The organism is Sphingomonas sp. P3_C6, from assembly GCF_056402595.1.
On record NZ_JBFUHB010000013.1, the window covers coordinates 1 to 57671 of the forward strand.

Consider the following 57671-nt stretch of genomic DNA (forward strand, 5'->3'; position numbering starts at 1 on the left):
GGGCTTCACGCTCGACGACGTCCGCAATGCCGAGGTCGAACTGCTGATCGAAGGGCCCGAAGGCTATCGCCTGACCGGCATCAGCTCGATGAACCAGATCAGCCGCGATCCGGAAGCGCTGCTCAAGCACACGATGAGCGAGCATCAATATCCCGACGGCTTCGTGCTGTTCCTCGGCACGCTGTTCGCGCCGACCCAGGACCGCGACGTGCCCAAGCACGGCTTCACCCACAAGGTCGGCGACGTCGTCACCATCTCGACGCCGCGCATCGGCCGCCTGGTCAACCGCGTGACGACATCCAAGGCCGCGCCGCCCTGGCAATTCGGCATCGGGGACCTGATGCGCAATCTCGCCGGCCGGGGACTGCTGGCCACATCATGATCGACGATATTTTGGAGACTGAATCCGTGCTGCAGGCAAAAGCCGCTGGGGCAACCAGCGCAATCTATCCCAGCCTGGCCGACAAGCGAGTCATCGTGACCGGCGGCGGCAGCGGCATCGGCGAGGGGCTGGTCGAGGCATTCGTCGCGCAAGGGTCGCGCGTGGCCTTTATCGACATCGCCGATGGCGCGAGCCGCGCGGTGGTCGAGCGGCTGACACCCGACGCTGTGCACGCACCGCTGTTTCGTCACTGCGATATCACTGATATCGATGCGCTGAAGCGTGCGATGGCGGAGATGGAGCATGATCTTGGCGGCGTGGACATTCTCATCAACAATGCCGCCAATGACGATCGCCACACGATCGAGGAGGTCACGCCGGAATATTGGGACGAGCGCATGGCGGTGAACCTGCGCCATCAGTTCTTCGCCGCCCAGGCAGTGGTGCCGGCGATGAAGCGCGCCGGCCAGGGCGTGATCCTCAATTTCGGGTCCATCAGCTGGCACCTCGCGCTCGGCGAGCTCGTCCTCTACCAGACCGCCAAGGCCGCGATCGAGGGCCTGACGCGCAGTCTCGCGCGCGATCTCGGCCGCGAGAATATCCGGGTCAACACGATCGTCCCCGGCAACGTCCAGACGCCGCGCCAGGAAAAATGGTACACGCCGGAAGGCGAGGCGGAGATCGTTGGGGCGCAGTGCCTCAACGGCCGTATCCAGCCGGCCGACGTCGCCGCGCTGGTGCTGTTCCTCGCCTCGGACGATGCGAAGATGTGCACCGGCCATGATTATTTCGTCGACGCGGGCTGGCGCTGAAATGGTCGCCGGCGCGCCGTACCGGGTCGCGAGCGTCGGAGCGACGCTTGGCGAGGGGCCCGTCTGGGTAGGGCGCGAAAACGCGCTCTGGTTCGTCGACATCAAGGAAAAGCGGATTTACCGCTTCGATCCGGCCGATGGCGGCCTCAGGCACTGGGACGCGCCGTCGCAAATCGGCTGGGTCCTGCCCGAACAGGATGGCACTTTCATCGTCGGCATGCAGCGCGGCGTCGAGCGGTTCGATCCGGCGACTGGCGGCTTCACCCTGCTCCATGCGCCGGAGGCGCATCTGCCCGGCAACCGCCTCAACGATGCGACCACCGACGGGCGCGGCCGGATCCTGTTCGGCTCGATGGATGACGGTGAGGGGGATCTGACCGGGCGCCTCTATGCACTCGATGCGAACGGCGTAGCGGACACCGGCCTGCCGCCGGTGTCGATTACCAATGGCCCGGCCGTCTCGCCGGACGGCAAGACGCTCTATCACACCGACACGCTGGGCAGGATCATCCATGCGGTCGAGATCGACGACGATGGCAGCCTCGGTGCGATGCGCGTCTTCGCCACGATCGAGGAGGGCGCCGGCTATCCCGACGGCCCGGTGGTCGACAGCGAGGGCTGCATCTGGACCGGCATGTTCTTCGGCTGGGGCGTGCGCCGCTATGCGCCGGACGGCACCCTGCTCGAAACGGTGAAGCTGCCGGTGTCGAACGTCACCAAGATCGCGTTCGGTGGGCCCGACCTGAAGACCGCCTATGTCACCACCGCGCGCAAGGGGCTCGACGCCGCTGCGCTGGCGGCACAGCCAGAGGCGGGGGACCTGTTCGCCTTCGACGTCGAGGTACCGGGCCTGCCCGTGACCGAGGCCGTCGTCGCGGGTCGCTGAGCGTAGAACGAGAACAAGAACGGAGAGGGACAGCATAATGGCAACACCAGGCGCGGGGCGGGTCAATATCGCCTTCATCGCGCTGATCGTGGCGGTGGCTACGATCGGCGGTTTCATGTTCGGTTACGACAGCGGCGTGATCAACGGCACGCAGGAAGGACTTGAAAAGGCCTTCGACCTGTCGAAGCTCGGCACCGGCCTCAATGTCGGCGCGATCCTGATCGGCTGCGCCTTCGGTGCCTTCATCGCCGGCCGACTGGCCGACGTCATGGGCCGCCGCGCGGTGATGATGATCGCCGCCGTGCTATTCGTCATCAGCGCACTCGCTGCGGGTGCTGCAACCTCCTCGATCATGTTCATCCTGGCCCGCATCGTCGGCGGCCTTGGCGTCGGCGCCGCCAGCGTGCTCGCGCCCGTCTATATCAGCGAGGTCGTGCCCGCGAACATCCGCGGCCGGCTGTCGAGCATCCAGCAGGTCATGATCATCACCGGCCTGACCGGCGCCTTCTTCGCCAATTACGCGCTCGCGCATTCGGCCGGCGGCTCGACCCAGCATCTCTGGTTCGATTATCCGGCGTGGCGCTGGATGTTCTGGCTCCAGGTCATCCCGGCGCTGATCTATCTCTTCACGCTGCTGCTGATCCCGGAAAGCCCGCGCTATCTGGTGATGAAGGGCCGCGACGCAGAGGCGGAGACCGTGCTGACCAAGCTGTTCGGCTCGGATCATGCCCGTGCGAAGGTCGCCGAGATCCGCGGCAGCCTTGCCGTCGACCATCACCGCCCGAAATTCTCGGACCTGCTCGACAAGAGCGGCAAGGTCCGCCCGATCGTCTGGGCCGGCATCGGCCTCGCCGTGTTCCAGCAGTTCGTCGGCATCAACATCGTCTTCTATTACGGGTCGGTGCTCTGGCAGTCGGTCGGCTACAGCGAGAATGACGCGCTGATCATCAACATCATCTCAGGGCTGGTCTCGATCGGCGCCTGCCTGCTCACCATCTTCACCGTCGACCGGATCGGCCGCAAGCCGCTGCTGCTGATCGGCTCGCTCGGTATGGCGCTGACGCTCGGGCTGATGGCCTATTGCTTCTCGACCGCGACCACGGGCGCGACCGGGCTGCACATGGAACCGGGCATCGGCAAGCTCGCCTTCGCCAGCGCGCTCGCTTACTCGGCGCTGTTCAACCTCAGCTGGGGCCCGATCATGTGGGTCATGCTGGGCGAGATGTTCCCAAACCAGATCCGCGGGTCGGGCCTGGCCGTCGCCGGCTTCGCGCAATGGGGCGCGAACTTCCTGATCAGCGTCAGCTTCCCCTGGATGGCGGCGAATGCCGGTCTGCCGATCACCTATGGCTTGTACGCCGCCAGCGCGTTCATCTCGTTCTTCTTCGTGAAGGCATTGGTGAACGAGACCAAGGGCCGAGAGCTCGAGGCGATGGAAGGCTGAGATGGTGCAGCTTTCGGGCGCGGGGTGGGCGCTGACGCTCCTCCCCGCGCTTGGGGGCGCCATCGGCACCCTCAGATTCCAGGGCGAGGACATTCTCCGCCCGACGGTCGACGGCACGACCGATCCGCTGCACAGCGCCTGCTTCCCGCTCGTCCCCTATGCCAATCGCATCGCGGGCGGGCGGTTCTCCTTCGGCGGGCGCGACATGGCCCTGCCGCTCAATTTCGGCGATCACCCCAACACGCTGCACGGCTTCGGCTGGCAACGCCCCTGGGAGGTAGCGGAAGTCCGCCCCGACCGCGCCCGCCTCGCCCACACGCACAATGGCAGTGACGGTTGGCCATGGCGCTACCGGGCGGAACAGCTGTTCGAGCTGGACGAGCAGGGCCTGCGCCTCACGCTCACCCTCGCCAACAAGTCGCTCGAGTCGATGCCCGCCGGTATCGGGTTCCATCCCTATTTCACCTGCCCGCCGGGCACGCGCCTCCGCCTGAACGCCGACCGCGTCTGGCTCACCGACGCGGTCCAGATCCCGAACGATCCCGCCCCCGCCGACCATTTCGGCGACTGGGCCACCGGCGCGTCGATCGCCGAGGCCGGGTTCATCGACCACAGCTATGAAGGCTGGGACGGCACGGCCAGGCTCGACACGGGCAAGCACAAGGTGCGCCTCACCGCCGAAGGCGCGCGACACCTTCACCTGTTTCATCCGGATGGCGAAAGCTTCTGCTGCCTGGAGCCGGTGAGCCATCTGCCCGATACGTTCAACCGGGAGCACGGAGTCTTCGACATAGTTCCGCCGGGCGGGACGCTGGCGCTGGTCATGCGGATCGGGGTGGAACTGGGCTAGCTGCCCGGCCTGTGCATTGCGCCGGCGCTACACGCTCGAATCCGAGCAATCGGGTGCAGTCCGGTTGCGGCAGGTCCATGCCCGGCGATACAACAGATGTGCCAGCGACGGCATGGACTTTGAGACCTTTTACTTTTCCGTGTTGTCCGCATCTTGACGCTCCCCCGCGTGAACTATGCGACGTGTATTCCCATAAATGGGTACGGGGTGGGACGGTTATCTCATCCATTCAGGCTGATTTGGTGTCGCTCGCTTCCTGTTCTTTGATCTGCTGTCGGGCGCGCGTTTCGAAGGCGACCATTTCGGGCTTGCGCGTCCGCTGATTCACCGACCCTCGCGACCGGAATAGGACATTCGGCCCGGCGCGCGGGGTTGATGAATTCGAGGGTTTCGATGTGGCAATACAGATTTCTGGCCGCGACTATTCATCAGTAGGGCGCATACAAAAATCGATAGGGGTCGCAAAATTCGGGAAGTGCTTGCCCAGTCGGCACGTTGCGTCTGGTCGCGGATCGCTTCCTGCCGTTCCAACATCTGTACTGGCCTATACTTCGCGACCTGCGCAGGCCGATAATAGCGCCGCGATTCACCCCCTCTCGCAGGTGCCTCGCGAAATTCAGCGAATACTGCCCGCTTCGCTGCAGTCTTCAACACCATTACTTCGCGCGGTGGTACGGAGATATGGGACAGTGCCGTCGCCCATATGCCCCCGAATGCTAGCCGCCCGCGCGCGCGAACGGGCCGACCGTCGCCCCGATGAAGCCGCCCGCCGTCTTCGTGCTCAGGATCGTCGCATCCTGGTCCTTCGCCAGTACATGCCAGCGGCCGTCGGCGCCCGCATAAAGGAAGTCGCACAGATCGCCACGCAGCACGATGCGCAGCCGGACCTTCGTACCGGCATAAGGTGCCGAGGCGACCGTCACGCCATCGGCTGGGTCCTTCGGGCCGCTGCGCTTCTCGACCGCGATCACGCTGCCCGCGCTGGTACGGGCCAGCGTCAGGGCGTAGAAATAGGCGGTGTCCTGCACCACCGCGATTCCGGCGCGGTCGCCTTCCTGCTTCGCTGCGAAGTCGACCGCCGTTTCCGCCGTCGCCCAGCCATGCTGCAGTCGTCGGCCGAGGAACGCGGTCTGGCCCTTTCCGCCCAACGCGACCGGCTGCGCATCGATCGCCAGCGCGCCGCCGGACAGGCGACGCCAGCCCGTATCGGTCGCCCGGTTCTGCACCCAATAGGGCGCGATCTTCGTGCCGGCGAATTCGTCGCGCACATGGAAGGCGCCGCTATTCGGCACCGGTGCCGCCTTGCCGCGCGGCAAGGCGGGGCGCGCGTTGACATAGGGCACGGTCGCCCCCGCGGCGGTCACCTCGGGCCAGCCGTTCCGCCAGCGCACCGGCAGCAGGAAGGTCTCGCGCCCGGTGTTGTAATAGCCGCCCTTGTACGGCCGCGTGCCGAGGAATACGCTCCACCAGTCACCCTTCGGCGTCATCACGAAATCGGCATGGCCCGTCGAGGTGATCGGAAAGGGCCGTGCCGGGTCGAGCGTGCGCTGGGTCAGGATCGGATTGATCGGGCCGGGCTCGTAGGGGCCGGCGACCGATTTGCTGCGGAACACCACCTCGCTGTGGTTCTCGGCGGTGCCGCCCTCGGCCGCGATCAGATAGTACCAGCCGTCCTTGCGGAACAGGTGCGGGCCCTCGATCCAGATCGGTTTGTCGGCGATGCGAACGCCGCCGTTCACGATCACCCGACGTTCGCCGAACGGCTTCAGCGTCTTCGCATCGATACGCTGGATCCAGATCGCGCGGTGGCCGTCGTAGAGCGGCTTGCCCTCGGGCGGGCCGTTGTTGAGGATCCAGGCGGAACCGTCGGCATCGAAGAACAGCGACGGGTCGATGCCTTCGATGTCGTTCCAGTGCGGGTCGGACCATGGGCCGCCCGGCTGCCTGGCGGTCATTACGAAATTGCCGCCGCAATCGACGCAGGTTCCCGCGAGATAGAAGGTGCCCGCGCGGTAGCTCATGTCCGGCGCATAGATGCCGCGCGACATGCCGATCTGTTTGAAATCGACCTGGCCCGGCCGGTCGAGCGCATTGCCGATCTGGGTCCAGTTCACCAGGTCGCGGCTGTGGAATACCGGCAGGCCGGGGAAATAGGTGAAGCTCGAATTGACGAGGTAATAATCCTGGCCGACCCGCAGGATCGAGGGGTCGGGATAGAATCCCTGCAGGATCGGGTTGCGATACTCGTTCGGCCCGGCCTTCATCGCCTGGTCGACCGGGTCGTCGCCCGTATAGTCGAACCAGTCGAAGCGGGCGACCGGGGCCCCCGGTGCTGCCGCGGTGAGCAGCAGCGCAAGGGTTGCAGCGGCGAAGGCCTGAGCGCGCATCAATGGTTATGCCGCGGGGTCTTCGCGGCGATGCCGCGATATTTGACCGCCATCTCCAGCACAGCGCCGTCCTCGAGCTGCCCGGTCTTCTCCCGGTACAGCTCTTCCCAGGGCGTGTTGCTCGCCGGGAAGGCGGGGGCAGGGCCGCCCTTGCGGCGTGTGATCTCGGCCTCGTCGACCAGCACGTCGCAGCGTCCGGTGTTGAGGTCGATCCGGATCACGTCATTGGTGTGCAGCCAGGCGAGCCCGCCGCCGACCGCGCTTTCCGGCGAGGCGTTGAGGATCGAGGGGCTGTCCGACGTGCCCGACTGGCGCCCGTCGCCGAGCGTCGGCAGCCAAGCGATGCCGCGCTGGATCAGCGCGTCTGGCGGCTGCATGTTGACCACCTCGGCCGATCCCGGCCAGCCGATCGGGCCGGCGCCGCGGATGACCAGGATGCAATTCTCGTCGATCTCCAGCGCCGGGTCGTTGATGCGATGATGATAATCGTCCGACCCGTCGAACACGATCGCGCGGCCTTCGAACACGCCTTCCTTGCCGGGGTGACTGAGATAACGGTTGCGGAACTCCTCGGAGATCACGCTGGTCTTCATGATCGCGAAGTCGAACAGATTGCCGGAGAAGGCGAGGAAGCCCGCCTTTTCCTTCAGCGGATCGGCGAACGGCCGGATCACCTCGCGGTCGCGCGATTCCCGGCCCGCGATATTCTCGCCGATGCTGCGCCCGGTCACGGTCAGACAGTCGGCGTCGAGCACGCCGCCCTCGGCCAGTTCGTGCAGGATCGCCGGCACGCCGCCGGCGCGGTGGAAACGCTCGCCGAGGAAACGCCCGGCCGGCTGCACGTCGGCCAGCAGCGGCAGGTCATACCCATGCTCGGTCCAGTCGGACGGATGGAGTTCGACCCCGGCATGACGCGCCATCGCCATCAGATGCGGCTGCGCGTTGGAGGAGCCGCCGATCACCGTGATGGTGCGGATTGCGTTGAGGAACGCTTCGCGCGTGAGGATCTTGGAGGGGCGCAGGTCCTCATAGGCCATGTCGACGATGCGCCGGCCGGTCTCGTACGCGATCTGCCCGCGCTCGCGATAGGGTGCGGGAATTGCTGCGCACCCGGGCAGCGAGAGGCCCAGCGCCTCGGCGACCGCATTCATGGTCGAGGCGGTGCCCATCGTGTTGCAATGCCCGGCCGATGGCGCGCTGTCGGTCGCGCGGCGGAGGAACTCCTCCTCGTCGATCTCGCCAGCCGCCAGCTTGCGGCGCGACCGCCAGATGACGGTGCCCGATCCGACCAACTCGCCCTCATGCCAGCCGTCGAGCATCGGCCCGCCGGACAGCACGATCGAGGGAATGTCGACGGTCGAGGCGGCCATGATGCCCGACGGCGTGGTCTTGTCGCAGCCGGTGGTGATGACGACGGCGTCGATCGGATAGCCGTACAGGATCTCGACCAGGCCGAGATAGGCAAGGTTGCGATCGAGCGCCGCAGTCGGGCGGCGGCAATTCTCGAAGATCGGGTGAGTCGGGAATTCCATCGGAATGCCGCCCGCGTCGCGAATGCCCTCGCGCGTGCGCCGGGCGAGATCGACATGGATCCGATTGCACGGCGACAGGTCGCTGCCGGTCTGGGCGATGCCGATGATCGGCCGTCCGCTGCGCAGCTCGGCGGCGGTGATGCCGTAATTCATGAACCGTTCGAGATAGAGCGCGGTCATGTCCGACCGTTGCGGATCGGCGAACCAGTCCCGCGAACGGAATGGCTTTACGGGTTCACGCTGCACTGTGGCCTCTCCTGGTCGTCTCGAATGGTAACGCTAACGCAAACCGTCGTTAGTCTCAACATACGCCGCGCGCAAACGCTGTGGGGCGGCCGCTTCCCGTTGAGCGTCCCGGACGGAGTCGAAAGCCATTGGCTGGTCTCGCCGCAGGCTTCCCGACATGGTCTACCCGAGCCGGAATCTATACCATTTGGCCGGACCGGAGCGACTCTAAATCCGTGGCGGTGCCACTATCGGGCGACGGCGGGGGGCCGCGTCGGACTGGCGACGGACAAGCTGGAAATCGAGCTCGCGGTGCTGCGCGGGGTCGCTGTGACCGGCGCGGCGGCTGCGGATTTCCTTGACCAGCAGTTCCACGGCGGCGAGCGACATGTCGGTGATCGGCTGGTGGATCGTGGTCAGCTCGGGCCAGATGGTGGTGGCGAGCGCGGTATCGTCGAACCCGCAGACGGTGAGGTCGTTGGGCACGTCGAGCCCATGGCGATGCGCGACCGCGACGGTTGCCGCGGCCATGTCGTCATTGCTGGCGAAGATCGCCGAGGGCGGGTTGGGCACGTCGAGCAGTTGCTCGGCGACGTCGAGGCCCGAGCGATAGGTGAACAGCCCCTGCGCCACCAATGCCGGATCATAAGCCAGGCCGACCGCCTCCAGCGCATCGCGATATCCGGCGAGACGCCGTTCGCTCGCCGTCTGGTCGGGGTTGCCGATGATGAAACCGATGCGCTGATGGCCGAGCGCCGCGATATGCCGGGTCATCTCGAAGGCGGCGCGGTGATCGTCGATGCTGACCGCGGAAAAGCCAGGGGCAGGGTGACCGCTGGCAACCGTCACCGCGAGGCCCTTCGCCTGGCGCAGCACCTCCAGCAGCGGCAGGGAGTCGCACAGAGGCGGCGGCAGCACGATGCCTTCGATCCCGCTATCCAGCAGCCTTTTGGCCGCTTCCTCAGCCTGTCCCAGGCCGTCGCATTTCTCGACCACGATCTGGATATTGGCGCGGCTGGCATAATCGAGGCTGCCGACCAGGAACTCGCTGAGATAGGCTGCGCTGGGGTTGCTGTAGAGCAGCCCGATCCGAACCGGCGCCGCGCCCGCGAGGCTGCGCGCGGCCGGGTTGGGCGAATAGTTGAGCGCGGCGATCGCGGCGTTCACCACATCGCGCGTGGTGGGGCGGACATTGCCTTCGCCGTTCAGCACGCGCGACACGGTCATCGGGGACACGCCGGCCATTTGTGCGACATCGGTAATGGTCGCATTGGTGCGCTGTCGTCGGGAGGTCGGTCGGTTCAAATGGCCTGCTCCTCGGCGCGTTGGCTATGATGTTGCGGTACAGTCTGCGATGCATCCGTCAATCGGCGCGCGGGCTGTCGAAAGAAGAGGGGCCGTCGAAACAGGGGTGGCCGGCAAAAAGAGGGGCGGCCGGTCGTGCCGGCCGCCCTAGGGGAGATCGTCCGGCATGGGCAGCGAGGAGCGCCCATGCCGGCATTGGATGGCGGCGTGCGACCACAGCCGCCGCCATCCACATCAGAAATGCCCGTGCGGGCGAACCGGTGGGGCCGTTCCGGGCCCGGAAAACATGGTGGAGAGGTGTACCCCGACAACCGGCGCCGTGCATCGGCACATCATGGCAGTCGGCGACAGGTCCATTTTCATTCACCCCTCCAGCGGGCCTCTTCGTGCCCGTTCGCGATCCACCCCAAGGGATGGTAGCGATCACATGGGGTGGTATTCCTATGTTACGGACCTGTCAATCCTCCCGTATCGGCCGAAATATCCGTGTTTCCTTGGCGTGATAGCGCTTATCGGCCGGGCTCATACGGCCAGGAGACGGCTTCATACTCGGCCAGGGTCTTCGCCGGCGGTGCCTCGCCGGCAGGCAGCGGACGGCCCGACACGCTGGTCCAATAGGCGATGCTCGCATCCCGCCACCACTGCGCCTCGTGCTGCTGGATCGACAGGAAGGTGTCGGTCTTCGCGAACCGGTCCTGGTCGATATAGGGCGCGAGTGCCTTCCACGCGCTGTGCATGTCGGCAACCTCGTGCACGCCCAGCGAATATTTGCCGATCAGCTCTTCCCACAGCGGCTTGCCCGATGCCATCCGGTAATCCCAGGCGACATGGTGGAACCACAGCAGGTCGCGCTCCGGCGTGGTCTTCGGGTCGCCGAACTGCTTCGCCAGGATCGGGGCATATTGCGCAACGGCGTTGCTGCCGGTCTTCGTGCGGTCGTACCCGATGCCGGTCGCATCGGCCTTGTGATAATAGACCGGGTTCCATTCGGGGCGGGCGAGGTCCTTCACCCACAGGCCGGGGCCATAATGGTGGCTGGTCGCCATCAGATGGGCAAGGCCCAGCGGGGTCATGTAGTTCACCACTGCCTCGCGCGAGCTGGTCATGATATCGACCACCTTGGGCGTGACGGCCGGGTTAGGGCCGAAGGTCAGCTCCGACCATTCGCCGGCGACCTGCCTGGCGGAGGCCTCGGGATCCCAGGCCATGCGGCCATAGACGAACCAGTTGGCCTGGTTGAACGGCGATCCGCTCCAGTCGCGGTCGGTGCCGATATTGGCGACGCCGGCCATGCCGGTCAGCTTGTAATTGTCGAGGCCGCCCTCGATCACCTTGGCGACGGTCGATCCCTTGCCGTGCCTATAGGTGTCGGCCTGCAGCACTTCCTCGTAGAGCGGCCCGAGATAGACGAGGTGAGTCGCCATCCCGAGATATTCCTTGGTGACCTGGAACTCCATCATCAGCGGCGTCTTCGGCATCGCACCGAACAGCGGATGGAAGGGCTCGCGCGGCTGGAAATCGATCGCACCGTTCTTCACCTGGACGATGACATTGTCGGCGAACTGGCCGTCGAGCGGCTTGAAATCATCATAGGCCTGCTTGGCGCGGTCCTCCGGATTTTCGTGCTGATAGACGAAGGCGCGCCACATGATGATGCCGCCATGCGGCTTCACCGCCGCGGCGAGCATGTTGGCGCCCTCCGCATGGTTGCGCTTGTAATCCTGCGGGCCGGGCTGGCCTTCGGAGTTCGCCTTGACCAGGAATCCGCCGAAATCGGGGATGGCCTTATAGATCTCGTCGGCCTTTGCCTTCCACCAGGCGGCGACCTGCGGATCGAGCGGATCGGCAGTCTTGAGATGGTCGATCTCGATCGGCGCCGACCAGCGGGCCGAGAGATAGACCTTGATCCCATAGGGCCGGAACACATCGGCCAGCGCCGCCGCCTTGGCGATGTAAGGTGCGGTCAGGCTGTCCGCCTTGGCGTTGACGTTGTTGAGCACGGTGCCGTTGATGCCGATCGAGGCATTGGCACGGGCATAGTCGGTGTAGCGCGGGTCCTTGAAGTCGGGCAGCTTCCACCAGTCCCAGATCGATTGACCGGCATAGCCGCGCTCGACCGTACGATCGAGATTGTCCCAATGGTTGAGCAGACGCAGCTTGAGCTTCGGGCTGGAGGCGATGTCGATCCCGTCGAGCGGCAGGCCGCGCTGGATATGCTGGATCAGCGCGAAGCTGCCATAGAGCACGCCGATACCGCTATTGGCGGCGACCACGGTGACCTTCTTGCCGTCGATCATGGTGCTGCGGATGAGATAGCCTTCGGTGCCGAGCTTGCCGAGTGGCAGGTTCAGCGCCTGGATGCGGGGCTCGGTGCCGGTACCGAGCAGGATTGCGCCGGGCCGGAGGTCGCCGGTTGGCGTTGCGGTGCCGAGCATGCCGGAAAGGGCGCGATCGAGTTCCTCGGCTGCCTTGCGGATCGAAGGGTCGTTGCGGTTCGCATCGAACACCAGGCTTGTCGCCTGCGCCCGGTCGCGCGCCTGGGTGTCAGCCGGCAGGGGGCGATAACGGAGCCAGAGATCATAGCCGTCCTCGGCGCGTGCGATGCCGGGCATCGTGCCCAGCGTCAGAAACAATGCCGCACACCAGGCGATCAACCGACTCATGTCATTCCTCTCCAAACGCGCGCGCCACGGCCCTGCATTGGCCATCGGCGATTGACAGTCTTTGCCTGACTTAGCATGGTAGCGCTATCAGAAAAGAGGCGCTGGCGTGGTGTCGGCCAACGAATCAGCGCCATCGAGGGGGTAGCCGAAATGCCTGTTATCGCGCCGCGCACCATTCAACGCTCGCTGGCGATTCTGCTCGCCTGTGCCGCACCGATAGCGCTCGGCGGCGCTGCGCCTCCGCCGTCGGCGCCCGCCGAGGCGAAGCCGCTCTACAAGGATGCCGCGGCGCCCGTCACGGCACGCGTCGACGACCTTCTCAAGCGCATGACGCTGGAAGAAAAAGTCGGGCAGCTGCTCACGGTGTGGAACGCCAAGGCGCAGATGCTCGATGCCGGGAAGCGCATCGATCCGGCCAAGGTCGCCGCGCTGTTCCCCAACGGATTTGGCGGGTTTGCCCGGCCGTCCGACACACTCGGTGCCGGATCGCCCCGGGTCACGCCCGGCCATGACGTCAAGGGCACGATCGACGTGGTCAACACGCTGCAGTGTTACGCGCTGACGAAGACCCGGCTCGGCATCCCCATCCTCTTTCATGAAGAAGGCCTCCACGGCTATGCTGCGCGGGACGCGACAAGCTTCCCCGTGCCGATCGGTCTTGCGTCGAGCTGGGACCCGGACATGATCCGCCAGATCAATGTGATCACCGGGCGCGAGATCGCGGCCCGCGGCGTGACGCTCGCGCTGTCGCCGGTGGTGGACGTCGCGCGCGATCCGCGCTGGGGCCGGATCGAGGAGACGTTCGGCGAGGATCCCTATCTCGTCGGCGAGATGGGCGTCGCGGCGGTGCAGGGCCTGCAGGGCGTCGACAAGGCCGGGAAGCTCGCACCGGGCAAGGTGTTCGCGACGCTCAAGCATCTGACTGGCCATGGCCAGCCGGAAAGCGGAACGAATATCGGCCCGGCCCAGATCTCCGAGCGCGAGTTGCGCGAGAATTTCTTCCCGCCGTTCGAGCAGGCGATCAGCCGCGCCGCACCGGGCGCGGTGATGCCGAGTTACAACGAGATCGATGGCACGCCGAGCCATGCCAGCAAATGGCTGCTGCAGGACGTGCTGCGCGGCGAATGGGGTTTCACCGGCGCGATCACCAGCGATTATGACGCGATCGATCAGCTCCGGTCGATCCATCATATCGCGGCCGACCGGACCGAGGCCGCGCTGCTGGCGATCACCGCCGGCGTCGACAGCGACCTGCCAGAGGGCGACAGCTACAAGACGCTGGTGGACTCGGTGCGCGCCGGCAAGGTTTCCGAGGCACTGGTCGACACCGCCGTGCGGAAGATGCTCGAGATCAAGTTCCGTGCCGGGCTGTTCGAGCATCCCTATGCCGATGTCGCGGCGGCGCTGAAGATCACCAACAATGCGGAGGCGCGCGCGCTGGCGCGGACCGCGGCAGCGCGGTCGATGGTGTTGCTGAAGAATGACGGGGTTCTGCCGCTGGCGATGCCGGCTGCGGGCGCTGCGAAGCCGACCATCGCGGTGATCGGGCCGAGCGCTGCGGTCGCGCGGCTGGGCGGTTATTATGGCCAGCCGCCGGTCACGGTCTCGATCCTCGACGGTATCAGGGCGAAGCTCGGCGGTCGCGCGAACATCGTCACGTCGGTAGGCGTGAAGATCACCGAGAATGACGATTGGTGGGAGGACAAGGTCACGCTCGCCGATCCCGCGCAAAATGCGAAACGCATTGCGGCCGCGGTCGAGGCGGCGAGGGGCGCCGACACCATCGTGCTGGCGATCGGCGATACCGAGCAGACCAGCCGCGAGGGCTGGGCCGACAACCATCTCGGAGACAGGTCGAGCCTCGATCTAGTCGGCCAGCAACAGGATCTGTTCGATGCGCTGAAGGCTTTGGGCAAGCCGATCGTGGTTGTGATGATCAACGGCCGCCCGCTCGCGATCAACAAGATCGCGACTGAAGCCAATGCGGTGATCGAGGGCTGGTATCTCGGCGAACAGGGCGGCAACGCCGTGGCGGATGCGCTGTTCGGCGACGTCAATCCGGGCGGCAAGCTGCCCGTCACCATCGCCCGCTCGGTCGGACAGTTGCCGATGTTCTACAACTATAAGCCTTCGGCGCATCGTGGCTATCTGTTCAGTGAGGCGACGCCGCTTTTCCCGTTCGGCTTCGGGCTCAGCTACACCAGCTTCACGGTCGGCGCCCCGCAGCTTTCGGCGACCACGATCCGCCCGGACGGGCAGGTCGAGGTGAAGGTCGATGTCGCCAATACCGGCAAGCGCACCGGCGACGAAGTGGTGCAGGTCTATGTTCGTGACACGGTGAGCTCGGTGACGCGGCCGGTGAAGGAGCTGAAGGCGTTCCGGCGCGTGACCTTGCAGCCGGGCGAGGCGAAGACGCTGAGCTTCACCCTCGATCGTCGTGCGTTCCAGATGTGGAATCTCGACATGAAGCGTGTGGTCGAGCCGGGCCAGTTCGAGATCATGGCCGGAGCGAGCTCGGTCGACCTCAAGTCCGCGACCCTGACCGTCGTTCAATGATCGGACGGCGTCGCCTCCTGGGCTGGCTGTCCACGGCCAGCGTCGCGGCACTCATGCCGGGCGCCGCGTTCGCGCGCGCCGCGACGCCGCTCTACAAGGACGCGCGGGCGCCGATCGTCGATCGCGTGAAGGATCTGCTCGGGCGGATGACGCTCGAGGAGAAGGTCGCGCAGATGATCGCGCTTTGGGCGACCAAGGCAGAGATCATGAATGGCCTGGCCTTCGACCCGGCCAGGGCGAGCGCCGCCTATCCCAACGGTATCGGCCAGATCAGCCGGCCTTCGGACAAGCGCGGCGGGCCAGGTATCGTCAACACCGAAGGCGGCACCGGTGCGCGCTGGCGGACGCCGGCTGACAATATCGCGTTCAACAATGCGGTGCAGCATTGGGCACTGGAAAAGACCCGCCTCGGTATCCCCGTGCTGTTCCATGAGGAGGCGCTACACGGCTTCATGGCGACCGAGGCGACCAGCTTTCCCCAGGCGATCGCGCTGGCGGGCAGCTTCGACACGGGGCTGGTTCGCCGGGTGAACGCCGTGATCGCGCGCGAGGCGCGGGCGCGGGGCGTGCCTTATGTGCTGTCGCCGGTCGTGGATATCGCGCGCGACCCGCGCTGGGGGCGCATCGAAGAGACCTTCGGTGAGGACCCCTATCTCTGCGGCGAGATGGGCGTCGCCGCGGTCGAGGGGTTGCAGGGTGCCGGCAAGGGCGAAAAGCTGGCCGCGGACAAGGTCTTTGCCACGCTCAAGCACATGACCGGGCATGGCCAGCCGCAATCGGGCATCAATGTCGGCCCTGCCCAGATTTCCCAGCGCGAACTGCGCGAGAATTTCTTCCCGCCCTTCCGCGAAGTGGTGGAGCGCACCGCGATCGGCGCGGTGATGCCGAGCTATAACGAGATCGACGGCGTGCCGAGCCACGCCAACAAATGGCTGCTGCACGATGTGCTGCGCGGCGAATGGGGTTTCGATGGTGTGGTCGCCAGCGACTATGGCGCGGTCGAGGAGCTCGACCGGATTCATCATGTCGCGGCCGACAAGGCCGATGCCGCGCGGCGGGCTCTGGCGGCGGGCGTCGATTGCGAGCTCCCCGACGGGATCGCCTATCGCACCTTGGTCGACGAAGTGCGCGCGGGACGGGTGAGCAAAACGGCGGTGGATACCGCCGCAGCGCGGATGCTCACCTTCAAGTTCCGCGCTGGCCTGTTCGAGAATCCTTATGGCGATGTGAAGCTCGCCACGCAGATCACCGGCAATGCCGAAGCACGTGCTCTGGCGCTGGAGGCTGCGCGCAAGAGCATATGCCTGCTCAAGAATGACGGCACGCTGCCGCTCAGGGCCGGCGCACAGAAGATAGCGGTGATCGGCCCCAATGCGGCCGTCGCCCGGCTCGGCGGCTATTCGAGCGTGCCGCAGCAGAAGATCAGCCTGCTCGACGGCCTGAAGGCGAAGCTTGGGGGTGACGTGATCCACGCCCAGGGCGCCTTCATCACCACCAGCGACGATCCGAGCCAGAACGAGGTGGCGCTCGCCGATCCGGCAAAGAACCGTGCGCTGATCGCCGAAGCCGTGGAAGCAGCCAGGGCAGCCGATGTGATCCTGCTCGCGGTCGGCGACAATGAACTGACCAGCCGGGAGGGTTTCGCGAAGAACCATCTCGGCGACCGCACCGGGGTGGACTTGCTCGGCGAACAGAATGCGCTGTTCGAGGCGTTGCACGCGCTGGGCAAGCCCGTCGTGGTCGTCGCGATCCATGGCCGCCCGGCAAGCTGGCCGATGGTTGCGACGAAAGCCAACGCGATCCTCGATTGCTGGTATATGGGCCAGGAGGGCGGCACCGCGATGACGGAAGCGCTGTTCGGCGGCATCAATCCAGGCGCGAAGCTGCCCGTCACGGTGATCCGCGATGCCGGCCAGATCCCGTTCTTCTACAACCACAAGCCAAGCGCGCGGCGCGGCTATCTGTTCGACGATGCGACGCCACTTTTCCCGTTCGGACATGGGCTGAGCTACACCAGCTTCACGGTCGGGGCGCCGGCACTGTCAGCGGCGAGCATCGCACCGGACGGCAACGTCACCGTGTCGGTCGAGGTCGCGAACAGCGGCACTCTCTCAGGGGATGAGGTGGTGCAGCTCTATATCCGCCATCTAGACGCGTCGGTCACCCAGCCGGTGATGGCGCTGAAGGGGTTCGAGCGGGTAACGCTCAAGCCGGGCGAGCGGAAAATTGTCCATTTCACGCTTGGGCCGAAGGCATTTCGCATCTGGAACGTCGCGATGAAGGAAGTCGTCGAGATGGGCCGGGTGGAAATCATGGCGGGGAACAGCTCCGCCAAACTGCAATCCGCGATCCTCACGATCGCCTGAAACTGGAAGTACCATGCCGAAGATCACCAATGCGCGCGTCATCGTCACCTGCCCGGGGCGCAATTTCGTCACGCTGAAGATCGAGACCGACGAGGGTGTCTATGGCCTTGGCGACGCGACCCTGAACGGCCGTGAGCTGAGCGTTGCGAGCTATCTCCAGGATCATGTCGTGCCGTGCCTGATCGGGCGCGATGCGCACCGGATCGAGGATGTGTGGCAGTTCCTCTACAAGGGTGCGTATTGGCGCCGCGGTCCTGTCACCATGTCGGCGATCGCTGCGGTCGACACCGCGCTGTGGGACATCAAGGGCAAGATCGCCGGCCTTCCGGTCTATCAGCTGCTCGGCGGTGCGAGCCGCGAGGGCGTGATGGTCTATGGCCATGCCAACGGCAAGACGATCGAGGAGACGATCGACAACGCGCTGCATTATCAGTCGCTCGGCTACAAGGCGATCCGGCTCCAGTCCGGGGTGCCCGGCCTTGCCTCGACCTATGGCGTATCGAAGGACCGCTATTTCTACGAGCCGGCCGATGCCGACCTGCCGACCGAGAATGTCTGGTCGAGCGAGAAATATCTCCGCTCGGTGCCGCCCTTGTTCGAGAAGGCGCGCGAAGCACTGGGCTGGGACGTCCACCTTCTGCACGACATCCACCATCGCCTGACCCCGATCGAGGCGGGCCGGCTCGGCAAGGATCTGGAGCAGTATCGCCCCTTCTGGCTCGAAGATGCGACGCCGGCCGAGAACCAGGCGAACTTCCGCCTGATCCGCCAGCACACCACCAGCCCGCTTGCGGTGGGCGAGATCTTCAACTCGATCTGGGACTGCAAGCAGCTGATCGAGGAACAACTGATCGACTATATCCGCGCTACCGTGGTCCATGCCGGCGGCATCACCCATCTGCGCCGGATCGCGAGCTTTGCCGACATGCACAATGTGCGCACCGGCTGCCACGGCGCGACCGATCTGTCGCCGGTGTGCATGGCCGCCGCGCTGCACTTCGACCTGTCGGTGCCGAACTTCGGCGTGCAGGAATATATGCGCCACACCGAGGAGACCGACGCGGTCTTCCCGCATGCCTACAGCTTCGCCGACGGCCTGATGCATCCGGGCGACAAGCCCGGCCTCGGCGTCGACCTCGATGAGGAACTGGCCGCCAAGTACGAATATAAGCGCGCCTATCTGCCGGTGAACCGCCTCGAAGACGGCACCATGACCAACTGGTGACCGCCCGATCATGAGAGGCCGCCAGTGAGGGGATTAGAATGAACGCGACCGTCAGCGCAGAGGCGCCGATCCTGCCCAAGCCATCGGGCAAGGTCCGCTGGATCGTCTGCGGGCTGCTCTTCGCGGCGGTCGTGCTCAGCTATATCGACCGGCTCGTCCTGTCGGTGCTGAAGCCCGATCTCGCCGCGCAATATCACTGGTCGGAGGGCGGCTATGCCGATCTCGCGGTCGCGTTCCAGCTCACCTACGGCGTGGCCTATGTGATCTTCGGTCGGCTGGTCGACCGCGTCGGGGCGAAGATCGGCTATGCCATCGCTGTCACCTTGTGGACGATCGGGCACGTCTCGCACATCTTCTTCACCACCACGACCGGCATGATGATCGCACGGCTGACGCTTGCGTTCGGCGAGGCGGGCACCTTCCCCTCGGCGCTCGCCGCCGCGAACGAATGGTTCCCCAAGCGGGAACGCGCGTTCGCGATCGGCATCTTCAACGCCGGTTCCAATATCGGCGCGATCGTCACGCCCCTGCTCGTGCCGATCATCACCATCGCGTTCGGCTGGCGCTGGGCGTTCATCCTGACCGGCCTGCTGACGGTGATCTGGCTGGCCGCCTGGCTCGGCTTCTACAACCGCCCGTCACAGCATCCTCGCGTCTCGCCGCAGGAACTGGCCTTCATCGAATCCGACCCGGCCCAGCCCGAGCAAATCCGCATCAAGCGCGGCTTCGTCGAAGGCGTGGTTGCGCTCGTGCAGGATTACCGCGCGCTGTTCCGCCATCGCCAGACCTGGGCCTATATGGCCGGGCGCTTTCTGATCGACCCGGTCTGGTGGACCTTCCTGTTCTGGCTGCCCGACTTCTTCAACAAGCAATATCATGTGAAGATGCTCGACTTCGGGCCGCCGCTGGTAATGATCTATCTGATCGCCGATGTCGGCTCGGTCGCCGGCGGCTGGATCTCGTCGCGGCTGATCGGCAAGGGCTACACCATCAACCGCTCGCGCAAGACGGCGATGTTCCTGATGGCGCTGTGCGCGTTGCCGATCGCGTTCGCCACCTCGGCACCGAACATGTGGGTTGCCGCCGGCCTGATCGGCCTGGCCTGTGCCGGGCATCAGGGTTTCTCGGCCAATGTCTATACCATCCCGGGCGATCTCTTCCCGCGCTGGCGGGCCGGATCGGTGATCGGGCTGGGCGGCCTCGCCGGCGCGATCGGCGGCGCCTTGATGGCGAAATATGCCGGCTATATCCTGGAAACCGTCGGCAGCTTTCAGCCGATCTTCATTCTCGCGGCGTGCTCCTATCTGCTCGCGCTGCTCGTCGTCCATCTGATCGTGCCGCGCTGGGAGCCGGCCGTTCTCGCGCATAACGAAGGCAATCAATGACCAAGCTGACGCTTCACCCCGACCGCCTGTTCCCCGCCGAGGGTCGCACACGCGACATCGCGCGCGCGTTGTACACCGGTGTCAAAGATCTGCCGATCATCTCCCCGCACGGCCACACTGATCCATCCTGGTTCGCTTATGATCAGCCCTTTGCCGATCCGGCGCAGCTGCTGATCGTGCCGGATCACTATGTCTTTCGCATGCTCTACAGCCAGGGGGTGCCGCTGGAGAAGCTTGGCGTGCCGACCGAGGACGGCAGCCCGACCGCGACCGATGGCCGCGCGATCTGGAAGATCTTCGCCGAGAACTACCATCTTTTCCGCGGCACGCCGTCGTCGATGTGGCTCGACTGGGTGTTCGCGGAATGCTTCGGCCTCGACGTTCGGCTGGAGGCCTCGACCGCCGATCATTATTACGATGCGATCGATGCAGCACTGAAGACGCCGGCGTTCCGTCCACGCGCCTTGTTCGAACGCTTCGGCATCGAGGCGATCGCGACGACCGAGAGCCCCCTCGATCCGCTCGACCATCACCGCGCGATCCGCGAGAGCGGCTGGGGCGGTCGGGTGATGACCGCCTATCGCCCCGACCCGGTGATGGACCCGGAGGCGGCCGGTTTCCTCGGCAACATAGCCCGCTTCGGTGAGACGGCGGGAGAGGATATCGCGACCTTTGCGAGCTATCTGCGCGCGCACCAGTTTCACCGGGCGCGCTTCCGCGAGGCGGGGGCGACCTCGACCGATCACGGCCACCCAAGCGCCTTCACCGCCAACCTGCCCGCCGCCGAGGCCGAGGCGCTGTACCAGAAGGTCCGCGCCGGCACCGCAAGCGCTGCCGAGGCCGAGCTGTTCCGCGGCCAGATGCTGACCGAGATGGCACGCATGTCGATCGAGGACGGCATGGTAATGCAGCTTCATCCCGGCGCGTTCCGCAGCCACAATCCCGGCGTGCTGGCGCGGTTCGGCCGCGACAAGGGTGCCGATATCCCGCTGCCCAGCGAGTTCGTCCACAATCTCAAGCCGCTGCTCGACGCCTATGGCAATGATCCGCGTCTGACGCTGATCCTCTTCACGCTCGACGAGGATACGTACAGCCGCGAGCTCGCACCACTTGCCGGCCACTATCCGTCGCTGCGCCTCGGTCCGCCTTGGTGGTTCCATGACAGCCCGGAGGGCATGCGCCGCTTCCGCCAGCGCGCGACCGAGACGGCCGGCTTCTACAATACGGTAGGCTTCAACGACGACACCCGCGCTTTTCTCTCGATCCCCGCGCGCCACGATGTCGCGCGGCGGATGGACTGCACCTTCCTGGCCCAGCTTGTCGCGGAGCATCGGCTTGAAGAGGAGGAGGCGCATCAGGTCGCGAAGGCATTGGCCTATGATCTGGCGAAGGCGGCGTACAAGCTGTGAGAAACTACTCTTCGCCCCATATTTCTTCTGCTTCCCCGGCGAAGGCCGGGGCCCAGTCGAGGGACCGACGTAACTGGATCCCGGCCTTCGCCGGGAAAGGGAAATAATGGAACGCCTTTCTAACGAAACGATCGGCGCTCTTCCCGTGGGCGTCGCCACGCCGATCTATGATCGCTTCGCGGTCAAGAACGGCGTCGTCCATCTCGGCATCGGCGCCTTTCACCGCGCGCACCAGGCCGTGGTGTTCGAAGCCGCGCTCGAATCCGGCGACATGCGCTGGGGCATCACCGGCGCATCGCTGCGCTCGGCGGGCGTGCGCGACGAGATGAACCCGCAGGACGGGCTCTACACCGTCGTCACGCGTGACGGGTCGGGCGACACCCCCAAGGTGATCGGTGCCGTCCGTGAAGTGCTGGTCGCACCGGAAAATCCCGAGGCGCTGGTCGAGCGGCTGGCCGATCCGCACGTCCATATCGTCACGCTCACAGTGACCGAGAAGGGTTACAAGCTCGATCCGGCGACCGGTGCGCTGCTGGCCAATGATCCGGATGTCGCGGCCGACTGCGCCGATCTCACTGCGCCGAAGACCGCGCCGGGTTTCCTCGTGGCGGCGCTTTCCGCGCGGCGCGATCTGGGGTTGCCGCCCTTTACCGCCATCTCGTGCGACAATCTGCCCCACAATGGCCGGCGGCTGGAACAGGCGGTGCTCGCCATCGCCCGTGCGCACAGTGCGGCGCTCGCCGAATGGATCGAAGCGGAAGGTGCCTTCCCCGAGACGATGGTCGATCGCATCGTGCCCGCCACGACACCGGCCGATATCGCCGGGCTAGAGGCATCGCTCGGCCTGAGCGACCAGGCGATGGTCAAGGCCGAACCGTTCCTCCAATGGGTGATCGAGGATCGCTTCTGCGGCCCGCGTCCTGCCTTCGAGACGCTGGGCGTGCAGATCACCGCCTCGGTCGCGCCGTGGGAAGAGGCCAAGCTGCGCATGCTCAACGGCGCGCATTCGGGCATCGCCTATCTCGGCGGATTGGCCGGCATCGATTTCGTGCACGAGGTGGTCGCGATTCCGGCCTTTGTCCGGTTCGTCGAGACCCTGTGGGACGAGGCGGAAGAAACGCTGTCGCCGCCGCCGGGGCTCGATGTCGCTGCCTATCGCGCTGCGCTGATGGAACGCTTCGCCAATCCAGCGCTCCAGCATCGCACGCGCCAGATCGCGATGGACGGGTCGCAGAAGCTGCCACAGCGCCTGCTTGCGCCGATCGTGGCACGGCGGGCCAAGGGGCTCGATGTCGATGCGCTGGCGCTGGCGGTGGCGGCGTGGATGCTCTGGCAGCGCGCGCGGGACGATTCCGGCGCGGCTCATGTCGTCGATGATCCCCTGGCCGCCGTGACCGCGGCGCGGCTCGACGGCGTGACCGATCCCGCGGCGCAGGTCGCGGCATTGCTGTCGATCGACGCGATCTTCCCGCCCACGCTGGCCGACGACACGGCCTTTCGCGCGGCGCTGGTGCGGCATCTGGCCTCGCTCACCGCCAACGGCGCGCGTGCTACCGTGGAGGCCCTGTGACCGAAGTGACGCGGCGTGCGGTGATGGGCGCCGGTGCGGCGGTTGCCGCCCTGCTCGTTCCCGGAACGGCGCTCGCCGCGTCGCCAGGGCTCGACACGATCGGCAAGGCGCGGGGCATCCGCTTCGGCACCTGCCTTGGCGGTGCCGGCTTTCGCGATGCCCGCTACCGTGCGCTGATCGCCGCGCAATGCGGGCTGATCGTGCCGGAGAACGAGCTGAAGTGGCAGGCGGTGCGGCCCGACGCGAAGAGCTTCGATTTCCGCGCCGCCGACGCGCTGATCGCCTGGGCGAAGTCGGTCGGGCTCGGCGTGCGCGGCCACACGCTGCTCTGGCAGAAGACCGAGCGCTATCCGAAATGGTTGGTCGAGCATGATTTCGGCACCAATCCTCGCGCCGAGGCGGCACGCCTGCTGACCGATCACGTCTCGACCGTCGCCGGCCGTTACGCGGGCGTGCTGCCGAGCTTCGACGTCGTCAACGAGGCAGTCGACGAGAAGACCGGCGGCCTGCGCGAGACGGTGCTGACGACCCCGCTCGGCGCGGAGAATGTCATCGACATCGCCTTTCGCACCGCCCGTGCGGCGGCGCCGGCGATGCAGCTCGTCTATAACGACTATATGAGCTGGGAGCCGGGCAACGAGCTTCACCGCAGCGGCGTGCTCAAATTGCTCGAGGCGTTGAAGAAGCGCGGCACGCCCGTCGATGCGCTGGGCATCCAGTCCCATATCGGCGCGCCAGGCGGCGCCAAGGGCGCGCCGTTCGGTGCGCGCGACGAGAAGGCTTGGCGCAGCTTTCTCGATGACGTGACCGGCATGGGGCTGAAGCTGGTCGTCACCGAGATGGACGTGAACGATAAGCTGCTGCCCACCGACATCGCGACCCGCGACCGTGCCGTGGCGGATTATGCCAGGGCCTTTCTCGAATCCCTGCTCGCTTATCCGCAGCTCGATACGATCCTGTTCTGGGGGCTCGCCGACAAATATAGCTGGCTGCAGGGCCTTACGCCGCGTCCCGACGGGCTGGCCAAGCGCTGCTCGCCCTATGGCATGGCCTATGAGCCCAAGCCGATCCGCGAGGCGGTTGCGGCTGCCCTGAGTGCAGCGCCGGCACGATGATCAAGCAGTTCCTTCCCCTTGTGTCCACGCGAAGCCGGGGACCCAGTCTGGGCTCCCGCCTTCGCGGGAGCACAATGGCGGCGGACGACGGGAGGGGAGATTTCCGATGAGCATCTTCACGCGCACGATCGCTGCATCCCTATTGTGCCTGGCGGTAGCCGGCTCGGCCGCGCCGCCCCCGCCCGGCCACTGGGTGCGGAGCTGGGCCGCGTCGCAGCAGATTCCCGAGCCGAACAACGCGCTGCCCGATGCCGATCTGAAGGACGCGACCCTGCGTCAGGTCGTGCGGGTCAGCGCCGGCGGGTCGCAGATCAGGGTGGTGCTTTCCAACGCCTTCGGCACTGACCCTCTCCGCATCGATTCGGCGCATGTCGCGCTGTCGGCGGGAAGCGCCACCTCGAAGATCGACACGGCGACTGACCGGACGCTGACCTTCGATGGCGTGTCCGAGGTGATCATCCCGGCCGGCGCCAGCTATCTGTCCGATCCGGTGGTGCTACGCGTGCCGGCCCTGGCCAGCCTGGCGATCACGCTGCATCTGCCCGAGGCACCCGCGCGCCAGACCGGCCATCCCGGCTCGCGTGCGACCTCCTATGTCCTGCACGGCAACAAGGTGGCCGAGGCGGAGCTGACCGGCGCGAAGACGGTCGATCACTGGTATCAGATTGCCGGTGTCGAAGTGATGGCGCGGGCCGGCGCCCGAGCGATCGTGACGCTGGGGGACTCGATCACCGATGGCAATGGCTCGACCACCAACGGCAATGATCGCTGGCCCGATCGCCTGGCCGACCGGCTTCAGGCCTTGTCGGCGACGCGCGACATTACCGTCCTCAACCATGGCATAGGCGGCGGGCGGCTGCTGCTCGACGGGCTCGGCCCCAATGCGCTCGCCCGTTTCGACCGCGACGTGCTGGCGCAGGCCGGGGTGCGGTACCTGATCGTGCTGGAGGGCGTGAACGATCTCGGCACCTTCACCCGCGAGGCGCCGCAGAGCGCGGAGGCGCATGCGGCACTCGTCCGGCGGATCACCGGCGCCTATCGCCAGATCGTCGCACGCGCGCGGGCGGGCGGCATCAAGGCCATCGGCGGGACGATCCTGCCTTATGGCGGCAATGACTATTACCACCCCGATGCGCAGAACGAGGCCGATCGCCAGGCGATCAACGCCTGGATCCGTACCCCCGGCAATTTCGACGCTGTGGTGGATTTCGATGCGGTGATGCGCGATCCAAACGACCGGATGCGCCTGCGTCCCGATCTCGACAAGGGCGATCACCTTCACCCGAGCGTCGCGGGCCACCGTGCGATGGGGGACGCGGTGCCGCTGGAACTGTTTAAATGAGGGGGATCGAACAAGGGCTTTGACACCGCGACACCGGCCACGGCAAAGGCTTGCCGCGCTGACGATCCGGATCGCGGCACAGATTTCATAGGCAAAAGGCGATTTTGGGCTTCTGCCCCTCGTACACGCCGCAACCGTAACTATTTACACGTCGAACCGACCGCGGAAGCGGCCAAGGAGATCAGCATGACCATCAACGGCGAAATGTTCATTGGCGCGCGCGCCGTGCGCGGCACCCAGGGCGAGATCCGCGCGATCCAGGCCGAGACCGGCGAGCCGATGGAGCCCGCCTTTGGCGGTGCGACGCTCGAAGACCTCGACACCGCCTGCCGCCTGGCCGACGAAGCGTTCGACACCTATCGCGAGACCTCGCCCGAGGATCGCGCCAAGTTCCTCGAAACGATCGCCGACAACATCATGGCGCTGGGCGACGAACTGATCGAGCGCGCCATGGCCGAGACCGGCCTGCCGCGTGGCCGCCTCGAAGGCGAGCGCGGGCGTACCTGCGGTCAGCTCCGCCTGTTCGCCCAGGTCGTGCGCGACGGCCATTATCTCGACGTGCGCATCGACCATGCCGATCCGGCCCGCACACCCGCGCCCAAGCCGGACCTTCGTTTGCGCAACATCGGCCTCGGCCCGGTCGCCGTGTTCGGCGCGTCCAACTTCCCGCTCGCCTTCTCGGTCGCCGGCGGCGACACCACCTCGGCGCTCGCCGCGGGCTGCCCGGTCGTGACCAAGGCGCACAGCGCGCATCCCGGCACGTCGGAACTGGTCGGCGGCGCGGTACGCAAGGCAGTCGCCGATTGCGGCCTGCCGGAAGGCGTCTTCTCGCTGCTATACGATTCGGGCCGCACCATCGGTCAGGGCCTGGTCGCCGATGCGCGCATCAAGGCTGCCGGCTTCACCGGCTCGCGTGGTGGCGGCACGGCGCTGATGAAGATCGCGCAGAACCGTCCCGAGCCGATCCCGGTCTATGCCGAGATGAGCTCGATCAACCCGGTCATCCTGTTTCCGAACGCGCTGGCGGAGAAGGCCGAGGCCACCGCCAAGGCATTCGTCGGCTCGCTGACGCTGGGCGCCGGCCAGTTCTGCACCAATCCTGGCCTGATCCTGGCTGTCGAGGGCCCGGACCTCGACACGTTCGTCGACGCCGCCTCCGCCGCCCTGACGGACATGCCGGCTGCAACGATGCTCACCCCAGGCATCGCCAAGGCGTATCAGTGCGGCGTCGATGCGATCGGTGGCCACGACACGGTGGAGACCGTCGCCCGCGGCAAGCCGGGGCACAACACTCAGGGTCAGGCCGGCCTGTTCCTGACCACCGCCGAACATTTCCTGACCCATCACGAGTTGCAGGACGAGATCTTCGGCGCTGCCTCCCTGGTGGTGCGCTGCCCGGATCTGGAGACGGTGACCAAGGTCGTCGATCATCTGGAGGGGCAGCTCACCGCGGCGATCCACATCGTCGAAGCCGATCATCCCGAAGCGGCAAAGCTGATCCCGCATCTGGAGCGCAAGGTCGGCCGTATCCTGGTCAACGGTTTCGGCACCGGCGTGGAAGTGGCGCATGCCATGGTCCATGGCGGGCCTTACCCGTCGACCGCCGATGGCCGTTCCACCTCGGTTGGCAGCAAGGCGATCGATCGCTTCCTGCGGCCGGTCTCCTATCAGGATCTGCCTGACGATCTGCTCCCAGCCGCGCTCAAGCAGGCGAACCCGCTGGGCATCGAGCGCCTGGTCGACGGCAAGCGCTGATGGCCCTCAGGCTGGTCGGCATTGCGGGGAGCCTTCGTCGGCATTCCTACAATGCCGGCCTGCTACGGGGCGCGCTTGAAGTAATGCCGGAAGGGGCCGACCTGACGATCCACTCGATCGCCGAGGTGCCGCTCTACAATGGCGATGTCGAAGCCGAGGGTTTTCCCGCCGCGGTGACCGTGTTGAAGGACGCGGTCGCCGAGGCGGACGGCCTGCTGCTCGTCACGCCCGAATATAACAACGGCGTGCCGGGCGTGTTCAAGAACGCGATCGACTGGATGTCGCGTCCCGGCAGCGACATTCCCCGCGTGTTCGGCGGAAAGCCGGTCGCGATGATCGGCGCCTCGCTCGGGAATTTCGGGACGATTCTCTCGCAAAATGGGTGGCTGCCAACCCTGCGTACGCTCGGCGCCGAACTGTGGACCGGGCAGAAGCTGATGGTCCCGGCGGCGGGCAAGTCCTTCGATGCCGAGGGTAATCTGATCGACGAGGCAATCCGGGCCAGGCTCGAACGCTTCATGGCCGGGTTCGTCGCTTCCCTCTAAAACGGTGCCGCGGCAGGCCGAGGAAAAGAGCCTGCCGCGACGTCTCCTTATTCGTAGCGCCCCCTATTCATAGCGTAGCGCGCGGATAGGGCTTGTCCTCGCCACGCGATAGGCATGGGCGGATATCGTCCCGATCGCGATCAGCACCGCCAGCAGGCCAGCCAGCAGGAACGGCACCGGCGTGAGTGCGATGCGCGTGTCGAAGCCGTTGAGCCAGCCCCGCATCACCCACCAGGCGATCGGCCAGGCGATCATGTTGGCGATCAGCACCGGCCGGCTGAACTGCCAGACCAGCAGGCGCAGGATGTCGCTGGTGCGGGCGCCAAGCACCTTGCGGATGCCGATCTCCTTGGTGCGACGCTCGGCGGTGAAGGAAGCGAGGCCGAACAGGCCGAGGCAGCCGATCACCACCGCCAGGATCGCGAAGGCGCCGAACAGCTTCGCCCGGGCTTCGTCGGCATTGTAGAGATCGCGCACGATATCGTCGACGAAGCGGGCGCGGAACGGAATGTCCGGGGTCAGCCGCTTCCAGATCGCTTCGGCCCGGTCATAGACCGCCTTGGGATCGGCACCCTGGAAGCGCACCATCTGTTGCACGAAGCCATCGGTTACGCCGAAATAGAAGATCGGCTGGAGCGGATCGCGCACGGAGCGGAAGCGGGCATCCGCGACCACGCCCACGATGGTCGAGGGCACCAGGCCGTTCTCGTTCGAGACCAGGCTGGTCATGACGACCTTGCCGATCGCCGCCTGGGGCGTGGCGAAGCCGAGCCGCTGCGCCGCCGACTCGCTCACCACGATGTTGGCCCCGCGCCGGACGAGCGCCTGCTCGGCGGCATTGTCGGTCGGGGTCGGTATCGACGCGTCGTCCATGGGGGTGTTCTCGCGCAGCCCGCGGCCGGCGAGCATCTTCATGCTCATCGCCTCGAAAAAGCCGGGCTCTACCCCGTACACGCCGAGCGTGACCCGGTTGGACTGCCCCGCAACCTGCACCTCCGTCATGGAGTTGCGCCCGCCATCGACCGCGATCTGGGTACGGCCAATCGCCGTCACGCCGGGGACGCGCTTCAATTCTTCGCGCATCGACGCGGCGACCTTCTCGGCCTGCGGACGTCCCACCCCCTCGATCTGCAACAGGCCGTCACGCCGATACCCTGCGTCGGTGGTGCGGGCATAGACCGTCTGCGCATAGACGATCGTGGTACAGATGATCAGGCCGATCGATACGGCGAACTGGGCGACCACCAATATGTTGCGCAGCCGTCCCGACCCTTCGGCATCGGCGCCCGACTTGTTCGCCTTCAGCACGCGCGCCGGCTCGAACCGTGACAGGACGAGCGCAGGGTAGAGCCCGCCGGCAAGCCCGACCAGCAGGGTGAGCAGGATCACGGGAATGATCAGGCCGTCGACCGCGAAATACCGAAGTTGGATCTGGGCATCGAGGAAGCTGTTGAGCGCCGGGAGCGCCAGTTCGACGATCGCCAGCGCGACCAGCATGGCGATGGCCGCCAGCAGGAGCGATTCCCCGATGAACTGGATGATGAGCTGCCGCCGTGTTGCGCCGAGCACCTTGCGCAAGGCGACCTCGCGGGCGCGCTGGGTGGCGCGGGCGGTGGCCAGGTTGGTGAAGTTGACGCAGGCCATACCAAGGATCAGTAGCGCGATGACGGCGAAGGTGATGATCGTGCCCCGGTCGTTGCCCGGGGTCATCGCACCATTCTGTGCGTCGCCCAGATGGATGTCGCGGACGTTGACGAGCTTATAGTCCTGGTCGTCGCCGGGATTGTGCTTGCCTTCGCCGTCCGGTTCGTCGGGGATGTTGCGCTTTTCCCAGGCGGCAAGGCCGGCATTGATCGTGTCCGCGTCGCTACCCTTGGCCAGCCTGACGAAATACATGCCGTTCTGGTTGTTCCAGCTCGACAGCGCGGTCGGGACACGTGCGAAATACTGGTGCGGATCGAATCGCGCGACCAGGCCGAAGGCGAGTGACGAATTCTTCGGCATGTCCTTGAACACGCCGGTAATCCGGTAATCGGCGGTCACCCCACCGCTGACCAAGGTGATGGTGCGGCCGACGACGTCGTCGGTACCGAACAGCTTGATCGCCTGCTTCACGCTCATCGTCGCCGCATGGGGATCGTCGAGTGCGTGTGCCGGATCGCCATGTACGAAGGGCACACGCAATACCTGGAACAACGGGCCGTCAGTCAGGACCGACTGGTCGATGAAATTGGGCTGGCCGTCCTTGATCGCGACCACGCCGGCGCGGGTGAGGTACACGGCTTGTTCGACCTGCGAGAAATCCTTCTTCAGTGCCGGGCCGACCGGGAAGCTGGTCTGCTGCAGCTTCATCTCCTCCCCGCCCTGCTGGGTCGGATGGTAAAAATCCTGCATCTGGAAGGCTCGGTCGGCGTCGGGCAGCCAGCTGTCGAAGGTCATCTCGTACCGTACGAAGCCGAGGATCAGCAGGCACGCCGCGATGCCCAGCGCCAGGCCAGCGATGTTGATGAAGGCATAAGCGCGGTTCTTCGCAAGCGCGCGGACACCGACGGTCAGGTAATTGCGCCACATGGCTGATCTCCGGAATTGGTCGCGTCAGGCGGCGCGGCGGTGCTGCTGCAGAATGCGGCCGTCGAGCATGTTGACGACGCGGCTGGCGTAATCGGCATGGGCGGGGGAATGGGTGACCATTACGATGGTCGATCCTTCCGCATTCAACTGCTGGAGCATGCGCATCACCTCGTCGCCGTGATTGGTGTCGAGATTGCCGGTCGGCTCGTCGGCCAGGATCAGCTTCGGCTCGGCGACCAGCGCGCGGGCAACGGCGACACGCTGCTGCTGGCCGCCCGACAACTGGCTCGGCCTGTGGCGGGCGCGGTGGGCGATGCCGACCCGGTCCATCACCACATCGGTGCGGCGCTTGCGCTCGGCGGTGGGAACGTCGTGATAGAGCAGGGCAAGCTCGACATTCTCCCGCACCGACAGTTCGTCGACCAGGTTGAAGCTCTGGAAAATGAAGCCGATATTCGCCTTGCGCACTTCGGCGAGACGGCTTTCGCCAAGGCCGGCGACCTCCTGGCCGTTGAACACATATGATCCGCTTGATGGCAGATCGAGCATACCCATCAGGTTGAGCAGGGTCGATTTGCCGCAGCCCGACGGCCCCATGATCGCAACGAACTCGCCGTCGGCGATGTCGAGGTCGATGGCGTCGAGCGCGGTCGTCTCGATCGTGTCGGTACGGTAGGTCCGCGAAAGCGCGCGCATTTCCAGCATAGCTTAGTCCTTTCCTTTGGCCGTCAGGTCGAGCCGGTCCTTGTCGGCGAAACCGGTATAGGGGGATGTGATGACCCGCTCGCCGGCATCGAGCCCCTCGAGCACCTCGATCGAATCCGGGTTGCGGCGGCCGAGGCGGACCGGGCGCTTCGTCGCGCTGCCGCCGTCGGGCGAAACCACGAACACCCAGGCGCCGCCGGTCTCGTTGTAGAAGGCGCCTGCCGGGATCAGTCGCGCCGGGGCGGGGTCACCAAGGGTGAGCTTGGCCTGCATCGTCTGGCCGCGCTGGATATTGGCCGGCTCGGTGCCGAGGAACTGAAGGTCGACCTGGAACTGGCCGTTTTGCACCTGCGGATAGATTTTGGTCACTCTCGCGGCGAAGGTCTTGCCGTTCCAGTCGACGCTCGCTTTCTGACCGATCTGAACCCGACCAAGATAGAATTCATCGACGCCGGCCATCAGCTTGTTGCGGCCCGGGCTGTCGATCTGGCCGATGCGCTCGCCGGGCTTCAGCGATTGTCCGACCTGGACCGAAAAGCCGGAAAGCTGGCCCGCCACCGGCGCGCGCAGGTTGAGCGCATCGAGATTGGCGCGGGCGAGCTGGAGGCTCGATTGCATCGAGGCGGCGGAGGCGCGCTGCTGGGCAAGCTGGCTGCCCTGCAGGCGCTCGTCGGTCGCCTGGCTGCGGCGGATGGCGTCCATACGCTTTTGTGCGGAAAGATAATCGTCGCGCGTATCGTTGAACTGCTTGCCCGAGACGAAGCCCTTGGAAGCAAGTGGCTGCTCTCGCTCATATTGGCGGCGGGCCTTGGTCGCGGCGAGATCGGCGTCGATCAGCGAGCGTTCATTGGCAAGGCGGGTCTGGGCGAGCGCAAGCTCCTGGCTGCGCATATTGTTGATCTGCTGCTCGACCTCGGTCTGGCGGGCGAGCGTGGAGAGCTGGAGTTCGGCATTGGACAGCTCGACGATCAGTTCGCCCTTGGCGAGGCTGGCGCCATCCTCGGCGATCACCTTCTCCACCCGGCCACCTTCGATCGCATCGAGATAGACGGTCAGAAGCGGGGTGACCCGGGCCCGGAGCGGAATGAAATCCTCGAACTGGCCGGTGCGCACCTGCGAGATGGTCAGCCGGTCACTGGCGACGGTTTGCGATCCGCCGCGCGGGGCGAAGAACCAGAAGGCGAGCGCAAGGGCGAGCAATACGGTGCCGCCGATGGCGATCTTGGTTCGTGTCGACAGCTTCCGGGTCTCGACGACACGGTCCATCCCACTGCCTGTAACTGGACGGTCACCGGCCGGCTGGTCCCCTTTCATGCGAACGACACTCATCGGCACTCCCCTGGTCGATCCAGGCTCAGCAAGCGCCGTGCCAGCCTCGATATCTCGGAACATCGTGGATCGGCCTCTGGCCTAGTGTCCGATTTCGGACAGTGACGTCCGGAACCGGACGCGAATCAGCGTCATGCGATCTGGCTGCCGACGATCGAGGCAACGGTCACGACCGGTGCCGATGAGGCGATGGTCAGGCAGGTGGTGACGGGGATCGCAGCGAAGGCGCTGAGGATTTGCGGGGTGAAAGTGAGTTTCATGTGTCGTCTCCTTGGGTGATGCCGGTTGGCAATGATGTGTTCAGCATGGCGCGTGCCAGATGCGGAAATCGGTGGATTTTCGGGCATTCGCGACCGGGGGCACAATCCTGGCACGGAATTTGACTGTCCGATTTCGCACGCGGATTGTACGGGAGCGGTCAATGGGGAAAACGGCGGAATTCGATCTCTGCGTCGTGGTGGACGACGACGAAGATATATTGACCGCCGCGCGGCTGTTGCTGCGCGGCCTCTTTAATGAAGTCGTGACGGCGCGGGCGCCGGACGAGGCGATCACCGCGATCGCCGGCCGATCGGCCGATGTGGTGCTGCTCGACGCCAATTTCGCACGCGGCGCGACCGACGCGGCGGAAGGACTGGCCTGGCTCGACCGGCTGCTCGCGATCGACCCCGATCTGGTGGTGGTGATGATCACCGCCCATGCCGGCGTGAACGTCGCGGTCGAGGCGATGAAGCGCGGCGCGACCGATTTCGTGTCGAAGCCCTGGTCGAACGAACGCCTGCTCGCGACCGTGCGCACCGCAGCGTCGCTCCGCCGCTCGCGCCGCGCGGTGGCGGTGGAGAAGGCGCGTGTGGTCGCGATCACCGATACGAAACCGGGCACCAGCACCCCGCTGATCGGTAAGTCCCCCGCCATGGCACGCGTCCATTCGCTGATCGCCCGGGCGGCCCCGACCGAAGCGAATGTGCTGGTGCTCGGCGAGAACGGCACCGGCAAGGAGATCGTCGCACGCGAACTTCACGCCAAGTCGCTCCGCGCGCGCCAGCCGATGCTGACGGTCGATCTCGGCGCGATCGCGACCGAGTTGATCGATTCCGAACTGTTCGGCCATGTGAAGGGGGCCTTCACCGATGCCCGCGCCGATCGCATCGGGCGGATCCAGGCGGCGGATGGCGGTACGTTGTTCCTCGACGAGATCGGCAATCTGCCACTTCATCTCCAGCCCAAGCTGCTGACGGTGCTCGAGCAGCGCCAGGTCACGCCGGTCGGTGCCAATCGCCCGATTCCGGTCGATATCCGGGTAATCGCGGCGACCAATATGACGCCGCAAACGATGCGCGACGACCGGCATTTCCGGCAGGATCTGCTGTTCCGGCTCAACACCGTCGAGATCGAGCTGCCGCCCTTGCGCGACCGCCGCGAGGACGTGGCGGCGCTCGTCAGTCATTTCCTCGATCATTATGCCCGGCGCTACAATCGGCCCGCGCCCGAACTGACCGCTGGTGCACGGACGGCGTTGGCTGCGCATGACTGGCCGGGCAATGTCCGCGCGCTGCGCCATGCGATCGAGCGGGCGGTGATCCTGTCGGGCGACGCGCCGCTCGAAGCGGAGGATTTCCCGCTCGGCCCACCGTCCGCACCGCGCGTCGCGCCCGAGGCGGTGGTCGTGCCCGCGATGTCCGAACTCAATCTTGAGAAGGTCGAGCGCCGGCTGGTCGAAGAGGCCCTGAAGAAGCACGGCTACAACATTTCGATGGCGGCGACAGAGCTCGGCCTGTCGCGCGCTGCGCTTTATCGGCGGATGGAGAAACATGGGCTTTGACCGGCGCTTCACGCTGGTGCTGGCGCTCTGGATCGGGGCGCTTCTCGTCGCGCTCGCCGTATTCATCTGGTCGTGGGAGGTTGAGGGGCTTGGTGCCACACGGATCGTCGTCGGGCTGATCGTCTTCGCTGCGGCAGCTGGTCTCTGGAAGCACGTCGATCGTACCAACCGCACCGTCGCGCGCTTTGTCGAGGCGCTGAACACCAGGGATTTCGCCACGCGTTTCGACGGGCGCGGCGGCGCCGGCTTCAGCGAGCTTGGCGGCGCGATGGATAGGGCGATGCGCACATTGCAGGACGAGCGCGACCGCTCAGCGCGTGAGATGCGCTATCTCGAGGCGCTGGTCGACGACATGCCGGTCGCGCTGCTGACGATCGATGCGGCACATGGCGTCGTTCCTGCCAACAAGGCGGCCCGCCGGCTGTTCGGTCGTCACCAGGGTGTCAGGCCCGAAGATTTCGCCGTCTATGGCGCCACCTTCGCCTCGCGGCTGGAGATGGAGGGTGATACGCGGCAGGAGCTGCTGATCCTGCGCATGGTTGGTGGTCCACAGCGCGCGATCGTTCGCGCTGCGTCACTCGAACGGCTCGGTCTGCGAATCCGCGCGGTGACGGTCGAGCCGGTCCAGGGCACGCTCGACACGGTCGAGATGGCGGCGCAGACCGATCTGGTCCGCGTGCTGACCCACGAAATCCTGAATTCGCTCACCCCGGTGACGTCGCTCGCCGGGACAGCCGAGATGTTATTGGACGCCGAGCCACCCGATGTGGCGGATGCACGTGTCGCCGTGACGACGTTATCACGACGAGCGGAGGGGCTGCGGCGATTCATCGACAGCTATCGCGCCGTGTCGCATGCGCCGGCGCTTCGCCGCCGGTCGTTCGAGGCGGGGCCGTTCGTCGCCGAACTGGCCAAGCTGTACGCGGTGGAATGGGTCGATGTGCCGTTGACTCTCGAAATCCAGCCCGACATCGCCCTCGACGCCGATCCCGACCTGCTGGCACAGGTGCTGATCAACCTGCTGCGCAATGCCGCCCAGGCCGCGCATCGCGGCACCGCCGAGCAATGGGTGCGGCTGTCGCTGTCGGGTGTCGCGGGGCGCATCTGGATCGAGGTAGAGGATAGCGGAACGGGCGTGCCGGAGAATCTGCGGCGCGACATCTTCCTGCCCTTCTTCACCACCCGGGCCGAGGGCACCGGGGTCGGGCTGAACCTCGCGCGTCAGGTAGTGGTGGCGCATGGCGGGTCGATCGACATCGGTGACGGCCGCACCGGCGGCGCACTGTTCCGCATCATCCTCTAGGCAGGCGCGGTAAGCGGCCGAGAATTCATCGTCCTCCGGTTGCCGCGAATGGCGCCCGCCTGCCAGCAGGATCCCCCGGGGGACAATAGCCTGGGCCGAACCATGAGCGGCGGCCGCGCGCCCTGTGTCAGGCGGTGGCTGGCTTTGCCTTCTTCGCCGATGCCGGCTTCGCGGCGGGCGTGGCAGTGACCGCTTTCGTGGCGACCTTTGCGGCAAGGGCGCGGTTGCGCCGCTTGTTGGCGGTGCGGAGCTGGCCCATCTGAAAATCCCATCATGCCGGAGGCGCCGCGGTGCCGATATTGGCACGCGGGGTTCATGGCGCCTGCATGGTCATGATCGGCGATCCGATACAAGCGCTATCGGGCACGGCAGGCGGCCCAGGCCGCACAGCGTCAAAGCCTGGATTCAGGCAGGCCTGCGATCCCGACGTTCCTGACGCCAGACATTGCTGATGGCCGGCGTGGCAAGATCGGGGGCGATCGCGTTCGGTCGATGGCGCTCGATGAGTATCCGCGCCATATCGACGTTGCGGGCCGATCCGATCACCCGCAGGCCTCGGTTCTTCGATAGCATTTCGTCGATGATCGCCCGCACCATCAGCGAATCGTCGATGGTCAGGACACCACCAGGATCAGAGCCGCTCATCGGACGCCCGCTTCCGTACCGCGCATCATCATATCGACCAGACCCCAATGGCCGGACTCGTCGCACGAAGCGTGCGGACCGTGGAGGGCGGTCGCACGCGCGCGTTTCCCGTCCAACCGGTAACGCAGCCATGAGAGACGCAAGCGCGCCATGATCGACTCCCAGCAGCGGGGACGGTGATGCCCTCTTCCCCACCTTCCCGATAATCCTGTGTACCCGCCCGCTGCAGCGGGGAAATATACATAGGGCGGGGGTAATCCTCCGGTAACGCCGGGGCGGCACTACGGTGTCGCACCGACGCATAGCCATGCGGAACTAAGTGTTTCCCACGAACAGATGCGAGGCGGCGGTGGCCTTAGCTTCATGAGGGGACACTACACCCATCGAGATCGGCCATATCGTGACGGCAAAGGAACTGATTGTACTGATCATACGTGACGGCGGGCTGCGCAGCGCGCTCATCGCGCGCCTGTCGCTGCAAGGCGAAAGCCTGGTGACGCTCGATGCCGATCCCGAAGATCCTCACGTCCACCGCATTGCTCCGCCACCCCGCATCCTCGTGATCGACAAGGGGGTGCTCGGTGGCCGGCTGGCGGCGGTTGCCGCCAGTCGTCACTGGCGCGGGGTGATCGCGCTCGCCGACGATGGGGAAGATCCGGTGGCCGGCGATCCGCTATGCATCGTCCGACACGGCCAGGCGCTGGCCGGCGTGGCGGAGACGCTCGAACGGTGGCGGATGCCGCGCGCCGGCTGACCTGGCCCGGCCCGTCAGAGTGCGCTCGCTGCGCGCGCGTTCAACCGGTTTCTCAGGGCTGGGGAATGAGTCCGGCGGCGAAGGCGATGCGGAGCGCCTCGGGCAGGCTCCTGACGCCGAGCTTGGTCATCAGGTTGGCGCGATAGATCTCCACCGTGCGCGGGCTGATGTCGAGCTCATAGGCGATCACCTTGTTGGCCCGCCCCTCGATCAGTCCCATCAGCACGTCACGCTCGCGCGGTGACAGTCCGTCGATCTTGGCCTTGGCCTGCTCGGTGTGCGCGGTGGCGGCATTGTCCTGCGTCAGCCGCGAAAAGGCGGCATCGACGGTGCGCAGCAATGTCTCGGCCTCATAGGGCTTTTCGATGAAGTCGAGCGCGCCCGCCTTCATCGCCTGTACCGCCAGCCCCACATTCCCCTCACCGGTCAGGATCACCGACGCGAATTTCTTGGGCTCGACCTCCTGAAGCGCGTTCAGGACTTCGATCCCGTTCGATCCGGGCATGTGGAAATCGAGCAGCAGCACGCCCGGGTCGAGTTCCGAGGCGCCGCCCAGGAACAGGTCGCCGCTGCGGAAGCTGCGCACCAGCAGGTCCGACTGGAGCGATAGCAGACTGTGCAGGGACGCGCGGACCGCATCGTCATCGTCGACAAGATAGATGCTACGCGTCATTCCTCGATCTCCTCCAGCGCCAATGGTGTGAAGCGGATCGTCGCCCCCTTTTGCGGCAGACCCCATGCAGAAGCGCCCGCCGGGAGATTCTCCGGCGCGGCACGCGACACGGCCACTACCACCGGCAAAAGATCCCGATGGACATGTGCGGCATTCACCGGGCGTGCGCCACGGCTTCCGTCCAACTCGCCTGCACCTCTGTTTTGCGCTAACATGTCAACGAACATCAATATCAGACCTGAAGGAAAAGGTCACATAGGGTGGATTGTAGGTCAATATCGAAAAATGGCGCCGGAATTAAGATTTGCTGCGGTGCATTATATTTATCGAGGCCTTAAAAACCCTCTCGATGAATCGATGCGATCACTAGGCAGGAAATTTATTCTGCGCGTGGGAGATGCGAAGTACTAGGTCGCGACGGTGGGTTGGCCTGGAAAGACAATCGCGAACGCGCCAATATAACAAGGCAGCCGAGACATGTGCGACATCGCCGAGAAGCGGCGGAATCATCGTCCCAGTCCGCGCCGAGCCTGATCCATGGCAGTTTTCGAGCTGATTTATATCGGCATTTTTCCAGTCGACCCTAAATCCCGCGGGCACGGTCTGCCACTTCGTCTCCGGCGATTCCGCTGACCGGATCATGTCGCGGCCGCAATGTCGGCATTTGCTGAACTCGAAGCCCTGGTTGCGGAACGCCTGCGGCGCGGCGGCGTGGATCGACAGACGGCAGAGTAGGGACATGGCAGGCCTCGATATGAACTTTGAGATGGAGGGTTGCGAGCTTCATGAGGTCGGAGGGCCCGCGCGAAAGGACGTAGTCGAGATCCCAGATCTCGAAGCGCTGGCCGGTGGCTACCAGCAAAACCGACTCCCCGATCCGGCCGCGCTCGCGCATCAGCGGACCGAGCGCCATCATGCCATCGGGGGCGAGCAGGATCTCCTCGACAAAGCCGAAGCTTCGCCTGAGCCGCGTATGATGGGCCTGCAGGTTGGAGCCGATAAAGGCGGCGCGGCGGGTATCGAAATCCCATTGCTGCTGGGCGGCAAAGGCCTTGTCATAGACGACCAGGCAGGGCGATTCCTCGTGAAGGCCGACGAACAGTTGGCCGCTGGCGGAGCGCTGTCGCGCCGTCTCGTGGAAGCTGCGCGGCAGGAGTATCTCTCCTCCGCTCGTCATTTCGCAGACCGCGCTGCCGATAAAGAGCTCGTCCATGTTGCCCGCCTCTCATTGATGATGCGCATCATGGTTAACGAATCATTTCGAGTCGGGCGTAGCGCGTAAAACTACTGCATCGTAGTTACCCTTACCTGTGATTCTGCGTAGTTGGGCCGGTTTTCATGGAATGTCAGCACTTAGTGGTCAGCCACAGATGGTGTTTGCTTCGTGGTGGCACGATGCGGGATAAATACTGAGGAATATCGACATCGGTATTTAATGGTTACTGTGATTCTACGACCTGTTTAACCATATTTTCTCTGGCTAGCGGTGCGACATCGGCGACGGCGAGTCCCGCCGGACAGGAGGCCAGAGATGACGCAGCAGGAACAGACTTCGAACGGTGCGACCGGTGTGACCCTGATCGGTGTGGGCGGCGCCGGCGGCAATGCGGTCGCACGCCTGTTCCGCGAGACGGGCCATGGCATGAAGATTTTCTGCGCGAACACCGATGTGCAGGCGCTGCGCGCCGCCCCGGGCGCAAGCCATATCCAGCTCGGCCGCGGCATCACCGGCGGGCTCGGCGCGGGCGCCAAGCCCGAGATCGGTCGCGCCGCCGCGGAGGAGTCCTTGCCCGAGATCATCGAGGCGCTCGACGGCACGTCGCTCTGCTTCGTCGCGGCCGGTTTCGGCGGGGGGACCGGCACCGGTGCCGCCCCGGTGATCGCCCGGGCGGCGCGCGAGCGCGGTATCCTGACGATCGGCATCGCGACCAAGCCCTTTGCCTTTGAGGGGCCGCGGCGCACCCGGTTGGCGGCGGCCGGAATTGCGGCGTTCGAGCAATGCGTGGATGGCCTGGTCGTCGTCTGTAACGAGCATCTGCTGCGTATTGCCGGGCCCGACATGACGTTTCGCGGTGCGCTGAATCTGTCCGATTCGATCGTGTGCGAGAGCGCCACCGACTTTGCTGGCCTGGTCGCACGCCCGGCGCTGAAGCGGCTGACGCTCGCCGACATCCGGGCGACCCTCACCGGCGGTCGGGCAGTGATCGGCTATGGCGAAAGCTGCGCGGGCAAGAACCGCGCCCTGCTCGCGGCCGAATCCGCGCTGCGCAATCCACTGCTCGAGGATGCGCCGCGTGGCGCCCGGCGGCTGCTGATTACCATCGCCGGCGGCGCGGATATCGGCCTTTTCGAGATCGAGGAGGCCGTCGGGTATCTGCGCGAGAATGTGCATCCCGGCGCCGAGCTGGTCTGGGGATCGGTGATCGACCCGGCGCTTGAGGGGCGGATGCGGATCGGCATCACCGCGGCCGGCCTGCCGCCGCACGAGCCGGTCCAGCAGGCAACGGCGGCGGTCGCTGCCCCAGTGCCGCAGTGTGTTCCGGCAGCGCCGGTGGAGTCTGTTGCCGCGGTTGCCGCACCCGCGCCGATCACGCCGCTGGAAAAGGTCATGGCGCCTGCTCCGGATGCGCGACCCATCCTCGTCGAACGCCCGCGCGACCGCGACGTGCTGATCCTCACCAACAGCGTCAGCCTCGATCTCGGCATCGCCCCGGAGCGTTCGCGGGGCAACGCGCCGCTCCGCTCACGCGGCAATTCAAGCCTGGTTGACCGGATCTATTTCGCGACGCGTGAGCTGAAGCGCAGCTGGCATCGCCAGCCCGACGTGCCGATGCTGCCGCCACCGCCGGTCCGGGTCTTCCGGGTCACGCGGGGCCTGCCGCAGCAATTTGCCGGGTAGCGCGCGGATCACGTCGCGATGAGCGAGGTGGTCACTCCGGTCAGGATGCCATGGGCTTCTGGTAGCCGAAGTGCTGGTTCCCGACCGCCCACCCGGTCGAGGTCGGCGGAGGGCAGTGGGTCACCGTGATAATGTCCGACGTGAAATCATGTTTGCATCCATGAAAAATCAACTGCAAAGATGAAAAGGAGAGCGTTGGCAGCGCCGGCTTGCGACAAGGTGTGGGAGAAGAGGATGTTGAGTCTTGCGAGGCTTCTGCCCGTTATCGCCTCGGCGCTCCTGTCCGGTGCGGTCGCGCTGGCGCCTGCGCGGGGGCAGCAAGCGCCGACTGTCTATGAGCAAGGCCGGACCAGGATCAACTTCAACGCCGACTGGCGGTTCAAGCTGGGCAAGGTCGAGAATGGACAGGCAGCGGAGCTGAACGACGCCGGCTGGGAGCCGGTCGGCTTGCCGCATAGCTTCAGTATGCCCTATTTCCGCGCCGCCAATTTCTACACCGGCGATGGCTGGTACCGCAAAACCCTGACCCTGGCGCAGCTCCCCGCCGATCGCCGCCTGGCGCTGGAGTTCGAAGGCGCGTTCCAGGATGCGCGCGTCTATGTGAACGGGGTGGAGGTCGGCCACCATCGCGGCGGCTATACCGGCTTTCCAGTCGATATCACCAAGGCACTGCACCCCGGGCGCAACCTGATCGCGGTCCGCGTCAACAACGACTGGCAGGCGACGCTGGCACCGCGCGCGGGCGAGCATGTGTTCAGTGGCGGCATATACCGCGACGTGTGGCTGGTCGCGTCCGACGCGGTCCATGTGCCGTGGACCGGCACGCGCGTCACCACGCCTGAGCTTTCGGTCAATTCGGGTAAGGTGGCGGTGGAGACCGAGGTACGCAACGACGCCGCCGCGCGGGTCGACGTGGTGGTGCAGAGCCGCATAATCGATGACCGCGGCCGTGCGGTGGCGACGCTGCCTGATACGCGGGTAGGCGTCGATCCGGGCGCGACGCTGATCGCAAAGCAGGTGTCGGCCCCAATAGCGCGCCCGCGCCTGTGGAGCCCAGAGACGCCGGCGCTGTACCGCGCCGTCACCTCCTTGCGCGTCGCCGGCCGCGAGCGGGACCGGTTCGAGACCGAGTTCGGCTTTCGCTGGTTCGAATGGACTGCCGATCGTGGCTTCTTCCTCAACGGCAAGCACCGGTACTTCAAGGGCGCCAATGTTCACCAGGATCAGGCCGGCTGGGGCGACGCCGTTTCCAACGGTGCGATCGAGCGTGACGTGCGCCTGATCAAGGACGCCGGCTTCGACTTCATCCGTGGATCGCATTATCCGCACGATCCGCATTTCGCCGAGGCGACCGACAGGCTCGGCATGTTGTTCCTGTCCGAGGCGCCTTTCTGGGGGACCGCGTCGTTCAAGCATCCATGGGGCGCGTCGGCCTATCCGACCGAGATGGCCGACCGCGCGGGCTTCGACGCAAGCGCCAAGCAGCAACTGGCCGAAATGATCCGCATCAACCGCAATCATCCGTCGATTGTGGTGTGGGGCATGGACAACGAGGTATTCTTCACCACGAAGGAGACGCTGCCCGAGGCCCGGCGGCTGTTGACGGAGATGGCTGCCCTGAGCCACGAGCTCGATCCCACGCGCCCGGCGGCGATCGACGGCGCGCAACGCGGCGAGATCGACAAGCTTGGCGATATCGTCGGCTATAACGGCGATGGCGCCAGCCTGTTTCCCAATCCCGGCATCCCCAATTTCGTCGCCGAATATGGGGTGACGATGGCCGACCGGCCGGGCGACTATGCGCCGGGTTGGGACGACTTGCCGAACACGGTGGGTGCGGACAAGACGAAGGAAGGATCGTGGCGCCTGCCGTGGCGATCCGGCGAGGTGATCTGGGCCGGGTTCGATCACGGCTCGATCGCAGGCAAGCGCTTCGGCGGCATGGGTATGATCGACTATTTTCGCCTGCCGAAGCGCCAATATTACTGGTACCGCAACGCCTATGCCCATGTGCCGCCGCCGGTGTGGCCGGTGGCCGGTACGCCCGCCGCGTTGCGCATCACGACCAGCGCGCCGACGATCGCGCACGCCGACGGCACCGACGATGTGCAGGTGATCGTCAGCGTGGTCGATGCCGCGGGCCGGCGCCTCAGCAACAGCCCGCCGGTACGCCTCGCGATCGACTCGGGCCCCGGCGAACTGCCGACCGGCCGCACGATCAACTTCGCGCCCGACAGCGACATCGTCATCCGCGACGGCGAAGCGGCGATCACGATGCGCAGCTGGCAGGCCGGCGTGACACGGTTGCGGGCGACGTCGGCCGGCCTGAAGGACGCGGTCGCCACGGTGCGTACGCTCTCCGGACCGGTATTCGTGACGGGAAAGACGCCGCTGGCTGCCGATCGCCCGTACACGCCCTTCACGCCGCCGCTGCGGGAGCTGCCCGGCGACACGGTATTCGGGCTGAGCAACCCGACCTTCGCCAGCACCAGTGCTCCCGACCACAGTTCGCGCCTGGTCAATGATGGCAACCCGGCCACGTTCTGGGCGCCGACGGCCGACGATGCCGTGAAGAGCGTCACCATCGACATGGAGCGCTTCGTGGAAGTCCATCGCCTGACCCTGACCTTTCCGCAGCCAGGCCCCTATGGTTTTATCGCGGACGTGCAGGATCGCCAGGGCAAGTGGCAGAAGCTGGTCGAGCAGATCGCGGGACAGGAAGCCAGCCAGACCCGCACGATCGACACCGACGCCAACCAGGGACGCAATGTGCGCATCCGGCTGCGGGTGCCGGCGGGTATGGTCGCCGGCCTGGCCGAGGTGCAGATCACGGGGGCGTTGAAGGCGGACTGAGGAAAGGCCGCAGGGCGCTCTCCCCGGATCGACCGACGCAGAATCGAAAATAATTATTGTTTTAAGATAATATTGCATCCATAGCATGGTGCCGTGGAGGCAGCATGATTCGGCATTCTAGTGGCTCTGGAAAGGGCGAACCCTCGGCACCGAGCGACATGCTCGCGTGGCGGGGACGGTTATTCTTCATCATCGCGTGCGCCGTCATGGCGCTCATGGCGGCGACCGCTGCGCTTGAGGTTCTCCTGCTGCTTTTCCGTGTCGGGGATCGCGCGGGCATGATGAATGGCGGCTTCTCCTTTATCGTCACGAAAGACGATCCAGCCGAAATACCAGCCGGCTTCGTTGCGATCTCACGCTATACGATCGGGCAATCCACGCTGGCGGCCGGGCTGCTGACGTTGCGCCTGATCCCAGGCCTGGTGGTCCTGTCCAGCCTGATCGGCCTTTTCCGTCTTTATGCGCGGCGCCTGATCTTCACGGCTGACAATCAAGTGCTGATGCGTCGGATCGCATGGGCGCTTGTCGCCTATGCGATCGTTCCGCTTGTCACCCACGCTGCCCTGTATTTTGCTGGTATGAGCCCCGTTGTCGTCAAGCTGGAACTTCGCCAGCTTGATGCGGTAGTCCTTGGCACGCTCCTCTTCGCGTTCGTGAACGTCGTCGCTTTTGGTTCGGAGATCGAGCGCGACCGTGCCGGGTTCTTTTGATGGCGATCGTCATCCGGCTCGACGTGATGCTCGCCAAGCGGAAGATGCGGTCGAAAGACCTGGCGCGCGCGATCGGCGCCACCGAGGCGAACCTGTCGCTATTCAAATCGGGCAAGGTCAAAGGCCTCCGCTTCGAGACGCTGGAAGCCATATGCCGGCATCTTGACTGCCAGCCCGGCGACCTTCTCGAATACGACCCCGACACCCCGACCAGCGCCTGATCTAGCGGCGGTCAGGCCGCACTCTCACCCTCGATGATGGAGAAAATTATGCGTCCGATTTCGGCGATTGCGGCCTCATGCGTGCTGCTCAGCACCCCTGCCGGATCATCCGTTCCGCTGACCCCGGCCGGGAACGGCCATCTGGTCGTCCCCGCCTTCGTCAATGGGAAGGGCACCGTTCCCTTTATCCTCGACACCGGGGCGGACGACTCCGGCGTCTATGACTGGTTCGCCAGGCAACAGGGGCTTGCCGCCGGCAAGGCGATCAGCGTGACGGGTATGACCGGTGCCGCAGTGATGGCGACCTATCGTGTCGACAGTCTTGGCGTGGACGGCCGGACCATTCGCAATGTCGAGGTCATGGGACTTCCCGATCGTAAGGATGCCGAGATCACCGCGGGCGTGACCGGCAACGATCTCATGGATGGCGCGATCGCGACGTTCGACTATCCGTGCCGCACGGTAACGCTCACCCCAAAGCCGGTGTCCATGCGTAAGCTGGTTTCGTCCAGGGCCGTGATGGTCGAGGGCGGATCGGTTCTTGAAGGAACGCAACTCACCTTCCCCGTCACCATCAACGGTGCCACGGGGACGGCGATCCTCGACACGGGTTCCCGCGGGACGCAGATAAACGGGCTATTCGCCCGATCGGCGGGCCTCGATGTGACTGGCTCCGACTTCGGACCCGGTGAAACGCTTTATGGGGTGGCGTCACGCGCGACAGAAACCCGCGAAGGCAAGGTCGAGGCAGTGACCTTCGCCGGCCGTACGATCAAAGGTTTGACGGTGCGCGTCGCTGATCTGGCCGTCTTCAAAAGCTGGGGCCTGGAGAACAAGCCGGCCATGATCTTCGGCATCAACGGACTGCAGGGGCTTCGGGTGATCTACGATCATCAGGCGAAGCGGTTCTGGGTTGATCGCTCAGGCTGCAAGGCGCCCGTCTGATCCAGCGCACAGGCGGCAATCGGGATGGCCGGCGACTTGCCGATGGGCAAGGCTCATCGCGCGCCAGGGGCGAGGCGGCCTGACATATCAACGAGGCCGGGCGCGGAGATTCCGAAACCTGCTTGCGATTGAGGTTTCCCGGGCGACGGGTTTCCGGGTGCCGTCCCGAGTTGTCGAATGTTGGAGGTCGGGACACGCAATTCCATCCACCCGGCCCACCATCCCGGCTCCGGTCCTTTTTGCCTTTCACCTCCCCGACGAAAGGCTCTAGATTGGCGCCAAGGGAGTTGGACCATGGGTATATTGGATTTTCTGTCGAAGCAGTTCGTCGATGTGATCGATTGGGTGGACGAGCCGGGTGTGCTCGCCATCCGCTATCCGATGCAGGATCGCGAGATCCAGACCGGCGCGCAGCTCACCGTGCGCGAGGGGCAGAAGGCGTTCTTCTATAACGAAGGTCAGATCGCAGACGTGTTCCTGCCCGGGCTTCACACGCTCGACACCGGGAACATGCCGCTGCTGACGGCGCTGCGGAATTGGGACAAGGGTTTCGCCTCGCCCTTCAAGTCCGACATCTTCTTCTTCACCTCGCGCGAGCAGGCCGGGTTGAAATGGGGCACCGCGCAGCCGATCACGGTGCGCGACAAGGAATTCGGGCCGCTGCGTATCCGCGCCTTCGGCAGCTATTCCTTCCGGGTCGAGAATGTGCCGGTGTTCGCCGCCAAGCTGCTCGGCACGCTCGAGATCCTGACCGTCGCCGATATCGAGCCGCAGCTGCGCGGCGCGATCACCACGGCCCTCGCCACCGCGCTCGGCGGCGGCGCGACTGCGTTCGTCGATCTGGCCGCCGATCAGGCGGCGATGTCGCAGCGGCTGCTCGCCGCGGTCGAGCCGGCGTTCGAGGCCTGGGGCTTGAAATGCTGCAGCTTCTTCGTCGAAAGCCTGTCGCTGCCGGAAGCGGTGCAGGAGCATCTCGACAAGGCGAGCTCAATGCGGGTGGTCGGCGACGTCGACCGTTATGTTCGGTTCCAGACCGCGGAGGCGATCGATACCGCGGCTGCCCAGTCGGGCGGCATCGCCGGGATCGGCGCGGGCGCGGCCGCCGGCATGGCGATCGGCCAGAGCATGGCGGGCGGCTTCGGCCAGGCCGCGGCGGCGCAGCCGGGCGAGGACCCCTATCAGCAGATCGAGAAGCTCCACCGCCTGATGACCGCCGGCGCGATCACCCAGGAAGAGTTCGACGCGAAGAAGACGGCGCTGCTGGCCAAGATCGGCTGATCCTTCGTGCTCGACGCGAACTGTCCCAATTGCGGCGCGGCCGTGCGCTTCCGCTCGGCCGACCTGCCGGTGAAGGTCTGCGACTATTGCCGCAGCTCGCTGATCCGCACTGGCGACCTGCTGCAGGCGGTGGGCAAGATCGCGGAGGTGCCGGAGGATGTCAGCCCGTTGCAGATCGGCGTGCGCGGCGTGGACGACGGGAAGGGCTTCGAACTGATCGGCCGGGTGCGCTGGCGCTGGACCGATGGCGGCTGGAACGAATGGCTCGCGCTGTTCGATGACGGCTCCACGGCGTGGATCGGCGAGGCGATGGGGCGCTACATGCTCACGCGCGAGATCGACCATAACGGCATGCGCACCGCAGTGGTGCGCAGCTTGCGCGATGATCAGGAAGTCCTTCTCGGAACCGAAGCGGTCATCGACGGGGTGAAATATCGCGTCACCGATGTGAAGGAAGCGACCTGTGCCGGCGGAGACGGGGAACTGCCGTTCAGCACGCCCGCCGATCTGACGATGAAGAGCATCGACCTGATGGCCGCTGACGGTCGGTGCGCCAGCATCCAGAAGGAGCGCGGCGAGGTGCTGGTCTATGCCGGTCGCTATCTCTCCCTGGCCGAGATGAAAGCGACCGGATTGCGCGCGTTCGAGGGCTGGCCGATGCCGCGGTTCGCCGCGTGAGCGATTCGCCGTCGACCGTCCGGGCGCTTTCCTGCACCAATTGCGGCGGCACGATATCGCTGCGGGCCGCCGGCTATACCGTCAGCCTGGTCTGCGAACATTGCGGTACCACGCTCGACGCGACCGATCCCGATCTGCGGATCATCGCCCAGGCGAACGAGGCGATGCACCGCCCGCTGATCCCGCTCGGTACGCGCGCGATGCTGCGTGGGACGACCTGGGAAGTGCTCGGCTATCTGGAACGGAGCGACGGCGAGAGCGGCTGGGCCGAATATCTGCTGTTCAACCCCTATCAGGGGTACGGCTTCCTGCTCGACGACGGGCGGCGCTTCAGCCTCGGTTTCCTGCTCGATCGTCTGCCCGATTACAGCTGGGGCGAAATGGCGTTCGAGGGCGAAGGCTATAAGCGCTTCGGCACCAGCTATGGCACCTGGGTGCAGTTCGTCGTCGGCGAATTCTACTGGCGCGTCGCGGTCGAGGAGCATGTCCGGGTCAGCGACTATGTCCGCCCGGGCAAGATGCTGTCCTGCGAGGAGAATGACAGCGAGCGGACCTGGACCCAGCTCGTCATGCTCGACTGGGGCGAGGCGGAAAAGGCGTTCGGGCTCGAACGCCGGCCGCGCGAATACAGTACACCCTCGCCGCATGAGCCCTCGCCCTATCGCGAAAGCATGGCCGAGACGCTGATCATCGGCGTGATCGCGGCGGTCACGCTGTTGGTGATCGCGATGATGGGCGGCGGATCGACCCGGGCCGGGAGTGCGCAGATCCCGGTCACGATCGGGGGCACGCCAGTCACGCAGATCGTCCGCGGCATCGAACTGCCCGGCCGCAACACCGCGATCCGGATCGATGCGCGCGCAGGCCAGCTCGACAATAGCTGGATTGAGATTGACTATTCGCTGGTCAACCGGCGCACCCAGGAAAGCTTCGAAGCCTCCACGGTCGCCGAACATTATAGCGGCCGGGACAGCGATGGCGCCTGGAGCGAAGGCGACACGTCGCCCACCATCAAGCTGTCGAGCATCCCGCCGGGGTCCTATGACCTTGTCGTGGAGATGAGCGGGCATCGCTGGTCGCCTGGCGGGTCATCCTTCACGACCAACAATGGCATCTTCTCAAGCATGTCGTCGACCGACACCGGCACCATCCCGGTCGATATCGACGTGGCGCGCGGTGGCATTTTCGGTGGCAACATCCTGCTCGGGCTGATCCTGATCCTGATCTGGCCGATCGTCATGCTTTTCCGCCATTATGGCTTCGAGCAACGCCGGATGGCACCCGTTGCCGAAGGGGATGACGACGACGGAGATGACGACGAATGAGCAGATCCTCGATCCTCTACGCCGCATTCTGCATGCTGGTCGTCGGCAGCTTCGTCTATGCCACGATGAACGGCTTTTCTCCCTTCGCCCAGGGCGGCACGCGCGGGTTCGTGCGCACCGCCTATGGCCCCACCCATAAATAGCGAGAAGGGTATCCCATGCTCACCACCGCAGTCCTGCTGGCCACCCTCGTTTACGCAGGCATAGGCCTTGTCATCTTCGTCGCCGGCTTCTGGCTGTGGGACCGACTTACCCCGGTCGATCTGTGGGGCGAGGTCTGCAAGGGCAATGTCGCAATCGCGATCCTGGCGGGCGCGGTGGCGATCGCGCTGGCGATGATCATCGCGGCGGCGATTCATGGATGACGGCCCGGCCGGGGATCTTGCCCGGCCATCGCGCCTCGGTGCGGCGCTCCTCGTTTCCGCCTTCGTCGTCGCCACCTGCGGGCTGATCTACGAGCTGCTCGCCGGCACGCTGGCGAGCTATCTGCTCGGCGACAGCGTCACCCAATTCTCGATCGTCATCGGCACCTATCTGTTCGCCATGGGCATCGGCTCCTGGTGCTCGCGCTATGTGAAGCGCGACGAGTTGGCGGTGTTCGTCCGGGTCGAGATCTTGATCGCGGCGATCGGCGGCGCGTCCGCCGCGGTGCTGTTCCTGCTGTTCGACCGGGTCGCCGATTTCCGCATCCCACTTTACGGCCTGGTGCTGGTGATCGGCGCGCTGGTCGGGCTGGAAATCCCGCTGCTGATGCGTATCCTGAAGGACCGGCTCGAATTTGGCGATCTTGTGTCGAAGGTGCTGACCTTCGACTATGTCGGGGCGCTGGCGGCGTCGGTGCTGTTTCCGCTGCTGCTCGTCCCGCATCTCGGGCTGATGCGCACGGGTTTCCTGTTCGGCCTCGCCAATGTCGGTGTGGCCATCGCGCTGATCGTGATGCTGCCGGGCAAGCGCAAGCTGCGGACCGAGCTTGTCGTGGGACTGCTGGTTGCGATTGGGCTGGCGGTCGGCTTCGTCGTCTCGGAGAAACTCCAGCGGGCGGCCGAGGTCGGCGTTTATGGCGATCCGATCCTCTATGCCGCCTCGACGCCCTATCAACGTGTCGTGATTACCAAACGCGCGGGTGACCTGCGGCTCTATCTCAACGGCAATCTGCAATTCTCGTCGCGCGACGAATACCGCTATCACGAGGCGCTGGTGCATCCGGTGATGAGCCGGGCGCGTAGCACGCGCGATGTGCTCGTGCTCGGCGGCGGCGACGGGCTCGCGGTGCGCGAAATCCTGAAATATCCGGACGTCGCTTCGGTCACCCTGGTCGACCTCGATCCCGAGATGACCAATCTGTTCCGTAACAGCGCGATGCTTTCCGCGCTCAACCACAATGCCTTCCACTCGCCCAAGGTGGATGTGATCAACGCCGACGCCTTCCGCTGGCTGCGCGAGAACCGGCGGCGCTTCGACGTCGTGCTGGTCGATTTTCCCGATCCGACCAATTTCGCGATCGGCAAGCTCTACACCGTCAGCTTCTATCGCGAGCTGGCCAAGGCGCTGGCACCGGGCGCGGTGATCAGCGTGCAGAGCACCTCGCCGCTGGTCGCGCCGCGCGCTTACTGGACGGTCGCGACCACGCTGGAAGCGGCCGGCCTCACGACGCGCGGTTATCACGTCTATGTGCCCAGCTTCGGCGAATGGGGTTTCGTGCTGGCCTCGAACGAGCCAATCGGCCGCCCTGGGCCATTGCCGCAGGGCCTTCGCTTCCTGACGCCGCAGACCGACGCGCTCGCCTTCGCCTTCCCGCCCGACATGGCGCGCCGGCCGGTGCCGGTGAATCGGCTCGACAACCAGGCATTGGTCCGCGAGTTCGAGGCCGAGTGGGCCGTGTACGAGGGCTGACGGCATGGCCGTATCCCGCCGCACTTTGATCGCCGGGTCTGCCGTCGCCGTTGCGGCGGCGGGCGCGGGGGCAATTGCGTGGCAGGGGCGTGAGAAACCGGTGCCAGGCACGCTGGACGGCGCCGATTTCACCCGCGGGCACCGCCTGCGCGACGGCGCGACCTTCCCGGCGCCGACGCGGGAGGTGCGGACCGGAATCGCCGTTCTTGGCGGCGGCGTCGCCGGGCTGTCGGCGGCCTGGGCTCTGGCGGAGGCGGGCATGACCGATTTCCGCCTGCTCGAGCTGGAGGACCGCACCGGCGGCAATGCCAGGTCTGGGCGCAACGCGGTATCCGCCTATCCGCTCGGCGCCCATTACCTGCCGATCCCCAATGCCGAGGCGAAGGGGGTGGTGCGGCTGCTCGAACGGCTCGGCGTCGTCACGGGCTATGAAGGCGGTAAGCCCGTGTTCGATCCGTATCAGATCGTCTCCGATCCCGAAGAACGGCTGCTCAACCTCGGCAAATGGCAGGAAGGGCTGGTCCCGACCATCGGTCTGACGCCCGCCGACCGGCATGACCTCGACGCCTTTTTCACGGCAGTGGCCGCCTATCGCGACCGCCGCGATGCGCAGGGCCGCCCGGCCTTCGCGCTGCCGATGGCGTTCAGCGCGCGCGATACGGACCTGCTGGCGCTCGATACGCTGAGCTTCACCGCCTGGCTCGACCGGAAGGGCTGGCATTCGCCGATCCTGCGTGGGCATGTCCGCTATGCCTGCCGCGACGATTACGGCACCGAGCCGGACCAGGTCTCGGCCTGGGCAGGCATCCATTATTTCGCCGGCCGGCGCGGGGTTGCGGCCAACACCTCGGGCGACACGGTGCTGACCTGGCCCGAGGGCAATGGGCATCTCGTCGGGCGCATGGCGGCGCGGCTCAAGGCGCAGATCGATTGCGGACGGATCGTTCACCGGGTGCGGCAGGCGGCGGAGGGCGTCGAGATCGACTGTTTCGATGTCGCAGCGGAAGAGTCGGTGCGTGTCCATGCCCGCAGCGCAATCCTCGCCACGCCGCATTTCGTGACGCGGCGGCTGCTTCCCGCGGGCGAGATGGCGGCTGGTGCGTTCGGCTATGCGCCATGGATCGTCGCCAATGTCACGGTCGATCGTCCCCCGGCAGGCAACGGCTTCGAACTTGCCTGGGACAATGTGTCCTGGACCAGCCGGTCGCTCGGCTATGTCGTCGCGACCCACCAGTCGCTCGGCACCGTGCCGGGGCCGACCGTGCTGAGTTGGTACCTGCCGCTGTCCGACATGCCGCCTGCCGACGCGCGGCGTGCGTTGATCGATCGCCCGCTCGATTATTGGCAGGCCATGGTCCGCGACGACCTGCTCCAGACCAATCCCGATCTGGAGGGCGCGATCTCACGCATCGATATCTGGCGCTGGGGCCACGCGATGATTCGCCCGGTGCCGGGCTTCTTCTGGAGCGGCGCGCGCGAGGAAGCGGCGAAACCGCGCCCACCCTTGTTCTTCGCGCATTCCGACCTGAGCGGCCTCTCCCTGTTCGAGGAGGCGCATTATCGCGGCACCAAGGCGGCGCAGGATGCGATGGCGCATCTCGGCATCCCCTATGACGAGATACTGGCATGATGGGCACCAATAGGTCGTCCGGCGAGCTTTCCCGCTCCCGTCATGCCGGACTTGTTCCGGCATCCATGTTGCCGCAGGGTAGGCAGATGCTGCTCTTGCGGAACGATAGACCCCGGAACAAGTCCGGGGTGACGGCCGTGGAGCAGTCCTCGTTTCGAGACATCAGGAGCAGGTGTGAACTATAGCGGCACGCACCTCCTGGCCGATCTGTTCGGCTGCACCGGGCTCGACGATGCGGATCGGGTCGAGGCCGCCCTTCGGAACGCCGTGGCCGCAGGCGGTGCGACCCTGCTCGATCTTCGGCTGCACGGCTTCGGCACAGGGCAGGGGGTGACCGGCGTGGCGCTGCTCGCCGAATCGCATATCTCGATCCACACTTGGCCCGAACGCGACTATGCGGCCGCTGACATCTTCCTGTGCGGCCGTCGTCACGATCTCGATGCGGCCCTGGCCGCCCTCGCGAACGGCCTGGGGGCCGAACGCTGTGAGGAGCAGCGCATCGCGCGCGGCTTCAGCGTTAGCGATGTGACGGCCGGATAGCTCTATCCGACCGTCACCCGGTGTATCCCGCCGGCCTCGTGCTGAAACACCGTCCGGCGATCCAGGAACAACGCGATGACGTCCGCCGCGGTCTTCGTGTGTTCGCTCGGCTTCACCGTGGTGAACACCCCGCCACCGGCAATGGCGAAAGGCAGCAGGAGCTGATCCGCGAGATACGGGCCGGCGAACGCCGTCGATTCGAGATAGCCCTGCATTCGCCCGCCTGCACGCTTCGCCACCTGTTCCGCCGGCACGCCGAGCTTGCCGAAACCGCTGACGATCTCGGTGACATGCTCATAGCGTGCCTCGATCAGCAGGATGTTGCCGGGCCCATATTCCTCCGGCAGCTCGCGCACCGAAAAGGCGCGCTCGGGCCAGTCGAGCTGCTTCTTTGCCATACGGATTTCGCGATCCGCGACGTCGAAGGGCAGACCGGCGAAGAACGCGGTGGCCGAACAGTCGAGCATCGCACCGCGTTCGACGCATTCGACCGGCACCAGCGGCGCCGGGGCGATCTCCACCTCGATCCGCCCGCCGCCGCGCGGGTAGAAACCATGCCGCACCAACCGCGCCGAGACGCGCGGCCCCATGCGGTTGACGATCGGCAGGAACACCCGGTCGATGAAGTCGAACGGGGGCGCGAGCATGTTATGCGTGCCGCCCTCCAGCACGAGCCGCGACGGCCCGTCCGCAAGCAGCAGCGGCATCAGGATCGTCTGGAGGACGAGCCCCGTGCTCCCCGCGGTGCCGACCGCGAAATGATAGTCGCCCGCGGAAACCTTGCCCGGGCGGAACAGCATCTCGCGCGATCCGACGGCCACACCCTCGCATTCGCCGCCGCCGATCTTGCAGGCGGCCTCGATCGCGGTGACATGCTGGCGCATCAGCCCCGGCTTCTCCCGCCCGCCGCGCACATTGGTGATCCGGAAAGGCAGGCCGGTGACGAGCGACAGCGCGCACGCATTGCGCACGATCTGCCCCCCGCCTTCGCCTTCCGATCCGTCGATGATGATCATTTTCTCATTCCATCCAGTTCGTCATGCCGGACCTGTTCCGGCATCCATTTCTCCACGAGCGCTGCGTTCGAGATTGTCAGAGACTTGCCAAGAGGAGGCATGGACCCCGGAACAAGTCCGGGGTGACCGGAGTGGATGGTGCATGCCCACGGGTTGCTCGCGCAGCCGTGTCACCCCTTAACGCACACCACCTGCTTCAGCGTATGGACGATCTCGACCAGGTCGGCCTGCGCCGCCATAACGGCCTCGATTGGCTTGTATGCGCGCGGGCTCTCGTCGATCACGCCTTCATCCTTGCGGCAGGCGACGCCTGCCGTGTCGGCGATATGCTCGGCGAGCGACACGTCCCGCTTGGCCTGGGTACGGGACATCACCCGACCCGCACCATGCGAGCAGCTGTCGAACGACTCAGGATTGCCCAGCCCGCGGACGATGAACGATTTCGCGCCCATCGACCCCGGGATGATCCCCAGCACGCCCTTCGCCGCGCGCACCGCCCCCTTGCGGGTGACAAGCACGTTCTCTCCGAAATGGTTCTCCCGCGTCACATAATTGTGATGACAGTTGACCGCTTCCAGCTCGGCATCGAACGGCCTGGCGATGACCGTCCGGATCGCGCGGATCACATTGGTCATCATCATCCGCCGGTTGAGCGCCGCATAGTCCTGCGCCCAGCCGACCGCCTCGACATAATCGTCGAAATGATCGGTCCCTTCCGGGAAATAGGCGAGGTCCTGGTCGGGCAGGTTGATGAACCATTTGCGCATGTCCTGCTTCGCCAGCTCGATGAAGAAGCTGCCGATCGCATTGCCCACGCCGCGCGAGCCCGAATGGAGCATCACCCATACCCGCTGCTCGGTATCGAGGCAGACTTCGATGAAGTGGTTGCCGGTACCGAGCGTGCCGAGATGCACGAGGTTGTTCGTGTTCTTCAGCCGCGGATATTTCGCCGTGATCGCGTCGAACCGGGTGACGAGCGTTGCCCAGGCCTCGACGATCGCCGGCGGCGGATCGCCCCAGCTACCGGTGTCGCGCTTCCCGCGACCGACCGACCGGCCGACCGGCACGGCGCGTTCGATCGCCGCGCGCATACCCTCCAGATTGTCCGGAAGGTCGCTCGCGACGAGCGAGGTCCGCGCCGCCATCATGCCGCAGCCGATGTCGACCCCAACCGCCGCCGGGATGATCGCGCCCTTGGTCGGGATCACCGAGCCCACCGTCGCGCCTATGCCGACATGCACGTCGGGCATCGCCGCCACATGGCGAAAGATGAACGGCATCTGCGCCGCGCGGGCAAGCTGCGCCCGCGCCTGGTCGTCGACCGGCACGCCGCGGGTCCACATCTTGACCGGGAATGCGCCCTCGGCCTTGCTATACTCGAAATTCGCTTCGGTCATCGCGACCTCCTGTTGCTCTTCTTTCATGTCGCGGCCGTGGCGACGAGGGAGGTGGCGAGACGTTTCGACGCTCTCCCGCTGAGCTACGGGCCGAAACCCGGCCGGAGTCGAACCGGCGACATTCGCATTACCAATGTAGTCCCGCGCGGCATTCGCCACGGCTGCAAATTCGCTACCGGCGACGAGGATCTGGCGAGACATCTCCGGATTGCTCCGGGGAGGGTTCGAACCTCCAATGACCAATGTAGTCCCGCCGGCATTCGCCGGTATGTTCTGGTGCTGGCGACCAGGGTTGGTGAGACATTTCCCTGAGCTATCCGGTTGCCCGGAGGCGGAGTTGAACCGCCGACCTCCTGCCTCGCGGCAGGTGCTCTGACCTGTAGTCCCACCGGCATTCGCCAGCTTGTATCGGTTCACGGCGACGAGAAGTGCGTGGGACGGCCCCTTGGGAGGGCCATCGTGAACGGATGTAGTCCCACGCGGCATTCGCCGTGATGTACTATTCTTTCTGCTTTTTTCTGCTCCCCGGCGAAGGCCGGGGCCCAGTTGGGGGACGCTGATGAAGACGCGTTTCGGCTGTTTCCGCCTGTCTCTCAACTGGGCCCCGGCCTCCGCCGGGGAACAAGAAATGGGCCGTGGCGACGAGGATCGGCGAGACATTCTGGGCGTCCTTAAGCTACGTTCCAGCGGCGGGATTTGAACCCGCATCTCCCGTCCGCCGTTGCCGGCTTCCGGGCGCTTTACTCTCCGGACTTTCCTTGGTGGATGTAGTCCCGCCAGCATTCGCCACGACCTGTTCTTCAAACCTCCGTTGCGTTGACGATGCTCACCCAATCCCGCGTATCGCCACTGGCGAAACGCGCGATCGTATCGAACACCGCGTCGGAGAAACCTCCGACATTGAGTATCTCCGGCCGGCCCGACGCCTGCGTCGTGCCGTGCGGCTGGATGTCGACGCAGACGAGCTTCGCCCGCGGGTTGCGCCGAACGATCTTGTCCCATTCGCGCATCGTCGCGGTCGACTTGCCCCCGGTGTTGTCCACCCAGGACTCGTTGTCCGAGACGATCACGACCAGGTCCACCGCTGCCCGTTCCGCGTTGAGCTGGGCGAGGGGCGCCGAAACGCTGGTCCCGCCACCGCCCACCGCCGCCAGCTTCGCCGTGTTCACGGCAAGGCGGGCGTATGGATCGAGCGTCACCTTCACCACCCGCTGCTCGAACGGGAGCACACGCGCCTGGCGGTTGGTCCGGAGCATCGCCGCCGCGACGAGCGCCGCGACCTGGTTGCACGAGACCTTCGACGTGGCGCCCTTGCGATAGCCCGTCGCCGGCGAGGCCATCGATCCCGACACGTCGGGGCAGACGACCACATTGCCGGACACGATCGGCACATTCGAGACCGAGGCCTCGAGCGCCTCCTCCAGCGCCGCCTGAACCTTGAGCGGCACGCCCGCCCCGGCCGAATCCAGCGCCACCATCAACTGATAGGGCAGGACCCGCGCCTTCTTGAGCGCCTCCGTATCGGACAGCCGGGCGGCAACCGCCTGGGTGACCCCGTCCACCGCGAACGCACCGTTGCGCGCCAGGGTATTCAGGTTCATCCGCAGCGCGTGCCAGCCCATCGTGCCGGCCAGCGCACCCCATTGCTCCGCGGTCAGCGGAAAGGCGGTGAGCCACTGGAACGGCACCGGCGGCAGCGGCCCCGCCAAATGTCCTTGGGGATCGCGCTTCCAGTCCTCGAACGCCGCGATCTCCACCGGGAGCGCCGCGACATCATAAGGCTTGCCGATCAGCCAGCCGTAAAAGGCACGCCGCGTCTTGCCCTTCGGGTTCGGGTGAACCATCCGGACGATATCGGCGAGCGACGGATCGTTACCCGTCGCGGCCGCCATCAGGTCGCGCATCGACGCCTGCTCGAGCCAGCCCTTGACGAGCCGTTTCGGCCGGGTGCCGAGCGAGGACCGCCCGACCTGGCCCGACCGCATGATCTGCACGAACGTGCGGAGCATCCGGCCATTGTCGATCACGCGCCCGAAGACGCGCACGGCAAGGTCGGGATCGGCCACCGTCAGATAGGTGGCGAGCAGGGCAGGCATGTCCTTCATCACGCCGGTCTTGCGGGCATAGACCGCACACCGGGCGACAAACATCGGATCGACTGCCTTCGCCGCCGCGATCGCGTCGGCGAGATGAGTCTCCGCCGTCGCATAGAAGCTGTCGCTGAGGGTGCCGGTCGCCGCAAGCTGGGCGAGCTTCGCCTCCGCGCCAAGGGCATAAGCTGGCGCGCCCTCGCGGTTCACAATGTTCGTGGCCGGGAGCAGTTTTGCGATCGCCGAAGCGAAAAGTCCCTTGTTGGCCATCGTCTTCATCCTTCTGTTCAGGGCGGCCGGCCTATTCCAGCCGCCCTCACCGCGCCGTCACGCCGGATGTTCGAGAACCGCCGTGACGTGATCGGTACAGCAGTAGGCGTGCCAGTTTCGGTGTTGGGTTGTGGATTTCGCATAATGATCTGATTTTAAATGAGATTATTTCTTATTGTAACATTCGGAGCGCTATTCTCGCCATTTACGAAACGCCATTCTCTATCGACGCAGCTAGTATATTATCCTATCGTATAAGCATGAAGCCGCTCACCGTTATTGGATTCCTTGGTTCGACGCTCGACGCGAGCAAGTTCGGACCTTCGCGCTGGAGTAAATGGCGGCCCTCGGTCGGCCTGACGATGCATGA

General features: G+C 65.6%; 47 protein-coding genes and 1 pseudogene (1 of these 48 running past the window's edge). 32 read left to right on the forward strand and 16 right to left on the reverse strand.

What is annotated here, in order from left to right; translation table 11 throughout:
• The 5 genes and pseudogenes from AC1DT7_RS13670 to AC1DT7_RS13690 all read left to right on the forward strand — a co-directional run.
• A pseudogene (locus tag AC1DT7_RS13670) lies at positions 1 to 382 on the forward strand (fumarylacetoacetate hydrolase); the annotation flags it as partial.
• Positions 379 to 1194: a D-xylose 1-dehydrogenase gene (xylB, locus tag AC1DT7_RS13675; RefSeq protein WP_478036570.1), complete on the forward strand. Its 816-nt coding sequence runs from the start codon at positions 379 to 381 to the stop codon at positions 1192 to 1194. The pseudogene AC1DT7_RS13670 and the gene xylB, both read left to right, overlap by 4 nt.
• A 1-nt stretch (position 1195) precedes the next feature.
• Entirely contained in the window at positions 1196 to 2080 is an 885-nt protein-coding gene (locus AC1DT7_RS13680; protein ID WP_478036688.1) for an SMP-30/gluconolactonase/LRE family protein, read from the forward strand.
• A gap of 37 nt (positions 2081 to 2117) precedes the next feature.
• A complete protein-coding gene (locus tag AC1DT7_RS13685; RefSeq protein ID WP_478036571.1) occupies positions 2118 to 3524 on the forward strand; it encodes a sugar porter family MFS transporter in 1407 nt (468 codons plus the stop codon).
• Between the two features lies 1 nt (position 3525).
• Positions 3526 to 4374: an aldose 1-epimerase gene (locus AC1DT7_RS13690; protein WP_478036572.1), complete on the forward strand. Its 849-nt coding sequence runs from the start codon at positions 3526 to 3528 to the stop codon at positions 4372 to 4374.
• 716 nt (positions 4375 to 5090) lie between these two features.
• Here AC1DT7_RS13690 and AC1DT7_RS13695 read toward each other — a convergent pair.
• The 4 genes from AC1DT7_RS13695 to AC1DT7_RS13710 form a co-directional block, all read right to left on the reverse strand.
• Positions 5091 to 6761, reverse strand: a complete 1671-nt coding sequence (locus AC1DT7_RS13695; protein WP_478036574.1) for a glycoside hydrolase family 43 protein — start codon at positions 6759 to 6761, stop codon at positions 5091 to 5093.
• Positions 6761 to 8539 carry an IlvD/Edd family dehydratase gene (locus AC1DT7_RS13700; RefSeq protein WP_478036575.1) on the reverse strand — a complete coding sequence of 593 codons (1779 nt, stop codon included), beginning with the start codon at positions 8537 to 8539 and terminating at the stop codon, positions 6761 to 6763. Before AC1DT7_RS13700 ends, AC1DT7_RS13695 begins: the two co-directional genes overlap by 1 nt.
• Before the next feature lie 207 nt (positions 8540 to 8746).
• Positions 8747 to 9823, reverse strand: coding sequence for a LacI family DNA-binding transcriptional regulator (locus AC1DT7_RS13705; RefSeq protein ID WP_478036576.1), 1077 nt, complete (start codon positions 9821 to 9823; stop codon positions 8747 to 8749).
• Positions 9824 to 10332: 509 nt separating this feature from the next.
• The gene (locus AC1DT7_RS13710) at positions 10333 to 12486 is read right to left on the reverse strand and encodes an alpha-glucuronidase family glycosyl hydrolase (RefSeq protein WP_478036578.1); all 2154 of its coding nucleotides are present in this window, start codon (positions 12484 to 12486) and stop codon (positions 10333 to 10335) included.
• A 150-nt stretch (positions 12487 to 12636) separates the two neighbouring features.
• Between AC1DT7_RS13710 and AC1DT7_RS13715 the strand changes: the two genes are divergently transcribed.
• The 10 genes from AC1DT7_RS13715 (at position 12637) to AC1DT7_RS13760 (ending at position 27754) form a co-directional block, all read left to right on the forward strand.
• A complete protein-coding gene (locus tag AC1DT7_RS13715; RefSeq protein ID WP_478036579.1) occupies positions 12637 to 15042 on the forward strand; it encodes a glycoside hydrolase family 3 N-terminal domain-containing protein in 2406 nt (801 codons plus the stop codon).
• Complete coding sequence (locus tag AC1DT7_RS13720; protein ID WP_478036580.1) at positions 15039 to 17408, forward strand: glycoside hydrolase family 3 N-terminal domain-containing protein; 2370 nt, start codon at positions 15039 to 15041, stop codon at positions 17406 to 17408. The genes AC1DT7_RS13715 and AC1DT7_RS13720 overlap by 4 nt, the downstream gene beginning before the upstream one ends.
• Positions 17409 to 17421: 13 nt before the next feature.
• Positions 17422 to 18633: a D-mannonate dehydratase ManD gene (gene manD / locus AC1DT7_RS13725; RefSeq protein ID WP_478036582.1), complete on the forward strand. Its 1212-nt coding sequence runs from the start codon at positions 17422 to 17424 to the stop codon at positions 18631 to 18633.
• A 38-nt stretch (positions 18634 to 18671) separates the two neighbouring features.
• Positions 18672 to 20018, forward strand: coding sequence for an MFS transporter (locus tag AC1DT7_RS13730; RefSeq protein ID WP_478036584.1), 1347 nt, complete (start codon positions 18672 to 18674; stop codon positions 20016 to 20018).
• Positions 20015 to 21427 carry a glucuronate isomerase gene (gene uxaC, locus AC1DT7_RS13735; RefSeq protein WP_478036585.1) on the forward strand — a complete coding sequence of 471 codons (1413 nt, stop codon included), beginning with the start codon at positions 20015 to 20017 and terminating at the stop codon, positions 21425 to 21427. The genes AC1DT7_RS13730 and uxaC overlap by 4 nt, the downstream gene beginning before the upstream one ends.
• A 106-nt stretch (positions 21428 to 21533) precedes the next feature.
• Complete coding sequence (locus tag AC1DT7_RS13740) at positions 21534 to 22997, forward strand: mannitol dehydrogenase family protein (RefSeq protein ID WP_478036587.1); 1464 nt, start codon at positions 21534 to 21536, stop codon at positions 22995 to 22997.
• Positions 22994 to 24112, forward strand: a complete 1119-nt coding sequence (locus tag AC1DT7_RS13745; protein WP_478036588.1) for an endo-1,4-beta-xylanase — start codon at positions 22994 to 22996, stop codon at positions 24110 to 24112. The genes AC1DT7_RS13740 and AC1DT7_RS13745 overlap by 4 nt, the downstream gene beginning before the upstream one ends.
• A 106-nt stretch (positions 24113 to 24218) precedes the next feature.
• Entirely contained in the window at positions 24219 to 25454 is a 1236-nt protein-coding gene (locus AC1DT7_RS13750) for an SGNH/GDSL hydrolase family protein (RefSeq protein WP_478036589.1), read from the forward strand.
• Positions 25455 to 25640: 186 nt separating this feature from the next.
• Positions 25641 to 27209 carry an aldehyde dehydrogenase (NADP(+)) gene (locus AC1DT7_RS13755; protein ID WP_478036590.1) on the forward strand — a complete coding sequence of 523 codons (1569 nt, stop codon included), beginning with the start codon at positions 25641 to 25643 and terminating at the stop codon, positions 27207 to 27209.
• On the forward strand, positions 27209 to 27754 hold the full coding sequence (locus AC1DT7_RS13760) for an NADPH-dependent FMN reductase (RefSeq protein WP_478036592.1): 546 nt from the start codon (positions 27209 to 27211) through the stop codon (positions 27752 to 27754). The genes AC1DT7_RS13755 and AC1DT7_RS13760 overlap by 1 nt, the downstream gene beginning before the upstream one ends.
• Positions 27755 to 27817: 63 nt before the next feature.
• Here AC1DT7_RS13760 and AC1DT7_RS13765 read toward each other — a convergent pair whose 3' ends face one another.
• The 4 genes from AC1DT7_RS13765 to AC1DT7_RS13780 all read right to left on the reverse strand — a co-directional run bounded on the left by AC1DT7_RS13765 (position 27818) and on the right by AC1DT7_RS13780 (position 32619).
• Positions 27818 to 30325: an FtsX-like permease family protein gene (locus AC1DT7_RS13765; RefSeq protein WP_478036593.1), complete on the reverse strand. Its 2508-nt coding sequence runs from the start codon at positions 30323 to 30325 to the stop codon at positions 27818 to 27820.
• A gap of 24 nt (positions 30326 to 30349) precedes the next feature.
• Positions 30350 to 31030: an ABC transporter ATP-binding protein gene (locus AC1DT7_RS13770; protein WP_478036594.1), complete on the reverse strand. Its 681-nt coding sequence runs from the start codon at positions 31028 to 31030 to the stop codon at positions 30350 to 30352.
• Positions 31031 to 31033: 3 nt separating this feature from the next.
• Complete coding sequence (locus AC1DT7_RS13775) at positions 31034 to 32359, reverse strand: efflux RND transporter periplasmic adaptor subunit (protein WP_478036596.1); 1326 nt, start codon at positions 32357 to 32359, stop codon at positions 31034 to 31036.
• Positions 32360 to 32490: 131 nt separating this feature from the next.
• Entirely contained in the window at positions 32491 to 32619 is a 129-nt protein-coding gene (locus tag AC1DT7_RS13780) for a hypothetical protein (RefSeq protein ID WP_478036597.1), read from the reverse strand.
• A 161-nt stretch (positions 32620 to 32780) separates the two neighbouring features.
• Between AC1DT7_RS13780 and AC1DT7_RS13785 the strand changes: the two genes are divergently transcribed.
• On the forward strand, positions 32781 to 34181 hold the full coding sequence (locus AC1DT7_RS13785; protein WP_478036598.1) for a sigma-54-dependent transcriptional regulator: 1401 nt from the start codon (positions 32781 to 32783) through the stop codon (positions 34179 to 34181).
• Positions 34171 to 35484 carry a sensor histidine kinase gene (locus AC1DT7_RS13790; RefSeq protein WP_478036600.1) on the forward strand — a complete coding sequence of 438 codons (1314 nt, stop codon included), beginning with the start codon at positions 34171 to 34173 and terminating at the stop codon, positions 35482 to 35484. The genes AC1DT7_RS13785 and AC1DT7_RS13790 overlap by 11 nt, the downstream gene beginning before the upstream one ends.
• A gap of 127 nt (positions 35485 to 35611) precedes the next feature.
• Here the strand turns inward: AC1DT7_RS13790 and AC1DT7_RS13795 are convergent, their stop codons facing one another.
• Both AC1DT7_RS13795 and AC1DT7_RS13800 read right to left on the reverse strand, forming a co-directional pair.
• Entirely contained in the window at positions 35612 to 35743 is a 132-nt protein-coding gene (locus AC1DT7_RS13795) for a hypothetical protein (RefSeq protein WP_478036601.1), read from the reverse strand.
• 146 nt (positions 35744 to 35889) lie between these two features.
• Complete coding sequence (locus AC1DT7_RS13800; RefSeq protein ID WP_478036602.1) at positions 35890 to 36081, reverse strand: response regulator; 192 nt, start codon at positions 36079 to 36081, stop codon at positions 35890 to 35892.
• Between the two features lie 448 nt (positions 36082 to 36529).
• Between AC1DT7_RS13800 and AC1DT7_RS13805 the strand changes: the two genes are divergently transcribed.
• The gene (locus tag AC1DT7_RS13805) at positions 36530 to 36883 is read left to right on the forward strand and encodes a hypothetical protein (RefSeq protein ID WP_478036603.1); all 354 of its coding nucleotides are present in this window, start codon (positions 36530 to 36532) and stop codon (positions 36881 to 36883) included.
• A 52-nt stretch (positions 36884 to 36935) separates the two neighbouring features.
• Here AC1DT7_RS13805 and AC1DT7_RS13810 read toward each other — a convergent pair whose 3' ends face one another.
• From AC1DT7_RS13810 to AC1DT7_RS13820, 3 genes are all read right to left on the reverse strand, one after another.
• A complete protein-coding gene (locus AC1DT7_RS13810) occupies positions 36936 to 37556 on the reverse strand; it encodes a response regulator transcription factor (RefSeq protein WP_478036604.1) in 621 nt (206 codons plus the stop codon).
• Positions 37553 to 37714: a hypothetical protein gene (locus AC1DT7_RS13815; RefSeq protein WP_478036606.1), complete on the reverse strand. Its 162-nt coding sequence runs from the start codon at positions 37712 to 37714 to the stop codon at positions 37553 to 37555. Before AC1DT7_RS13815 ends, AC1DT7_RS13810 begins: the two co-directional genes overlap by 4 nt.
• Positions 37715 to 38139: 425 nt before the next feature.
• Positions 38140 to 38769, reverse strand: a complete 630-nt coding sequence (locus AC1DT7_RS13820; protein WP_478036607.1) for a division/cell wall cluster transcriptional repressor MraZ — start codon at positions 38767 to 38769, stop codon at positions 38140 to 38142.
• 318 nt (positions 38770 to 39087) lie between these two features.
• On the opposite strand from AC1DT7_RS13820, the gene ftsZ reads away from it, so the two are divergent.
• The 13 genes from ftsZ (at position 39088) to speD (ending at position 52528) form a co-directional block, all read left to right on the forward strand.
• A complete protein-coding gene (gene ftsZ / locus AC1DT7_RS13825; protein ID WP_478036608.1) occupies positions 39088 to 40455 on the forward strand; it encodes a cell division protein FtsZ in 1368 nt (455 codons plus the stop codon).
• Between the two features lie 234 nt (positions 40456 to 40689).
• Complete coding sequence (locus tag AC1DT7_RS13830; protein WP_478036610.1) at positions 40690 to 43308, forward strand: glycoside hydrolase family 2 protein; 2619 nt, start codon at positions 40690 to 40692, stop codon at positions 43306 to 43308.
• A 158-nt stretch (positions 43309 to 43466) separates the two neighbouring features.
• Positions 43467 to 44018, forward strand: coding sequence for a hypothetical protein (locus AC1DT7_RS13835; RefSeq protein ID WP_478036611.1), 552 nt, complete (start codon positions 43467 to 43469; stop codon positions 44016 to 44018).
• Entirely contained in the window at positions 44018 to 44239 is a 222-nt protein-coding gene (locus AC1DT7_RS13840; RefSeq protein WP_478036612.1) for a helix-turn-helix domain-containing protein, read from the forward strand. The genes AC1DT7_RS13835 and AC1DT7_RS13840 overlap by 1 nt, the downstream gene beginning before the upstream one ends.
• Positions 44240 to 44287: 48 nt before the next feature.
• Positions 44288 to 45184 (forward strand): aspartyl protease family protein, encoded by an 897-nt coding sequence (locus AC1DT7_RS13845; RefSeq protein ID WP_478036614.1) that lies wholly within the window; start codon positions 44288 to 44290, stop codon positions 45182 to 45184.
• Between the two features lie 294 nt (positions 45185 to 45478).
• Positions 45479 to 46462 carry an SPFH domain-containing protein gene (locus tag AC1DT7_RS13850; protein ID WP_478036615.1) on the forward strand — a complete coding sequence of 328 codons (984 nt, stop codon included), beginning with the start codon at positions 45479 to 45481 and terminating at the stop codon, positions 46460 to 46462.
• Between the two features lie 6 nt (positions 46463 to 46468).
• A complete protein-coding gene (locus AC1DT7_RS13855) occupies positions 46469 to 47140 on the forward strand; it encodes a DUF4178 domain-containing protein (RefSeq protein WP_478036616.1) in 672 nt (223 codons plus the stop codon).
• Positions 47137 to 48465, forward strand: coding sequence for a DUF4178 domain-containing protein (locus AC1DT7_RS13860; RefSeq protein WP_478036617.1), 1329 nt, complete (start codon positions 47137 to 47139; stop codon positions 48463 to 48465). The genes AC1DT7_RS13855 and AC1DT7_RS13860 overlap by 4 nt, the downstream gene beginning before the upstream one ends.
• Positions 48462 to 48608: a hypothetical protein gene (locus tag AC1DT7_RS13865; RefSeq protein ID WP_478036619.1), complete on the forward strand. Its 147-nt coding sequence runs from the start codon at positions 48462 to 48464 to the stop codon at positions 48606 to 48608. Before AC1DT7_RS13860 ends, AC1DT7_RS13865 begins: the two co-directional genes overlap by 4 nt.
• A gap of 15 nt (positions 48609 to 48623) precedes the next feature.
• Complete coding sequence (locus AC1DT7_RS13870) at positions 48624 to 48830, forward strand: DUF350 domain-containing protein (RefSeq protein WP_478036620.1); 207 nt, start codon at positions 48624 to 48626, stop codon at positions 48828 to 48830.
• Positions 48823 to 50358 (forward strand): polyamine aminopropyltransferase, encoded by a 1536-nt coding sequence (locus AC1DT7_RS13875; protein ID WP_478036621.1) that lies wholly within the window; start codon positions 48823 to 48825, stop codon positions 50356 to 50358. The genes AC1DT7_RS13870 and AC1DT7_RS13875 overlap by 8 nt, the downstream gene beginning before the upstream one ends.
• 4 nt (positions 50359 to 50362) lie before the next feature.
• Positions 50363 to 51988 carry a flavin monoamine oxidase family protein gene (locus AC1DT7_RS13880; protein WP_478036623.1) on the forward strand — a complete coding sequence of 542 codons (1626 nt, stop codon included), beginning with the start codon at positions 50363 to 50365 and terminating at the stop codon, positions 51986 to 51988.
• Positions 51989 to 52162: 174 nt separating this feature from the next.
• Entirely contained in the window at positions 52163 to 52528 is a 366-nt protein-coding gene (gene speD, locus AC1DT7_RS13885; RefSeq protein WP_478036624.1) for an adenosylmethionine decarboxylase, read from the forward strand.
• Positions 52529 to 52530: 2 nt separating this feature from the next.
• On the opposite strand, the gene rtcA is transcribed toward speD, so the two are convergent.
• From rtcA to AC1DT7_RS13900, 3 genes are all read right to left on the reverse strand, one after another.
• A complete protein-coding gene (gene rtcA, locus AC1DT7_RS13890) occupies positions 52531 to 53544 on the reverse strand; it encodes an RNA 3'-terminal phosphate cyclase (protein ID WP_478036625.1) in 1014 nt (337 codons plus the stop codon).
• Between the two features lie 170 nt (positions 53545 to 53714).
• Positions 53715 to 54941 carry an RtcB family protein gene (locus AC1DT7_RS13895; protein ID WP_478036626.1) on the reverse strand — a complete coding sequence of 409 codons (1227 nt, stop codon included), beginning with the start codon at positions 54939 to 54941 and terminating at the stop codon, positions 53715 to 53717.
• A gap of 800 nt (positions 54942 to 55741) precedes the next feature.
• On the reverse strand, positions 55742 to 57301 hold the full coding sequence (locus tag AC1DT7_RS13900) for a vWA domain-containing protein (RefSeq protein ID WP_478036628.1): 1560 nt from the start codon (positions 57299 to 57301) through the stop codon (positions 55742 to 55744).
• Positions 57302 to 57561: 260 nt separating this feature from the next.
• Here AC1DT7_RS13900 and rtcR point away from each other — a divergent pair, with 260 nt between their 5' ends.
• Positions 57562 to 57671 carry the start of an RNA repair transcriptional activator RtcR gene (gene rtcR / locus AC1DT7_RS13905; RefSeq protein ID WP_478036629.1) on the forward strand. Its footprint extends 1486 nt past the window's final position, so 110 of the gene's 1596 nt are visible here — the first part of the coding sequence; the start codon lies at positions 57562 to 57564; its stop codon lies beyond the right edge, outside the window.

What these genes read in the sequence shown, in the direction of transcription:
- AC1DT7_RS13730 (WP_478036584.1), top strand. Translation starts at nt 18,672, where the DNA reads ATGAACGCGACCGTCAGCGCAGAGGCGCCGATCCTGCCCAAGCCATCG.
- AC1DT7_RS13830 (WP_478036610.1), top strand. Translation starts at nt 40,690, where the DNA reads ATGTTGAGTCTTGCGAGGCTTCTGCCCGTTATCGCCTCGGCGCTCCTG.
- AC1DT7_RS13715 (WP_478036579.1), top strand. Translation starts at nt 12,637, where the DNA reads ATGCCTGTTATCGCGCCGCGCACCATTCAACGCTCGCTGGCGATTCTG.
- AC1DT7_RS13895 (WP_478036626.1), bottom strand. Translation starts at nt 54,941, where the DNA reads ATGACCGAAGCGAATTTCGAGTATAGCAAGGCCGAGGGCGCATTCCCG.
- AC1DT7_RS13820 (WP_478036607.1), bottom strand. Translation starts at nt 38,769, where the DNA reads ATGGACGAGCTCTTTATCGGCAGCGCGGTCTGCGAAATGACGAGCGGA.
- AC1DT7_RS13765 (WP_478036593.1), bottom strand. Translation starts at nt 30,325, where the DNA reads ATGTGGCGCAATTACCTGACCGTCGGTGTCCGCGCGCTTGCGAAGAAC.
- AC1DT7_RS13780 (WP_478036597.1), bottom strand. Translation starts at nt 32,619, where the DNA reads ATGAAACTCACTTTCACCCCGCAAATCCTCAGCGCCTTCGCTGCGATC.
- AC1DT7_RS13850 (WP_478036615.1), top strand. Translation starts at nt 45,479, where the DNA reads ATGGGTATATTGGATTTTCTGTCGAAGCAGTTCGTCGATGTGATCGAT.
- AC1DT7_RS13870 (WP_478036620.1), top strand. Translation starts at nt 48,624, where the DNA reads ATGCTCACCACCGCAGTCCTGCTGGCCACCCTCGTTTACGCAGGCATA.
- AC1DT7_RS13900 (WP_478036628.1), bottom strand. Translation starts at nt 57,301, where the DNA reads ATGGCCAACAAGGGACTTTTCGCTTCGGCGATCGCAAAACTGCTCCCG.
- AC1DT7_RS13720 (WP_478036580.1), top strand. Translation starts at nt 15,039, where the DNA reads ATGATCGGACGGCGTCGCCTCCTGGGCTGGCTGTCCACGGCCAGCGTC.
- AC1DT7_RS13790 (WP_478036600.1), top strand. Translation starts at nt 34,171, where the DNA reads ATGGGCTTTGACCGGCGCTTCACGCTGGTGCTGGCGCTCTGGATCGGG.
- AC1DT7_RS13810 (WP_478036604.1), bottom strand. Translation starts at nt 37,556, where the DNA reads ATGACGCGTAGCATCTATCTTGTCGACGATGACGATGCGGTCCGCGCG.
- AC1DT7_RS13755 (WP_478036590.1), top strand. Translation starts at nt 25,641, where the DNA reads ATGACCATCAACGGCGAAATGTTCATTGGCGCGCGCGCCGTGCGCGGC.
- AC1DT7_RS13740 (WP_478036587.1), top strand. Translation starts at nt 21,534, where the DNA reads ATGGAACGCCTTTCTAACGAAACGATCGGCGCTCTTCCCGTGGGCGTC.
- xylB (WP_478036570.1), top strand. Translation starts at nt 379, where the DNA reads ATGATCGACGATATTTTGGAGACTGAATCCGTGCTGCAGGCAAAAGCC.
- AC1DT7_RS13835 (WP_478036611.1), top strand. Translation starts at nt 43,467, where the DNA reads ATGCTCGCGTGGCGGGGACGGTTATTCTTCATCATCGCGTGCGCCGTC.
- AC1DT7_RS13680 (WP_478036688.1), top strand. Translation starts at nt 1,196, where the DNA reads ATGGTCGCCGGCGCGCCGTACCGGGTCGCGAGCGTCGGAGCGACGCTT.
- AC1DT7_RS13695 (WP_478036574.1), bottom strand. Translation starts at nt 6,761, where the DNA reads ATGCGCGCTCAGGCCTTCGCCGCTGCAACCCTTGCGCTGCTGCTCACC.
- AC1DT7_RS13750 (WP_478036589.1), top strand. Translation starts at nt 24,219, where the DNA reads ATGAGCATCTTCACGCGCACGATCGCTGCATCCCTATTGTGCCTGGCG.
- AC1DT7_RS13875 (WP_478036621.1), top strand. Translation starts at nt 48,823, where the DNA reads ATGGATGACGGCCCGGCCGGGGATCTTGCCCGGCCATCGCGCCTCGGT.
- AC1DT7_RS13840 (WP_478036612.1), top strand. Translation starts at nt 44,018, where the DNA reads ATGGCGATCGTCATCCGGCTCGACGTGATGCTCGCCAAGCGGAAGATG.
- AC1DT7_RS13785 (WP_478036598.1), top strand. Translation starts at nt 32,781, where the DNA reads ATGGGGAAAACGGCGGAATTCGATCTCTGCGTCGTGGTGGACGACGAC.
- uxaC (WP_478036585.1), top strand. Translation starts at nt 20,015, where the DNA reads ATGACCAAGCTGACGCTTCACCCCGACCGCCTGTTCCCCGCCGAGGGT.
- ftsZ (WP_478036608.1), top strand. Translation starts at nt 39,088, where the DNA reads ATGACGCAGCAGGAACAGACTTCGAACGGTGCGACCGGTGTGACCCTG.
- AC1DT7_RS13795 (WP_478036601.1), bottom strand. Translation starts at nt 35,743, where the DNA reads ATGGGCCAGCTCCGCACCGCCAACAAGCGGCGCAACCGCGCCCTTGCC.
- AC1DT7_RS13685 (WP_478036571.1), top strand. Translation starts at nt 2,118, where the DNA reads ATGGCAACACCAGGCGCGGGGCGGGTCAATATCGCCTTCATCGCGCTG.
- AC1DT7_RS13865 (WP_478036619.1), top strand. Translation starts at nt 48,462, where the DNA reads ATGAGCAGATCCTCGATCCTCTACGCCGCATTCTGCATGCTGGTCGTC.
- AC1DT7_RS13770 (WP_478036594.1), bottom strand. Translation starts at nt 31,030, where the DNA reads ATGCTGGAAATGCGCGCGCTTTCGCGGACCTACCGTACCGACACGATC.
- manD (WP_478036582.1), top strand. Translation starts at nt 17,422, where the DNA reads ATGCCGAAGATCACCAATGCGCGCGTCATCGTCACCTGCCCGGGGCGC.
- AC1DT7_RS13710 (WP_478036578.1), bottom strand. Translation starts at nt 12,486, where the DNA reads ATGAGTCGGTTGATCGCCTGGTGTGCGGCATTGTTTCTGACGCTGGGC.
- AC1DT7_RS13845 (WP_478036614.1), top strand. Translation starts at nt 44,288, where the DNA reads ATGCGTCCGATTTCGGCGATTGCGGCCTCATGCGTGCTGCTCAGCACC.
- AC1DT7_RS13690 (WP_478036572.1), top strand. Translation starts at nt 3,526, where the DNA reads ATGGTGCAGCTTTCGGGCGCGGGGTGGGCGCTGACGCTCCTCCCCGCG.
- rtcA (WP_478036625.1), bottom strand. Translation starts at nt 53,544, where the DNA reads ATGATCATCATCGACGGATCGGAAGGCGAAGGCGGGGGGCAGATCGTG.
- AC1DT7_RS13880 (WP_478036623.1), top strand. Translation starts at nt 50,363, where the DNA reads ATGGCCGTATCCCGCCGCACTTTGATCGCCGGGTCTGCCGTCGCCGTT.
- AC1DT7_RS13760 (WP_478036592.1), top strand. Translation starts at nt 27,209, where the DNA reads ATGGCCCTCAGGCTGGTCGGCATTGCGGGGAGCCTTCGTCGGCATTCC.
- AC1DT7_RS13775 (WP_478036596.1), bottom strand. Translation starts at nt 32,359, where the DNA reads ATGAGTGTCGTTCGCATGAAAGGGGACCAGCCGGCCGGTGACCGTCCA.
- AC1DT7_RS13800 (WP_478036602.1), bottom strand. Translation starts at nt 36,081, where the DNA reads ATGGTGCGGGCGATCATCGACGAAATGCTATCGAAGAACCGAGGCCTG.